General features: G+C 46.7%; 52 protein-coding genes (2 of these 52 cut by a window edge). 18 read left to right on the top strand and 34 right to left on the bottom strand.

Annotated elements, in window-relative coordinates:
* Both CBX98_RS21020 and CBX98_RS21015 read left to right on the top strand, forming a co-directional pair.
* Positions 1–1,564, top strand: the 3' portion of a protein-coding gene (locus CBX98_RS21020; protein ID WP_109170189.1) for an ABC-F family ATP-binding cassette domain-containing protein. Its footprint begins 8 nt before the window's first position; the window shows 1,564 of its 1,572 coding nt (coding positions 9–1,572); its start codon lies off the left edge, out of view; the stop codon is at positions 1,562–1,564.
* Positions 1,561–2,718, top strand: coding sequence for an MFS transporter (locus tag CBX98_RS21015; protein WP_109170188.1), 1,158 nt, complete (start codon positions 1,561–1,563; stop codon positions 2,716–2,718). Before CBX98_RS21020 ends, CBX98_RS21015 begins: the two co-directional genes overlap by 4 nt.
* 74 nt (positions 2,719–2,792) lie before the next feature.
* Here CBX98_RS21015 and fis read toward each other — a convergent pair whose 3' ends face one another.
* The 9 genes from fis to CBX98_RS20965 all read right to left on the bottom strand — a co-directional run bounded on the left by fis (position 2,793) and on the right by CBX98_RS20965 (position 12,592).
* Positions 2,793–3,089 carry a DNA-binding transcriptional regulator Fis gene (fis, locus tag CBX98_RS21010; RefSeq protein ID WP_000462885.1) on the bottom strand — a complete coding sequence of 99 codons (297 nt, stop codon included), beginning with the start codon at positions 3,087–3,089 and terminating at the stop codon, positions 2,793–2,795.
* Between the two features lie 23 nt (positions 3,090–3,112).
* Positions 3,113–4,081 (bottom strand): tRNA dihydrouridine synthase DusB, encoded by a 969-nt coding sequence (dusB, locus tag CBX98_RS21005; protein ID WP_172606005.1) that lies wholly within the window; start codon positions 4,079–4,081, stop codon positions 3,113–3,115.
* A 139-nt stretch (positions 4,082–4,220) separates the two neighbouring features.
* Positions 4,221–5,108, bottom strand: a complete 888-nt coding sequence (gene prmA / locus CBX98_RS21000; protein ID WP_104971036.1) for a 50S ribosomal protein L11 methyltransferase — start codon at positions 5,106–5,108, stop codon at positions 4,221–4,223.
* Positions 5,109–5,273: 165 nt separating this feature from the next.
* Positions 5,274–6,617 (bottom strand): acetyl-CoA carboxylase biotin carboxylase subunit, encoded by a 1,344-nt coding sequence (gene accC, locus CBX98_RS20990; protein WP_005397839.1) that lies wholly within the window; start codon positions 6,615–6,617, stop codon positions 5,274–5,276.
* Between the two features lie 14 nt (positions 6,618–6,631).
* Complete coding sequence (gene accB / locus CBX98_RS20985) at positions 6,632–7,096, bottom strand: acetyl-CoA carboxylase biotin carboxyl carrier protein (protein WP_005397840.1); 465 nt, start codon at positions 7,094–7,096, stop codon at positions 6,632–6,634.
* Positions 7,097–7,157: 61 nt separating this feature from the next.
* Entirely contained in the window at positions 7,158–7,607 is a 450-nt protein-coding gene (gene aroQ, locus CBX98_RS20980) for a type II 3-dehydroquinate dehydratase (protein WP_005397842.1), read from the bottom strand.
* 303 nt (positions 7,608–7,910) lie between these two features.
* Positions 7,911–9,863, bottom strand: coding sequence for an acetate--CoA ligase (acs, locus tag CBX98_RS20975; protein WP_006742998.1), 1,953 nt, complete (start codon positions 9,861–9,863; stop codon positions 7,911–7,913).
* A gap of 237 nt (positions 9,864–10,100) precedes the next feature.
* Positions 10,101–10,730 (bottom strand): 3'-5' exonuclease, encoded by a 630-nt coding sequence (locus CBX98_RS20970; RefSeq protein WP_046874662.1) that lies wholly within the window; start codon positions 10,728–10,730, stop codon positions 10,101–10,103.
* 35 nt (positions 10,731–10,765) lie between these two features.
* A complete protein-coding gene (locus tag CBX98_RS20965; RefSeq protein ID WP_085344391.1) occupies positions 10,766–12,592 on the bottom strand; it encodes a DUF294 nucleotidyltransferase-like domain-containing protein in 1,827 nt (608 codons plus the stop codon).
* Positions 12,593–12,822: 230 nt separating this feature from the next.
* Here CBX98_RS20965 and CBX98_RS20960 point away from each other — a divergent pair, with 230 nt between their 5' ends.
* On the top strand, positions 12,823–14,010 hold the full coding sequence (locus tag CBX98_RS20960) for a 3-phenylpropionate MFS transporter (RefSeq protein WP_005397849.1): 1,188 nt from the start codon (positions 12,823–12,825) through the stop codon (positions 14,008–14,010).
* 134 nt (positions 14,011–14,144) lie between these two features.
* Complete coding sequence (locus CBX98_RS20955) at positions 14,145–17,576, top strand: PAS-domain containing protein (RefSeq protein WP_109170186.1); 3,432 nt, start codon at positions 14,145–14,147, stop codon at positions 17,574–17,576.
* 94 nt (positions 17,577–17,670) lie between these two features.
* Here the strand turns inward: CBX98_RS20955 and CBX98_RS20950 are convergent, their stop codons facing one another.
* The 5 genes from CBX98_RS20950 to CBX98_RS20930 form a co-directional block, all read right to left on the bottom strand.
* Positions 17,671–19,056, bottom strand: coding sequence for a class II fumarate hydratase (locus CBX98_RS20950; protein ID WP_109170185.1), 1,386 nt, complete (start codon positions 19,054–19,056; stop codon positions 17,671–17,673).
* 17 nt (positions 19,057–19,073) lie between these two features.
* Positions 19,074–19,451, bottom strand: a complete 378-nt coding sequence (locus CBX98_RS20945; protein ID WP_005382370.1) for a hypothetical protein — start codon at positions 19,449–19,451, stop codon at positions 19,074–19,076.
* Between the two features lie 201 nt (positions 19,452–19,652).
* Positions 19,653–20,135, bottom strand: a complete 483-nt coding sequence (locus tag CBX98_RS20940; protein ID WP_012841321.1) for a hypothetical protein — start codon at positions 20,133–20,135, stop codon at positions 19,653–19,655.
* 256 nt (positions 20,136–20,391) lie between these two features.
* Positions 20,392–22,119, bottom strand: coding sequence for a sodium:solute symporter family protein (locus tag CBX98_RS20935; protein ID WP_005397550.1), 1,728 nt, complete (start codon positions 22,117–22,119; stop codon positions 20,392–20,394).
* A gap of 12 nt (positions 22,120–22,131) precedes the next feature.
* Complete coding sequence (locus tag CBX98_RS20930; protein ID WP_005397548.1) at positions 22,132–22,395, bottom strand: DUF4212 domain-containing protein; 264 nt, start codon at positions 22,393–22,395, stop codon at positions 22,132–22,134.
* Positions 22,396–22,915: 520 nt separating this feature from the next.
* Here CBX98_RS20930 and CBX98_RS20925 point away from each other — a divergent pair.
* The gene (locus tag CBX98_RS20925; RefSeq protein ID WP_005397543.1) at positions 22,916–24,661 is read left to right on the top strand and encodes a potassium/proton antiporter; all 1,746 of its coding nucleotides are present in this window, start codon (positions 22,916–22,918) and stop codon (positions 24,659–24,661) included.
* A 2-nt stretch (positions 24,662–24,663) separates the two neighbouring features.
* Here the strand turns inward: CBX98_RS20925 and CBX98_RS20920 are convergent, their stop codons facing one another.
* The 4 genes from CBX98_RS20920 to aspA all read right to left on the bottom strand — a co-directional run bounded on the left by CBX98_RS20920 (position 24,664) and on the right by aspA (position 30,395).
* The gene (locus CBX98_RS20920) at positions 24,664–25,293 is read right to left on the bottom strand and encodes a response regulator transcription factor (RefSeq protein ID WP_005397542.1); all 630 of its coding nucleotides are present in this window, start codon (positions 25,291–25,293) and stop codon (positions 24,664–24,666) included.
* A 194-nt stretch (positions 25,294–25,487) separates the two neighbouring features.
* Positions 25,488–27,299: a protein-disulfide reductase DsbD gene (locus CBX98_RS20915; RefSeq protein WP_109170184.1), complete on the bottom strand. Its 1,812-nt coding sequence runs from the start codon at positions 27,297–27,299 to the stop codon at positions 25,488–25,490.
* A 161-nt stretch (positions 27,300–27,460) separates the two neighbouring features.
* Positions 27,461–28,768 carry an anaerobic C4-dicarboxylate transporter gene (locus CBX98_RS20910; protein ID WP_005382378.1) on the bottom strand — a complete coding sequence of 436 codons (1,308 nt, stop codon included), beginning with the start codon at positions 28,766–28,768 and terminating at the stop codon, positions 27,461–27,463.
* A gap of 175 nt (positions 28,769–28,943) precedes the next feature.
* Positions 28,944–30,395 carry an aspartate ammonia-lyase gene (gene aspA, locus CBX98_RS20905; RefSeq protein ID WP_005397540.1) on the bottom strand — a complete coding sequence of 484 codons (1,452 nt, stop codon included), beginning with the start codon at positions 30,393–30,395 and terminating at the stop codon, positions 28,944–28,946.
* A gap of 430 nt (positions 30,396–30,825) precedes the next feature.
* Between aspA and CBX98_RS20900 the strand changes: the two genes are divergently transcribed.
* Positions 30,826–31,344, top strand: a complete 519-nt coding sequence (locus CBX98_RS20900; protein WP_109170183.1) for an FxsA family protein — start codon at positions 30,826–30,828, stop codon at positions 31,342–31,344.
* A 69-nt stretch (positions 31,345–31,413) separates the two neighbouring features.
* On the opposite strand, the gene trmL is transcribed toward CBX98_RS20900, so the two are convergent.
* From trmL to CBX98_RS20880, 4 genes are all read right to left on the bottom strand, one after another.
* Positions 31,414–31,893: a tRNA (uridine(34)/cytosine(34)/5-carboxymethylaminomethyluridine(34)-2'-O)-methyltransferase TrmL gene (gene trmL, locus CBX98_RS20895; protein ID WP_005382381.1), complete on the bottom strand. Its 480-nt coding sequence runs from the start codon at positions 31,891–31,893 to the stop codon at positions 31,414–31,416.
* Between the two features lie 136 nt (positions 31,894–32,029).
* Positions 32,030–32,638, bottom strand: a complete 609-nt coding sequence (locus CBX98_RS20890; RefSeq protein ID WP_005397537.1) for a superoxide dismutase — start codon at positions 32,636–32,638, stop codon at positions 32,030–32,032.
* 176 nt (positions 32,639–32,814) lie between these two features.
* Complete coding sequence (gene cpxA / locus CBX98_RS20885) at positions 32,815–34,209, bottom strand: envelope stress sensor histidine kinase CpxA (RefSeq protein ID WP_048626677.1); 1,395 nt, start codon at positions 34,207–34,209, stop codon at positions 32,815–32,817.
* A complete protein-coding gene (locus CBX98_RS20880) occupies positions 34,209–34,898 on the bottom strand; it encodes a response regulator (protein WP_005397534.1) in 690 nt (229 codons plus the stop codon). The genes cpxA and CBX98_RS20880 overlap by 1 nt, the downstream gene beginning before the upstream one ends.
* 190 nt (positions 34,899–35,088) lie before the next feature.
* Between CBX98_RS20880 and CBX98_RS20875 the strand changes: the two genes are divergently transcribed.
* From CBX98_RS20875 to pfkA, 3 genes are all read left to right on the top strand, one after another.
* A complete protein-coding gene (locus CBX98_RS20875) occupies positions 35,089–35,601 on the top strand; it encodes a CpxP family protein (protein WP_005397532.1) in 513 nt (170 codons plus the stop codon).
* A gap of 111 nt (positions 35,602–35,712) precedes the next feature.
* Positions 35,713–36,621 (top strand): CDF family cation-efflux transporter FieF, encoded by a 909-nt coding sequence (fieF, locus tag CBX98_RS20870; protein WP_005397530.1) that lies wholly within the window; start codon positions 35,713–35,715, stop codon positions 36,619–36,621.
* A 284-nt stretch (positions 36,622–36,905) separates the two neighbouring features.
* Positions 36,906–37,868 (top strand): 6-phosphofructokinase, encoded by a 963-nt coding sequence (gene pfkA, locus CBX98_RS20865; protein ID WP_005397529.1) that lies wholly within the window; start codon positions 36,906–36,908, stop codon positions 37,866–37,868.
* A gap of 94 nt (positions 37,869–37,962) precedes the next feature.
* Here the strand turns inward: pfkA and CBX98_RS20860 are convergent, their stop codons facing one another.
* Positions 37,963–39,345: an MATE family efflux transporter gene (locus CBX98_RS20860; RefSeq protein WP_104974720.1), complete on the bottom strand. Its 1,383-nt coding sequence runs from the start codon at positions 39,343–39,345 to the stop codon at positions 37,963–37,965.
* Between the two features lie 240 nt (positions 39,346–39,585).
* Here CBX98_RS20860 and CBX98_RS20855 point away from each other — a divergent pair, with 240 nt between their 5' ends.
* From CBX98_RS20855 to CBX98_RS20845, 3 genes are all read left to right on the top strand, one after another.
* On the top strand, positions 39,586–39,876 hold the full coding sequence (locus CBX98_RS20855; RefSeq protein ID WP_005381516.1) for a co-chaperone GroES: 291 nt from the start codon (positions 39,586–39,588) through the stop codon (positions 39,874–39,876).
* A 77-nt stretch (positions 39,877–39,953) separates the two neighbouring features.
* Positions 39,954–41,600: a chaperonin GroEL gene (gene groL, locus CBX98_RS20850; protein ID WP_005381509.1), complete on the top strand. Its 1,647-nt coding sequence runs from the start codon at positions 39,954–39,956 to the stop codon at positions 41,598–41,600.
* 316 nt (positions 41,601–41,916) lie between these two features.
* Positions 41,917–42,480: a hypothetical protein gene (locus tag CBX98_RS20845; protein ID WP_005395435.1), complete on the top strand. Its 564-nt coding sequence runs from the start codon at positions 41,917–41,919 to the stop codon at positions 42,478–42,480.
* Between the two features lie 99 nt (positions 42,481–42,579).
* Here the strand turns inward: CBX98_RS20845 and CBX98_RS20840 are convergent, their stop codons facing one another.
* Together CBX98_RS20840 and epmB are read right to left on the bottom strand one after the other, a co-directional pair.
* Positions 42,580–43,077: an MgtC/SapB family protein gene (locus CBX98_RS20840; protein WP_005395427.1), complete on the bottom strand. Its 498-nt coding sequence runs from the start codon at positions 43,075–43,077 to the stop codon at positions 42,580–42,582.
* Between the two features lie 95 nt (positions 43,078–43,172).
* Positions 43,173–44,195 carry an EF-P beta-lysylation protein EpmB gene (gene epmB / locus CBX98_RS20835; protein WP_005381502.1) on the bottom strand — a complete coding sequence of 341 codons (1,023 nt, stop codon included), beginning with the start codon at positions 44,193–44,195 and terminating at the stop codon, positions 43,173–43,175.
* 32 nt (positions 44,196–44,227) lie between these two features.
* Between epmB and efp the strand changes: the two genes are divergently transcribed.
* Together efp and CBX98_RS20825 are read left to right on the top strand one after the other, a co-directional pair.
* Positions 44,228–44,794 carry an elongation factor P gene (gene efp / locus CBX98_RS20830; protein ID WP_005395425.1) on the top strand — a complete coding sequence of 189 codons (567 nt, stop codon included), beginning with the start codon at positions 44,228–44,230 and terminating at the stop codon, positions 44,792–44,794.
* A 265-nt stretch (positions 44,795–45,059) separates the two neighbouring features.
* The gene (locus CBX98_RS20825) at positions 45,060–46,463 is read left to right on the top strand and encodes an SPFH domain-containing protein (protein ID WP_005395423.1); all 1,404 of its coding nucleotides are present in this window, start codon (positions 45,060–45,062) and stop codon (positions 46,461–46,463) included.
* A 103-nt stretch (positions 46,464–46,566) separates the two neighbouring features.
* On the opposite strand, the gene frdD is transcribed toward CBX98_RS20825, so the two are convergent.
* Genes frdD through frdA form a run of 4 tightly spaced genes read right to left on the bottom strand, consistent with a single transcriptional unit; the run spans position 46,567 to position 49,898 of the window.
* Positions 46,567–46,944: a fumarate reductase subunit FrdD gene (gene frdD, locus CBX98_RS20820; RefSeq protein ID WP_005395421.1), complete on the bottom strand. Its 378-nt coding sequence runs from the start codon at positions 46,942–46,944 to the stop codon at positions 46,567–46,569.
* Positions 46,945–46,954: 10 nt separating this feature from the next.
* Positions 46,955–47,338, bottom strand: a complete 384-nt coding sequence (gene frdC / locus CBX98_RS20815) for a fumarate reductase subunit FrdC (RefSeq protein ID WP_109170182.1) — start codon at positions 47,336–47,338, stop codon at positions 46,955–46,957.
* 2 nt (positions 47,339–47,340) lie between these two features.
* A complete protein-coding gene (locus CBX98_RS20810; protein ID WP_005381489.1) occupies positions 47,341–48,099 on the bottom strand; it encodes a succinate dehydrogenase/fumarate reductase iron-sulfur subunit in 759 nt (252 codons plus the stop codon).
* Positions 48,099–49,898: a fumarate reductase (quinol) flavoprotein subunit gene (gene frdA, locus CBX98_RS20805; protein WP_047010259.1), complete on the bottom strand. Its 1,800-nt coding sequence runs from the start codon at positions 49,896–49,898 to the stop codon at positions 48,099–48,101. The genes CBX98_RS20810 and frdA overlap by 1 nt, the downstream gene beginning before the upstream one ends.
* A 435-nt stretch (positions 49,899–50,333) precedes the next feature.
* On the opposite strand from frdA, the gene epmA reads away from it, so the two are divergent.
* From epmA to CBX98_RS20785, 4 genes are all read left to right on the top strand, one after another.
* Positions 50,334–51,305, top strand: coding sequence for an elongation factor P--(R)-beta-lysine ligase (epmA, locus tag CBX98_RS20800; RefSeq protein ID WP_109170181.1), 972 nt, complete (start codon positions 50,334–50,336; stop codon positions 51,303–51,305).
* Positions 51,306–51,314: 9 nt separating this feature from the next.
* On the top strand, positions 51,315–51,689 hold the full coding sequence (locus tag CBX98_RS20795; RefSeq protein ID WP_046874652.1) for a VanZ family protein: 375 nt from the start codon (positions 51,315–51,317) through the stop codon (positions 51,687–51,689).
* Between the two features lie 21 nt (positions 51,690–51,710).
* The gene (locus tag CBX98_RS20790) at positions 51,711–52,346 is read left to right on the top strand and encodes a TetR/AcrR family transcriptional regulator (RefSeq protein ID WP_005395413.1); all 636 of its coding nucleotides are present in this window, start codon (positions 51,711–51,713) and stop codon (positions 52,344–52,346) included.
* A gap of 144 nt (positions 52,347–52,490) precedes the next feature.
* On the top strand, positions 52,491–53,447 hold the full coding sequence (locus CBX98_RS20785; protein ID WP_109170180.1) for an acetyltransferase: 957 nt from the start codon (positions 52,491–52,493) through the stop codon (positions 53,445–53,447).
* A 73-nt stretch (positions 53,448–53,520) separates the two neighbouring features.
* Here the strand turns inward: CBX98_RS20785 and CBX98_RS20780 are convergent, their stop codons facing one another.
* The 5 genes from CBX98_RS20780 to CBX98_RS20760 all read right to left on the bottom strand — a co-directional run.
* Positions 53,521–54,666, bottom strand: coding sequence for a murein hydrolase activator EnvC (locus CBX98_RS20780; RefSeq protein WP_172606006.1), 1,146 nt, complete (start codon positions 54,664–54,666; stop codon positions 53,521–53,523).
* A gap of 25 nt (positions 54,667–54,691) precedes the next feature.
* A complete protein-coding gene (gene cysE / locus CBX98_RS20775) occupies positions 54,692–55,513 on the bottom strand; it encodes a serine O-acetyltransferase (protein WP_005395410.1) in 822 nt (273 codons plus the stop codon).
* Positions 55,514–55,591: 78 nt separating this feature from the next.
* Positions 55,592–56,629 (bottom strand): NAD(P)H-dependent glycerol-3-phosphate dehydrogenase, encoded by a 1,038-nt coding sequence (gene gpsA, locus CBX98_RS20770; protein WP_006743122.1) that lies wholly within the window; start codon positions 56,627–56,629, stop codon positions 55,592–55,594.
* A gap of 195 nt (positions 56,630–56,824) precedes the next feature.
* Positions 56,825–57,289, bottom strand: a complete 465-nt coding sequence (secB, locus tag CBX98_RS20765; RefSeq protein WP_005395400.1) for a protein-export chaperone SecB — start codon at positions 57,287–57,289, stop codon at positions 56,825–56,827.
* A gap of 246 nt (positions 57,290–57,535) precedes the next feature.
* On the bottom strand, positions 57,536–57,671 hold the 3' end of the coding sequence (locus CBX98_RS20760) for a rhodanese-like domain-containing protein (protein WP_005395399.1). 299 nt of this gene lie beyond the right edge of the window; 136 of the gene's 435 nt are visible here — the last part of the coding sequence; its start codon lies off the right edge, out of view; the stop codon is at positions 57,536–57,538.

Here is a 57,671-nt window from a genome sequence, read left to right as displayed (position 1 = left end):
TTTACAAGTTAAAAATTTGTCTTATCAGCTCGCTGATAAGAGTTTATATAATAACGCGACATTTCGAATTAACGTGGGAGAGAAAATAGGTATCACCGGAGCGAATGGCGTTGGAAAAAGCACCTTATTAAAACTGCTTATCGGTGAATTATCTGCAGATAAGGGCTGCATTGACTGGTTACCAAACCTTGAGGTGGGGTATTTAGAGCAACATTTTAAGATGGATAATGCGCTGACGGTTTATGAATGCTTAAAGAGTGCTTTTGAGAACTTATACGCTGCCGAGCAGAAGCTTTGGACTTTGTATCAGGCGATGACCGAGTCTCACTCTACATCTCTTTTAAGCCAAGTCGCCCGACTACAGGCATATTTAGAAGATGAAGACTTCTATGCAATTGATACCAAAATTGAACAAGTTGCTGTAGGTCTTGGCATTTATCAATTTGGCTTAGATACACCGCTTGTCTCGCTAAGTGGGGGTCAAAGACACAAGGTCCTTTTAGGGAGGTTGTTACTCCGCAACCCCGATGTGTTAATTCTCGACGAACCGACAAACTATCTTGATGCTCTGCACATTGAATGGTTGGTCACGTTTCTCAACGATTACACTGGCACTGTTTTACTGGTTTCTCATGATATTGACTTCCTTAATCAAGTAGCGACCAGTATTTGTGATATTGATTATCAAACGGTCCGAAAATACAGCGGCACTTATGTCAAAGCAATGCAGCAAAAGCATCACGACGGTGCTTTGTTAGAAAAGCAATATAAGGCTCAGCAAAATGAAATTCGAAAGTTAGAGCAATTTATTGCCAAAAATGGCGCTGGAGTTAACGCGAGTCTTGCTAAGGGACGCAAGAAAAAACTGGATAAAATCGAACGTATTCAACTGAATTGTATAGAGAAAGTTTCGATGTTTGACTTTGCTCACCAGCCTATTGGGCAACAGTATGTGATTGACGCAAAAGCGTTGATGACAGGTTATCAGCAGCCTCTGCTTCCTGCGCTTGATATCACGTTAGCGCGCGGGGAGAAGTTGGTCGTTTCTGGTTTTAACGGCGTAGGTAAGTCGACTTTAATTAAAACCCTTATGGGGGAGATCGAGCCGCTCTCTGGTGAGGTGGTATTGGCAAAAGGTGCAATGATTGGGTATTTTTCTCAAGATTTGTCTTGGCGTCACCCTCAGCACACGCCTGAGCAGGAGCTATGCTCTTGTGATCCAACGATATCAAGCAAAGAATCACGCAAGCTATTAGCTCGCTTTGGGGTCACCGGAGATAAGACGCAGCGCCACCTAGATACATTAAGTGGAGGTGAGCAAACTCGCGTGAAACTTTGTTGTTTATCAGTCCAGAAATGCAATGTTTTGCTGTTGGACGAGCCAACGACACATTTGGATAGCAGCAGTAAAAATGCGCTTAAAGAGGCTCTCCAGCGCTTTTCTGGTAGTGTGATTGTGGTATCTCATGAGAAGGCGTTTTTACAATCTTGGCCTGATAGAGTTTTAGATATTTCGTTGCTCACTTATGCTGAATCGGAAACAGAACAGGAGGTGGAGCTATGATGCAGTCCATGATCCTATTTCTCGTTGCTTTTCTTGTTGGTGCTGATGAGTTGATGCTTGGATCTATTCTTGAACCTATCGGAAATGATTTAAGTGTTCAACCGAGTCAGGTTACGTTATTTATTACGGCATATAGTTTAGCTATAGCAATTTGTGCTCCTTACCTGGGACGTTTATCAGACCGGGTTGGGCGTATTCGTATCATGTTGCCTGCTTGCTTCGTATTTGGGGTTGCGTCTATTACGACGGGCATAGTTCATGATTTTGAACTTGCGATTGCAAGTCGAGTGATCACAGGTATTGCAAGTGCAGGCATGTTGCCAATTGCATTCGCGTTGGCGGGAGACGCGAAGGGTAATAGAGCGATGCGTCAAATTGTGATGGTTCAGGCGGGATTAACGCTGGGTATGATAACCAGCCCGGCGCTCGGAGCATTGCTGACCCAGCTTTTATCATGGCGTGCCGCTTTTATTATTTTGGGCGTTGCGGCTCTTCTTGTCGGTGCCATGAGCGTAGTGTTCATGAACAACAAGCATGATGAGTCCAAGGCATTAGATACTCTGCCGCCTATCACAGACGTAATTCATCTTCCAGGCGCGTTGAGGGCGATCTTAGCGATGTGTTTAGGCCTAGGGGGAGGTATTGGTGTATTTAACCTGATAGGCCTTCATATTCGAGATACCAGCGAGTTGGCGCTCGGTTGGGTGGGCGCTATTTATGCTGCTCTAGGGATCGTGAGTGTGGTTGGAAATATGTGCGTGGGGAGTGCTTGCCGTTGGCTTGGTAGCTCTCGAGCCGTTATGCGAGTGGCTTTAATTGTGTGCATACCTTGCAGTGCATGGGTGTTCTCAAATGAGATGAGTACGGTGACCGCTTATCTTCCAGCTCTAGTGCTCTGGTCTCTTGCTGGAGGGGTAGGCTCTCCGGCGTTACAAGCACATATAGCAAGCCTATCTGATGAACATCGAGGTGTGCTGATGTCTTCTGGAATGAGTATGATGCACTTTGGTGTCGCGATTTGGTCTGCCTTGGCGGGCTTTGCTTATTCTGTAGGTAGTGAATGGGTCGCTGTCGTGGCTTTGTTATTGTTTGGCTCAGCGGTAGTTATATTAAAGCCAGTTGGTAATGCTGAACAAAGTGAGCGTTATTCGTAGTGTTTTAGTAGATAAAGAAAAGCCGTTACCTAAAAAGGTAACGGCTTGTTCCAAATACTTTTTGAAAGCCGGTCTTAGTTCATGCCGTATTTCTTAAGTTTTTTGCGAAGAGTACCGCGGTTGATACCCATCATAGTTGCCGCGCGAGTTTGGTTACCGCGAGTGTACTGCATGATAGTATCTAATAGTGGCTGTTCAACTTCAGCTAGAACTAATTCGTATAGTTCTGTTACTTCCTGGCCGTTTAGTTGAGCAAGGTAGTTTTTAAGAGACGCTTTAACAGAGTCACGTAAAGGCTTCTGAGTAATCTGGTCTTGTGACGTTACTGTAGTTACTGTTAATGCTTCTGAAGTCAGATTTTGTTCGAACATATTCGGTCTAGCTCTTCTCTTAATTATGATGCAACGTTATCAAAATAACCTTCTAACGCCTCAATTTGCAGCGGAGCTGCGTCGATAGCGTTGAAGGTACGGCGAAACTCACTTGCCTGTTCATGCTCTTTCAGGTACCACCCAACGTGCTTGCGCGCGATACGTGGACCTAAGAACTCCCCATAAAATTCATGCAGAGCATTTACATGATCAAGCATAATGGTTTTCACTTCCTCAGTTGGAAGCTCCTCCATTGTGGTGCCGTTTTCCAAATAGTGATGGATTTCCTGGAAAATCCAAGGACGACCCTGGGCAGGGCGTCCAATCATTAAAGCGTCCGCACCGGTGTACTCCAGTACAAATTTGGCTTTCTCCGGGCTATCGATATCACCGTTCGCGATAACCGGAATTGAAATCGCCTCTTTTACCGCTTTAATGCTGTCATATTCGGCCTCACCTTTGTACATACATGCTTTCGTTCTGCCATGCAGAGCAAGAGCTTGTATGCCGCAGTTTTCGGCTAATTTAGCGATCTGGACACAGTTCTTGTTGTCTGTATCCCAGCCAGTTCGAGTCTTTAACGTTACAGGAACGTCCACTGCATTCACGACCGCTTTCAAAATCTCTTCGATAATGTTTGGGTATTGAAGCAGAGCAGAGCCCGCTAGCTTCTTATTCACTTTTTTTGCCGGGCAGCCCATGTTGATGTCGATGATTTGTGCACCGTTCTCAACACTGAATTGAGCTGCGTCCGCCATAAGCTGTGGATCGGAACCCGCAATCTGTACAGAGCGAATGCCCGATTCGCCCTCGTGTACCATGCGCTGTTTCGACTTTGACGTTCCCCATAGTTTTGGGTTAGCAGACATCATTTCACTGACGGCCATTCCCGCACCATAGCGAAGACACAACTCGCGAAACGGTCTATCCGTTACACCAGCCATAGGGGCTACGATTAGATTGTTCTTAAGTTGATAGTTTCCGATTTTCAAAACGTCATCACAGTTCTGTACCAGCAAGGGCGCGCATTTTACGCATTTTTTCACTGTGTGAAAAGACTAATATTTGAGCATTTACAAATTGTTTTTGTAAATTGTATGAATTTCAAACAATTAGCTCTGAAAACCTTGTCTAGCCTTGCTTACGACCAGAGATGCGACACCATTCACTTTGCTCAACAATCGGGTCAATGTGAAGCTCGTCACGGTAATAGTTCGCAACATCTTCGGCTTGAGTGTCTAATACGCCGGACATAGCGAGGTCGCCATTTGGCTTAACTAGTCCTTTGATGATAGGTGCAAGTTCACGTAAAGGTCCCGCAAGGATGTTGGCTACAACGACGTCAGCGACGAGACCTTCAGGTTGATTTTGCGGTAAGTAAACTTCTAGTTTGTCTACAACGCCATTACGCTCAGCATTGTCTTTTGAAGCAAGCAGGGCTTGAGGATCAATGTCGATCCCTATCACTTTTTTAGCGCCCAGTTTGATCGCCGCGATCGCCAGAATGCCAGAGCCACAACCGAAGTCGATAACGGTCTTACCGCTTAAGTCCATGCTTTCTAGCCACTCAAGACAAAGCGCAGTTGTAGGGTGAGTACCCGTACCGAATGCAAGGCCAGGATCCAACATAACATTAACAGCGTCAGGATCTGGAATGTCGCGCCAGCTTGGACAAATCCATAGGCGTTCACCAAATTTCATTGGGTGGAAGTTTTCCATCCATTCGCGTTCCCAGTCTTTATCTTCAAGCTGTTCTACTTTGTAAGCAAAATTGTCAGCCAGCATATTGCTCGCTTTAATTTGGTCGATGATGAAGTTAGTGTCTGCTTCTGCATCATACAGTGCCAGAATATCAGTATCGCCCCATAAGCGAGTTTCGCCAGGTAGAGGTTCGAATACAGGTGTATCCTGCGCGTCTAAGAATGTAACAGACAGCGCGCCAGTCTCTTCCATTAGCATATCGCCGATTTGCTCAGCGTTTTCATTGGTCGCGTTGAGTTTGATTTGAATCCAAGGCATTGGTTTTTGCTCTTAAAGTGAATGAAGTGGCGCAGAGTTTACCAGAACTCTACGATTTGTTTGAGTATATACCCAAATAAGCCTACGTATCTGTTGAACGCTTAGAGTACATACAAAACAAAAATGCCCACGGGTGTGGGCATTTTGTAAGACGTTAGCTAAGGCTTATTGTAAGCCAAGCTTCTTCTCTAGGTAGTGGATGTTTGCACCACCGTGTTGGAAGTTTTCGTCATTCATAATAGAGAATTGCAGTGGCACGTTAGTTTTGATGCCTTCGATGATCATCTCACCCAGTGCGTTTTTCATACGTGCAATCGCTACATCACGGTTCTCACCGTAAGTAATCAGTTTACCAATCATTGAATCGTAATGAGGTGGTACTGTGTAACCAGAATAGATGTGTGATTCCCAACGCACACCCATACCGCCAGGCGCGTGGAAACGCTCGATCTTACCTGGAGATGGTAGGAAGCGTTCTGGGTCTTCTGCGTTGATACGGCACTCAATCGCATGGCCACGGATCTTAATGTCATCTTGAGTGAATGACAGAGGTTGACCCGCAGCAACGCGAAGCTGTTCTTTGATTAGGTCGATGCCGGTAACCATTTCTGTTACTGGGTGTTCTACCTGAATACGAGTGTTCATTTCGATGAAGTAGAATTCACCGTTCTCGTATAGGAATTCGAACGTACCTGCGCCGCGGTAACCAATTTCGATACATGCACGAGTACAACGTTCACCGATGTACTTACGCATCTCTTCAGTGATACCTGGTGCTGGAGCTTCTTCCACTACTTTTTGGTGACGACGTTGCATTGAACAATCACGTTCACCAAGGTGGATTGCGCCGCCTTGACCGTCAGCGATAACTTGCACTTCAACGTGACGAGGGTTTTCTAGGAATTTCTCCATGTAAACCATATCGTTGTTGAACGCTGCTTTTGCTTCAGCACGCGTCATTGCAATCGCTTGGATTAGGTCTTTTTCTGCGCGAACGACACGCATACCACGGCCACCGCCGCCACCAGACGCTTTGATGATGACTGGATAACCGATGCGTTTAGCAAAAGCCTTGTTTTTCTCTTCGTCGTTGTCCAAAGGACCGTCAGAGCCAGGTACACAAGGAACGCCAGCTTTCTTCATTGCGTTGATAGCCGACACTTTGTCACCCATCAGGCGGATAGTGTCTGCTTTTGGACCAACGAAGATGAAACCACTGCGCTCAACTTGCTCAGCGAAGTCTGCGTTTTCTGACAAGAAGCCGTAACCAGGGTGGATAGCCACAGCACCAGTTACTTCTGCTGCAGAAATAATTCGTGGGATATTTAGGTAGCTGTCGATACCACGAGCAGGGCCGATACATACGGTTTCGTCTGCGAGTAGTACGTGCTTAAGATCGCGGTCAGCTGTCGAGTGAACAGCGACGGTCTTAATACCTAATTCTTTACAAGCGCGAAGAATACGAAGTGCAATTTCACCTCGGTTCGCGATGACTACTTTGTCTAGCATAAGGCAAGCCCCGCTTATTCGATTACAACAAGAGGTTGGTCGAATTCAACTGGTTGGCCGTCTTCAGCTAGGATCGCTGTAACAACGCCAGATTTGTCCGCTTCGATTTGGTTCATCATTTTCATTGCTTCAACAATACATAGAGTATCGCCAGCATTTACTTTCTGACCCACTTCTACGAATGCTTTAGAGTCTGGGCTTGGAGAACGGTAGAAAGTACCAACCATTGGAGAAAGAACTTGGTGACCTGCAGGCGTTGCAGCTGCTGGAGCTTCTGCTGCTGGCGCTTCTGCTACTGGTGCCGCTGCTGCTGGAGCAGGTGCCGCTACTGGAGCTGCTGCGTAGTGAACTGGTGCTTGAGGGGCTGCAGTGCCGTGACGACTGATGCGTACTGACTCTTCACCTTCAGAAATCTCTAGCTCAGCAATGCCAGACTCTTCAACTAACTCAATTAGCTTCTTGATTTTACGAATATCCATCTTTTCTTTCTCTTTTATCTTGTGATTAAGACAACCCTCGTGGGGTTGCAGAGTGTTAGGGTTACTTTGCCTGTAGCTTATTAATCGCGGCAGACAGAGCGAATTCATAACCTTGTGCGCCTAGACCGCAAATCACGCCTTCTGCTTTATCTGACAGATAAGAGTGATGACGAAATGGTTCACGTGCGTGCACATTTGATAAGTGCACCTCAATAAATGGGATGGCGACGCCAAGTAATGCATCTCGCAGTGCCACACTGGTATGAGTGAAAGCCGCTGGATTGATGATAATGAAGTCAATCTTGCCATAAGCAGCATGAATGGCTTCAATCAGTTCGTACTCACGATTTGATTGTAGGTGTTCCAGTTCCACCCCAGCGTTATGAGCTTGCTTCGTAAGAGCATCCACAACTTGTGCTAAGGTGCTGTGACCATAGTGTGTCGGTTCGCGCAGACCCAATAGGTTAAGATTTGGTCCGTTTAGAACAAGAATCCGTGACTTTGCAGACATTATGTTGCTATCTTCCCTTATCGTGAGTGGAACGTTTATATTCCCAAATATACGATAGTTCAGCACGATTTTTTTGTTAAAACCGAGCAAATTTTAAAAAATCGACCAAGATTATAGCTAATTCATAGCAATTAGCAGCAATTTACTGGTCTAATCTCCTAATAGCCACCTTCGTTTCTGTAACCAAGTTAACAAAAACAACATAATTGCCATGTTCTTTATGTGGCTAATTTGTGCGCAAAAGCAAAAAACCGCCATGAGTGATGGCGGTTTTTAAAGTGCTTTTAAAACAGTTGGTTGAATTTATGCCAATTCTGCTTTCTCTGCGATAAGTTTGTCTACCACGCTTGGATCGGCAAGCGTTGACGTGTCTCCGAGGTTGCTTGTATCGCCCGTTGCAATCTTACGCAGGATTCGACGCATTATCTTACCAGAGCGAGTCTTCGGTAAGGAATCCGTCCAGTGCAGTACATCTGGTGTCGCGATTGGACCAATCTCTTTACGCACCCAATCTTTAACTTCTTTGTGCAGCTCAGCTGACGGGAATTCACCATCGTTCAATGTAATGTAAGCGTAGATAGCTTGGCCTTTGATGTCATGTGGAATACCAACAATCGCCGCTTCTGCAATCTTGTGGTGCGCCACTAGCGCTGATTCAATTTCAGCGGTACCCATACGGTGACCCGACACGTTTAGTACGTCATCAACACGGCCAGTGATCCAGTAGTAGCCGTCTTCGTCACGACGCGCACCATCACTGGTGAAGTACATCCCCTTAAAGGTTGAGAAGTAGGTCTGTTCAAAGCGCTCATGGTCGCCGTAAACCGTGCGCATCTGGCCTGGCCAAGAATCAAGGATAACCAAGTTACCTTCAGCAACGGTATCTTCAAGAATGTTGCCCATATTATCGACAAGAGCAGGCTGGACGCCGAAGAATGGGCGAGTCGCAGAGCCTGGTTTTAGATCGGTTGCCCCTGGTAGTGGCGCAATCAAGATGCCGCCAGTTTCCGTTTGCCACCAAGTATCGACGATAGGTGAGTTCTCGTTACCAATCGTTTTGTAGTACCACTCCCACGCCTCTGGGTTGATTGGTTCGCCCACTGAGCCCATGATGCGCAGGCTTGAACGAGATGTGCCTGCAACCGCTTCATCACCTTTTGCCATTAGCGCACGAATCGCGGTTGGGGCGGTGTATAGAATGTTGACTTGGTGTTTATCAACCACTTCACTCATTCGGCTTGTGCTTGGGTAGTTTGGTACACCTTCGAATAAGATGGTCTTCGCCCCATTTGCAAGTGGACCGTAGATTAGGTAAGTGTGACCGGTAATCCAACCCACATCCGCGGTACACCAGAAGGTTTCACCTGGTTGGTAATCGAACACATATTTAAAGGTCATCGCCGCGTAGACGAGGTAACCACCAGTCGTGTGTAGTACACCTTTAGGTTTGCCTGTTGAACCTGAAGTGTAAAGGATGAAGAGCGGATCTTCGGCTTTCATTTCTTCTGGTGGGCAAACGTCAGAAACGTTAGCTGTTGCTTCGTGCCACCAAACATCACGGTGTTCATGCCATTCGACATCACCACCTGTACGTTTAAGCACCAACACTTTATTGATGGTTTTTACGTCTGGGTTAGTTAGTGCTTCGTCCACGTTCTTTTTCAGTGGAACGGCACGCCCGCCGCGCACGCCTTCATCAGCGGTGATCACGACTTTCGCGTCAGAGTCGATGATACGGCCAGAGAGAGCTTCTGGTGAGAAACCGCCAAATACAACGGTATGAACCGCACCGATGCGGGTACAAGCGAGCATAGCCACTGCGGCTTCTGGCACCATTGGCATGTATAAACACACCACGTCGCCTTTACGTACGCCTTGCTCTTTCAATGCGTTGGAGAACTTACATACTTCTTTGTGCAGTTCGTTGAAAGTGAGTGTTTTGTCGTCGGCTGGATCATCGCCTTCCCAGATGATTGCGACGTCATCCCCGTGTTCTGCGAGATGACGGTCAATACAGTTAGCCGAGACGTTCAGTGTGCCGTCTTCAAACCAACGAATGTCGACATGACCAGTATCGAAAGAGGTGCTTTTTACTTTGGTGAAAGGTTTGATCCAATCAACGATTTTGCCGTGTTCGTTCCAGAAGCCCTCTGGATCGGTTACCGACTGCTGATACATGGCTAAGTAAGTATCATTATCCGCGTGTGTATGTGTTTTAATATTTTCTTTTACCGGATAAACGTGGGCTTCGCTCATGGCTTCTCTCCTTGTGCCTTATTTCTCGGCCTTACACCAATCTAGATAAGATTTTGAATATGTTTTTGTAGGGCTGTTTTTTGGTTCTAAATAACTTGGTCGTGGTAATGACGACGTTGTGCTTATAACTGTCAGTCACTGCGCGTATTTCCACAATTAGACTTTAGGATGAGAGTGAGGGAAGCGCCGTGAAATCGCTGAAACAAAAGTATTTCTGGGAGCTAGGTCAACTGATTTTTATGTATACGGCGCGGTTAGGTTGGGCAAATCGCCTTTCGTTAAGCGAACAAAGACCAAAGCGGCAGAAATCGCATCTTGTAAAGCGTCGTGTTTATCTTGGATAGGAAGTTCGAGGTGTTTACAAATGGCATCCAGACTTAAGTCGAAATAGGCATTCGGCAAATGTCTTTCCAGCTTGTCGTGATAAATCTGACTGACCTCGATGAGCGGGTTAGGAAGTGGGAAGCCAAGTTGCCTCAGACAAGCAAGGTCTAAAATCTTTTTATCGTAACGAATGTGATAACCGACAAGTGGTCGGTTGCCGATGAAGTCGAGCAGCTCGAGCAGCGCCTCTTTTTCGCTAATCCCGTCGACTAAGTCTTGGTGGCGAATTCGATGAATTTTGACTGAGCCAGAATCGAGCGATTGCGGCGCGCGTAAGCGGACTTCAAATGGTTGACTAGTGATGATGCGGTTGTCGATGATCTTCGTGGCCGCAATGGTCACCAACTCGGCGTGATTTGGATCAAGGCTGGTGGTTTCGCAGTCGAGCGAAACGTATTCCGTTTTATCGGGCGTGCAAAAAAGCGACTGATAAGGAGAGCCTTTCAGTTTGTAGTGCCAGTATTTGCGTTGTAACCAGTTCATTGCCTACGCCTCTGTATGATTTATGAAAATCATGGTTAATCACGAATTTGATAGTGGAAGCCTAAAAATTGCTTAAATTTTTTCACTACATGTAAGCTGTGGCGAAGTAAATCACGCTCGGTTCTATCCAGTTGTTTAATATCAATGTTATTCAATGCTTCTTGCTTTTTGAGTTGTTGATTAAGGCGAACCTTAAAGAACAATTTCAGTGCTTCGTTGAGGTTATCTGCCGTTTCAGGCTCTAAGATGCGTTTTTTCCGAAGTGCTTCAATGCGCTCAAACGTGTTCTTCTCCTCAATGGCATATTCCAAAGACAAGGTGCGAATGCCGTGCACAATTGGGAAAATGCCGCCGCGTTTAATATCTAACCCGTCCTTAGCACTTTTTACGTTGCCAAACAGAGTTAGGGGCACAGAAAACTGCAAGGCAGGGCGAGTAAAATCAGACAGTATCAACATGCGATCTTTCATTGTGTCGCGAAGGTGGGTCGCGATTGGAGCCAGCAGTTCGCGATTTCCCGCAACAGCATGGGCGTCACTGAAAATGGCTAAGTCCATGATTTGTTGTGGTTCGGCTTTAGCTATCCAGCGGTCTAAGGTGTTTATCCACTCTTGCTGCGTTTTGACCCATTTCGGGTTGTTGACCATGACTTTACCCGGGCAAAGTGGATAACCGAGCTGTTGTAGAGTGTGCGTGAAGGATTGCATCACTTGTTCGCAATGAGGCCATTCCAAACCATCTTGAATAATTAGAGCATTGTCTTGGTCTGTCTTGAGAATTTGTTCTCCTCGACCTTCTGAGCCGAGCACGATTAAGCAACAATGATCGTGCAAGGCTGGTGGAACCACTAACTCGAACGCTTTTTCGATAATTTGCTCGTTCACGGCGGAAATCAGCTCCATGATAAAGCGAGTGCGGATGCCGTTTCTCAATAAGCTCTCGACCAATTGACGTTGGCGGTTTGAGGCTAATGCGAGCTCTTCCACACTGCTTGCTCTGGCAATACTGAGCGTTAACACGTGAGAGTGGGTGGAGAACGCGCTGAGAATTTGGGTCATATCCAGCATGCCGACGGCTTGGTTGCCATCACATACCATGAGACGTTTCATTCGATTTCGGGTCATGGTGATCATGGCGTTGAATAAAAAATCACCATCATCAACGTGATAGACAGGAAAGGTGGCGATATCACCAACAGGGGTATTGAGTGCGCTGCCATCTAACATCACGGAGTGCAGCATGTTGGTTCGCGTCACGATGGCGTATGGATGAGACGAGGGCCATTTTTCTAATCGCGGATCGTCATCATTGAGTTTGACAAGTGCTGCATCGATCCCATTTGCTTTTAGGGTGTGCGTCACCTCGTTAATCGGCGTATTTGGCTCAAGGATCATCGGTGGGTGATAAATGCTGCGGTCAACTTTGGTGAGGATAAACTCTGCCAAGTTTTGTTGTTGGTGAGCGGCTTCGATGAGTTCTTGTCGCTTTGATAAATTGTTATCGAAATAGGCCGCAAACTGACCATTCTCGTTGTAAAGCGCCAGAAAGACGTCTTTCGGTAGCAGATAGGAGAGCGTGTCTTCAAGTGCGATGTATTGATGACGTACGTTGTCTTCAAGTAACGAGCGCACATCAAACATATCGTCGTTGGCATAATGCGCGAACACTTCCTGCTGATCTTGGGAGCGCTCTTCTACCGCGCCTTTGATCAGAATATGCAAGTGAGGGTTCTTCTGTCCGCAAGATAAAATTACATCTCGAGCTCGATAGTAGGCAACGTCCAGAGACGAGCGCAGTCGTGTCTGTTGTGCTTCGGTTAAGCGGTCGAACGGTGGAGATTGCATGTTAAATTTGTCAGGCATGAGAACACCCAATGATGGAAGGAACACTCTCTAAGTCTGACAAATTTCCTACCGGAAGCCAGACGACTTTGGTCTAAATCACGATGATTTCGCTTTAAGATGGCCAATGTCGCAAAGTTAGTATTCCATCGAGGAAACGATAAGTTGCCTATTCTTCCCTTTTTATAATACGCATAGCGATCCATAATTCCCGGTTCGAACGTTGATGTTCCCGTTTTAGGATATTAGTAATGTTGAAACCTTCTCCGTATGGCTGGATTTCCCAGTACTTTCTCGGATTCTTCTTTGCGTATGGCGTATATCTGCCATTTTGGTCACTTTGGTTTAAGGAGCAAGGTGTCTCTTCGACCGACATCGGTTTGCTAGTTGGGTTAGGTCTTGCGACACGTTGTGTCGCCAATATCGTGATCACCCCACGAGTGCACAAAGTTGAACACCTTATGCCTGCTTTACGTTGGTTGAGTTTCGCTGCCCTCCTTTTTGTTGGATTTCACTTTTTTACAGGTGGCAGTTTTTGGTTAATGGCGTTAGCGACGGTGCTATTTAACCTCTGTTGTGGACCGATTGTTCCATTATCGGATGCGATGGCAAACTACTACGCTCGTCTGAAAATGCTCGATTATGGCCGTACGCGCTTATGGGGCTCGATCGCCTTTATCGCGGGTTCGACGGCCGTGGGTTATCTGGTGGCTGAATTTGGCTCTGATATGATCTTGTACACGGCGATGGCCGGGGTATTAGTTTCGTTGCTATTTTCAATGCGTATGACTAACCCGATGCCCGTTACGCTTGGTGGGCAAAGCGCGGAGCGTCCAAAACTGAGTGCTCTTTTGACTGACAAGCCGATACTTAAATTCTTAGTGTTGGTGTCATTAATTCAGGGCAGTCATGCGGCTTACTACGGTTTTAGCGCTATTCACTGGAAAGCCGCAGGTCATTCGGAAGATGTGATTGGCTATCTGTGGAGCTTGGGTGTTGCAGCCGAAGTGGCAGTGTTTGCGCTGAGCAAGCGTTTATTTGTCGGTTGGTCAATGCGCGCGTTATTTGTTGTTGCTGCCGTTGGTGTGATGATGCGTTGGGGCATTACGGCATCGACAACGTCGATTGTTGCTTTGGTGATTGTTCAATTATTGCATGGCGTGACATTCGCAACGGCACACATTGCTGCGATTCAATATATCCAAAACTCGGAAGAGAATAAGATAGTGGCGCTGCAAGCATTGTATAACGCGATTCCTCTAGGCGCATTCATCGCACTGATGACCGTGTTGAGCGGTTGGGGTTATGAGCACTGGGGACCACTTGTGTTCTGGGGCATGGCCGCGATGGGTTTATTGGCATTGTTCATCAAGCTCGAACCACAAGAGCCACATCATGTGGTCGATGTATCAGACAAGTCACTGGAAACACAGAATTAGACTTCTGTGACAAAGGTTAAAAACTAAGCTTTGTCTCCGTTGTGAAAGCAGTGTTAAATGAAACCTCTCCCTAATGGAGAGGTTTTTTTATTCTCTTGCTTTAAAACGGCAAGAAAGGCAAGAAAGGATATCGGATGCAAGGATGGCTGGTGGTTCCCGTTTCTTTGGCGTATTTGGGAGCCTTATTTATCATCGCGTGGTACGGCGACATTCAGAAAAGGTGGTTAGCACGCTGGCGGCCGTGGATTTATAGCCTTTCCATTGCGGTGTACTGTACATCGTGGACCTTCTACGGCACGGTCGGGCAGGCCAGCAGTAACCCTTGGTCTTTCTTGCCCATCTATATTGCCCCCATTTTAGTGTTTACCATCGGATGGCGCGTTTTAGCTCGGCTTATTTTGATTGCTAAACGGGAACACATCACGTCGATTGCTGATTTTATCGGAGCTCGTTACGGCAAATCTCAAGGTTTGGCCGTAGTCGTTACACTCATTGCGGTTGCGGGAATTTTGCCGTACATCGCTTTACAGTTGCGTGGTATCACCATGGGGCTAGAAATCATTGCCCCAGAACTGGCTACCGATTTTGGTTATCAAAACGATAGCGTGTCGTGGTTTGTCGTGGTCGCACTGGCAATTTTTACCATGCTATTTGGTACCCGGCACATTGATAACACGGAACACCATCGTGGGATGATGATGGCGATTGCCTTCGAATCGATTATCAAACTGTTGGCGTTTTTAGTAGTCGGTGTATTCATTGTTTGGTTGGCGATGAACACCGAGAATTTGAGCTTAGTTGACGTTGCCACACAGACGTATCAGTCACCAAACATCCCTACCATATTGATTCATACCGTACTCACGATGCTGGCGATTGTTTGTCTTCCACGACAATTCCATACGATGGTAGTGGAAAATGAACGCGCGCAAGATTTGCATGTTGCTCGTTGGTTGTTTCCCATTTATCTGATCTTGATGGGGATTTTTGTTTTACCTATTGCGTGGGTAGGGCAAGGTTTGTTGAGTGGTGCTTCGCCTGATACTTATGTGATCAGTGTGCCGATGTCGGTAGGGGCGAGTGAAATCGCTTTGCTTGCATTTTTAGGCGGCACTTCGGCGGCCAGTGGCATGGTTATCGTGTCGACGATTGCCTTAGCGATCATGGTATCGAACGACTTGGTTATGCCACTACTGTTGCGTCGCATGCGATTGACGCAGCGTAACCATCATCACTTCTCTGAATTATTACTGCGGATCCGCCGTGGTCTTATTTTAGTCCTACTAATTGGCGCTTGGGGTTTTTATCAAGCGTTAGATACCATTCACTCACTCTCAGCGATCGGCTTTCTCTCATTTGCGGCGATCACGCAATTCGCGCCTGCGCTGGTGGGCGGTATGTACTGGCGTCAAGGGAATAAGAAAGGTGTGTATGTTGGCTTGGCGGTAGGCTTTACCATTTGGCTGATTACGTTAATGAGCCAAACGGACATGCTTGCCGGGAATGCCAGTAACAACTTTTTGATTTGGTTGATCACCCCACCAGAGGTATTGGCTGGCTTTGACATTGCGATTTCAGATTGGGGGATGATCCTCAGCGTTGTTGCCAATGCAGTATGTTTTGTTGTGGTTTCTATGGCCACCCGACCAAGCCTAAGTGAGCGCTTACAATCGGCGTCATTCGTTGGTACGCCACTGCCTGAAAGCGAAAACATGAGCCTGTACCAGAGCCGCGTTACGGTTGCGGAACTAGAAATGTTAGCATCTAGGTTTGTTGGGCGAACGCGAGTAAAAGCGGCTTTTCAAGCGTACTGGAGCCAGCAACGAGAAGAACTAATGCCGAATCAGCAAGCGCCATCTTCTCTGATTCGACATACCGAACGTGTATTAGCCGGGGTATTCGGTGCTTCTTCTGCTAAGTTAGTACTTACTTCTGCCCTGCAGGGAAGAAACATGCAGCTTGAAGAGGTGGCGACTATCGTCGATGAAGCCTCTGAACTGTACGATTTTAGCCGAGGCCTACTTCAAGGGGCGATTGAACATATCGGTCAAGGTATTGCGGTGGTCGATAAGCAATTACGCTTGGTGGCTTGGAACCAACGCTACTTAGAGTTATTTGAATTTCCGCCAGGCTTGATCCAAGTTGGGCGACCGATTGCGGATGTGATTCGGCACAATGCAGAGCAAGGTTTATGTGGCCCAGGCGATCCTGATGACCACGTCCGTCGCCGTGTGTATCACCTTGAGCAAGGGACTCGGCACACTTCTTCTCGGGTCCGTCCCGATGGTCGCGTGATAGAGGTGCAAGGTAACCCAATGCCAGGTGGTGGCTTTGTGATGAGCTTTACCGACATCACCGTATTCCGAGATGCAGAGCAAGCGCTGAAAGACGCCAACGAGACATTGGAAGAAAGGGTGCGTCTGCGGACTCGGGAATTAGAACAACTTAACAAGCAGCTGGTGGCAGCGACGCAACGCTCCGATTTGGAATCGAAGTCCAAATCACGGTTCTTGGCGGCAGTAAGCCATGACTTGATGCAGCCACTCAACGCTGCGCGCCTGTTCGCTTCTTCATTGTCGGAAGTAGCCAAAGACAGCGAAGCTAAAAAGCTGTCGGCTCACATTGAGAGTGCTTTAGAGGCGGCCGAAGACCTGATAGGAGATTTGCTGGATATCTCGCGCTTGGAGTCGGGCAAGCTGGAAGTCAATGTGCACGGTTTTGCGTTAAACGATGTGTTGTCGAATTTGAATGCGGAGTTCAGCGCATTAGCCAAGCAACAAGGTATAGCATTCACCATGATTCCATCCTCACTCATGGTGAAATCGGATCCCAAACTGCTGCGCCGTGTGGTGCAAAACTTCCTGACCAATGCGTTTCGTTATAACCCGAATGGCAAAGTGGCGCTTGGTGTTCGCCGGGTAAAAGGGCGAGTGCGTATTGATGTGTGGGACAACGGTGTAGGTATTGAAGAAGAGAAGCAGCAAGAGATCTTTGAAGAGTTTAATCGCGGAACTCAAGTTCGTTCCGACCAAGGTCTCGGGCTTGGTTTGGCGATTTCCAAGGGAATTGCTCAAGTGCTCGGGCATGAAATTTCGATGCGTTCTTGGGTTGGCAAAGGCAGTGTCTTTTCTATCACGCTTGATAAAGCCGATCATGTGCAGCCTCACCCAGTTCAAGTCACGACAAGTAACCAATCTGAACTTGGTCATCTAAGAATCCTTTGTGTCGATAATGAGCCTGACATTCTAGTAGGTATGGAAAACTTACTGTCTCGATGGGGCTGCGATACGCGAGTGGCGACCGATTTGGTAGAAAGTCTACAAGCTCTCGAGGATGGTTGGATTCCGGACGTGATTTTTTCCGATTACCGACTTGATGATGGTCGTACTGGCTTGGAAGTGCTACAGCAATGTCGCTTGAGACTAGGCAGCTGCTTTGAAGGTGTCATCATCAGCGCGGATCGCACCGATGATATGCTTGATGGCATCAAGGCAAATGGGTTCAGCTTTATTGCGAAGCCAGTTAAGCCGCTTAAATTGCGTTCGGTGCTCAACCGCGTCGCATAGATTTAGAGTGTTTTAGCGTTGCTATAAAAGAGACCTCCGAATGGAGGTCTCTGTGTTTGTAATCTTATTTTGGTTTGTAGGCTGAGTTTGCCGCTTATTCCGCAACACCACCTTGGGTGAGTTTTGCGGGATTAAGCAATCGTTCTAACGTGGCTCTATCTAAATCGGTTTCTTCTTCCGCGACATCAATAATCGCACGACCCTGCTTATAGGCTTTCTTCGCGATTTCTGCCGCTTTCAGGTAGCCAATGACCGGGTTGAGGGCCGTGACCAAAATTGGGTTTTTGGCGAGCGCTACATCCAAGTTATCTTGACGAACTTCGAATGTTGCAATGGCTTTATCAGCTAAAGCCGTTGCGCTGTTAGCGAGCAACTCGATGCTCTCCAATATATTATGAGCAATGACAGGTAGCATGACGTTTAGTTGGAAGTTGCCTGCTTGGCCCGCGACGGTAATAGTGGTGTCATTACCAATGACTTGCGCTGATGCCATAGCTGCGGCTTCTGGGATCACAGGGTTTACTTTGCCAGGCATGATGGAAGAACCCGGTTGCAAGCCTTGTAATTCAATCTCACCTAAACCAGCCAATGGGCCTGAATTCATCCAACGAAGATCGTTTGCGATCTTCATGATCGCAACTGCTGCTGTTTTGAGCTGTCCCGACAGAGCGACGATCGCATCTTGACTGCTTAAATTGAAAAAGAAGTTATCACTGGCCGTGAACTGAATACGAGTTGACTGGGTTAGGTTGCTAGCGAATAAGTCTGCAAAGCGTGGATCGGCATTGATCCCCGTGCCAACCGCTGTACCACCTTGGGCTAAAGCTTTTACCGCAGGAAGTGCTTGTTCAATCGCTTGTTTTGCGTGCTCGATTTGGAACTGCCAACCGCCAAGCTCTTGAGCAAAGGTTATAGGCATCGCGTCCATTAAGTGAGTGCGCCCGGTTTTTACAACATCTTTCAGTGCTTGCTGCTTAGATTGTAGTGCTTGGCTGAGGTGTGACAAGGCCGGAAAGAGCTGTTTTTCAATGGCTAATGCTGCGCTAACTTGAATTGCGGTTGGCACCACATCGTTACTGCTTTGTCCCATGTTGACGTGATCATTAGGACTGACGGTACCGCCTAGATGCTGGGAGGCCAGTGTTGCAATCACTTCATTCGCATTCATATTTGAGCTGGTGCCTGATCCGGTTTGAAATACGTCAATTGGGAACTGCTCAATATGATTGCCCTCGATAATCGCCTGAGCTGCGTCAGCAATCGCATTAGCGATATCACCTTCAAGCAGCCCCAATTGTGCGTTGGTGAGTGCCGCAGTCTGCTTGATGTGTGCCAATGCTTGGATGAAGCCAGATGGCATCTTATGTTGACTGAATGAGAAGTTATCGACGGCGCGCTGAGTTTGGGCTTGGTAGAGTGCATCTGCTGGGACTTTCACTTCGCCCATACTGTCAGTTTCTATGCGGAATTCGGTGCTCATGGTAGGGATCCTTTTGGTTAATCGAGTGAGATTTGAATCAGGCGTAATTGTTGTTGTAATGCGAGAAATTTCACGTCGCCTTGTTCAAACTGATAGTAATAGCGTTTGAGACAGAATAATGGCGTATGGATAGAATCGAGACAGACACGACGGAAGATACGACTGCGAGTGGAGTCTTGAATTGCGTCTAGTAGATGGAAATAAACCTGACGCAAAAACAGCTCACACAACAATAGATTTTCTTCATCGGCATCGTGTTCATAGCAGGAAGACAACACCATTCCCCAATGAATATAGTCATGAATTACGTCTGGCTCAAAGCCGTGTGGTGCGGCGAGAAGGAATCTATCTTGTGCTTTAAAAAATGCGTTGAAGATGTCCCGTTTGTTGTCCATAACCACCTCTCGTTTAATGTAATGATAATTATTATCAATTAAATGGCGGGTTGGCAACCCTTTTTAGAGTAAGAGGTTGTTGAAGAAAGACTTACGGAAACAAAAGCCGACGTAAAAGCGTCGGCAGAGAGGGAATTATTTAGTCCTGAGGTGACAATGAGGTATCGACGTTTTGGATATCGGTGTCTTTATCTGTTGCCATTACTCTGTAAATAAGGTTTCGTACTTCACAAACGCGGTTTGTGTTTCGCCGTAATAAAGTGTGCCTCCAGATTGAATGACGACTCTTAACCAACTTTCTGCGGATGCTGGTCTTGGTAAGGTAATGTACCAACTTTTTCCAGCCTGATCGGCGGGCTTCATATCAATCGGCTGAGCATTTTTCTCTTCGTCATTAACGATCGAAACTTTGACCCCTTCGAGTGGATAGGCGGCATTGAGTGACAATTCTAAGCCATTTTTCGTGAGCTGTTCTGAGCGAAACTTCACTTTAAAGTCGCCATTTTCCATGTCACACAGTCCACTGGTGTAACGACAGTTAGACTTACTCGCGAGTTTGTAAGTTTCCCCTTCTTGTGCCGCGTGGGGTTTTTCGCTGAGTGCCATATCGGTGCCGAAGTAGGCGATCAAAGAAAGAATCGGCGCAATCAGCAGAGCGAGAATAAAGTGCTTGTTTTTGAACATAAAATACTAATTCCATCAATTATCTGTTCATTTTAACTGGCTAAAATCATTAATAACTTCGTTAATGATTTTGAAGGTAGAGCAACTAGCTTGCTGCAATCTTTGCCTTGTTCTAAACGATTGTTTCTGCGTTCCCCGAACATATAACCAATGCCATTCGTGTGCTTCCTTGCTACGGCTCAGGGAATCTAATTATTAGAATAAGTTAGGTGAATAAAAAAGCCCCAAGTGGGGCTTTTGTGGCTTGCGTTATATTTTAGTGATCCACGGCATCGCCTGCACCAACAGGGACACGAACGTGTTCAACAAGATCTTTAACTTCTTGAGGTGTTTCCGCTGTAACTTTCGATACCGCGAATGCCACGATGAAGTTAAATAGGGCGCCGATAGCACCAAACGCGTTTGGCTCAATACCTAGGAACCAGTTGGTTCCCCAGCTTTCTAGATATTTCCAGTCAGCAACGAATAGGATGCCTTTGTGCTGGAATACGTAGAACAGTGTGATACTGATACCGGCAATCATACCGGCGATTGCACCTTCTTTATTGATGCCTTTGCTGAAGATACCCATCATCAACGCAGGGAAGATGGATGAGGCGGCAAGACCAAAGGCGAGCGCCACCGTACCAGCGGCAAAGCCAGGAGGATTCAATCCGAGATAGCCTGCGGCTGCGATTGCCACCGCCATCGAGATTCGGCTGGCAAGCAGCTCCTTCTTCTCGGATATGTTCGGATTTATAACCCCTTTAATTAAGTCATGGGAAATCGCCGACGAAATAGCAAGCAACAGACCCGCTGCTGTGGATAGCGCTGCAGCGAGGCCACCAGCGGCTACGAGTGCAATGACCCAGTTTGGTAGCTTAGCGATTTCTGGGTTTGCTAGTACCATGATGTCACGGTCAACTCGCAATTCATTGGTGTCAGGGTTTGAGGTGTACTCGATCAGGCCATCGCCATTCTTATCATCAAAGCCTAATAGACCTGTTGTTTCCCAGTTTTTGAACCAATCAGGGCGCTCATCATACGCAAGGTGTTGGCCCGGAGCTGGGTTAACGGTATCCATTAGGTTTAGACGAGCCATTGCTGAAACTGCTGGCGCTGTTGTGTATAGAATAGCGATGAACACAAGTGCCCAGCCTGCAGAAGTACGCGCATCACGTACCTTAGGTACCGTAAAGAAACGGATGATAACGTGTGGTAGACCCGCAGTACCGATCATCAATGACATGGTGTAAACGAACATGTTTAGTGTGCTACCGCGAACCTGTGTGGTGTACTCACTAAAGCCGAGTTCGGTCACCACTTGGTCGAGCCTATCGAGCAGATAAACATCGGTGCCTTGAATGGTACTCCCGAGGCCAATCTGAGGTAGCGGGTTACCTGTAAGTTGCAGAGAGATAAAGATTGCAGGGATAGTGTAAGCAAGAATGAGTACGCAATATTGAGCAATCTGCGTGTAAGTGATGCCTTTCATGCCGCCAAGTACGGCGTACATGAATACGATACACATACCAATCAGTAGGCCTGTTGAGTAATCAACTTCTAGGAAGCGACCGAAGGCAACGCCAACGCCTTTCATCTGGCCGATAACATAAGTGACCGATGCGATGATAAGACAGATAACCGCCACGATACGTGCCGTATTCGAGTAAAAGCGTTCACCAACAAACTCTGGCACCGTAAACTTACCAAACTTACGTAGATAAGGGGCGAGTAACAGTGCAAGCAGTACGTAACCGCCCGTCCAACCCATTAGGAATACGGAGCCGCCGTAACCCATAAAGGCAATCAGACCCGCCATTGAGATGAACGATGCCGCCGACATCCAGTCAGCAGCGGTTGCCATACCGTTAGCGATTGGGTTGACCCCGCCACCAGCGACATAGAACTCTTTGGTTGACCCCGCACGCGCCCAGATCGCAATACCGATGTAGAGGACGAAGGTTGCACCAACAACCAGGTAGGTAATAGTTTTCAAATCCATCTGAGTTACTCCTTACTCATCTACGCCGAATTCACGGTCGATTTGGCGCATCTTCCATGCGTAATAGAAAATAATACCTAGGAAGGTGTAGATGGAGCCTTGCTGAGCAAACCAGAAACCAAGTTTGTATCCACCTAATTGAAATTGATTAAGTACGTCGACAAATAAAATGCCGCAGCCGAAAGACACTACGAACCAGATGACCATAAGGCCAATCATGAGCTTCACGTTTTTGTCCCAATAGGCTTTGGCTCTTTCTTCGCTTTCAAATGCCATTGCCGTCTCCTTACGATTGGTATTGTTGTTAAAAAAATGTTTCAACATGTACATTAGCAAGGTGTTGGCGAGAACTCTTTTCAACTTTAGTCGGGGTATAAAAAATAAAAAACTCCCGTGATATGGTCGCTTAGAGAGAAGTTAGGGTTATTTATTAATGTTAAAAAGCTGTTAAATTAGCCAAAGGTCTAAGGAGAGAAATGATAAAAAGCACGAATAAGAGACGTGATTAATTTTTTCTTCATTGATTTTAGCGATCCTTAACAGAAACATTCTGCGTTCTTCTTTTTATCAATCAGCGAAAAAACTGGCGTGAAAAATTCACAAGTAATTTATTTACATAAAGTTTTCGTACCAAATCACCGTTTTAGCGCACAATAAAGTAATATAACTGAGTCATTCTCGTACAACCTCGCGCTTTGGGACGGTTTAAGGAGGAGGCAGATTAAGGCATTAACTTATTAACGAAGTCGCCTTAGCTCATCACAAGCATATCGTTTTTCATTAAGGGAGGGTGAGAATGGACGCAGACACCATTAACAGTTTTTTTCTTATAGGTGCGTTGTTAATCGCACTTAGCGTTCTTTTAAGCCCAGTTTCCTCTAAGTTGGGAATCCCAATTCTTTTGGTATTTTTAGCCGTTGGAATGCTGGCGGGGGAAGACGGTTTAGGCGGTATTTTATTTGATAATTTTTCGATCGCTTACTTGGTCAGTAACCTCGCATTAGCCATCATTTTGCTCGATGGTGGTATGAGAACACGGGTTGCCAGCTTTAGGGTGGCGTTATGGCCTTCGGTGTCCTTGGCAACGTTTGGGGTTGCGATCACCACTATTTTGACCGGGCTGATGGCAACGTGGTTATTCGACTTAGACTTGCTGCAAGGTATATTAGTTGGTGCGATTGTCGGCTCCACTGATGCCGCCGCGGTTTTTTCTCTACTCAAAGGTCGTAGTCTTAACGAACGTGTTGGCTCAACGCTGGAAATTGAATCCGGCACCAATGATCCTATGGCGGTGTTTCTGACTGTTACTCTGATTGCTATTTTAGCGAACCCAGATGCAGATTTGAGTGTGGGCTTTTTGGCGCTCAGTTTTCTTAAGCAGTTTGGTATTGGCGCTTTACTCGGTTTTGCTGGTGGCTGGATTTTGTGGAAGGTCATCAATCGTAATCAACTGCCGGATGGCTTATATTCGATTTTAACCGTCAGTGGTGGCTTGTTGATTTTCGCTTTATCTAATGCATTAGGTGGCAGCGGTATTCTGTCAATTTATCTGGTTGGTTTACTGCTAGGTAATCGTCCAACACGCAGCCGCCATTCCATTCTTCATGTTCTAGATGGCATGACGTGGCTAGCTCAAATCGGTATGTTCCTCGTGCTTGGTTTATTGGTTACGCCTTCCAACTTGCTTTCTATTGCGTTGCCTGGTTTGGCGCTGGCCTTTGGGATGATTTTATTTGCCCGTCCAATCTCGGTTTGGATCGGTTTACTGCCATTCAAGAGTTTCACACCACGTGAAAAGTGGTTTGTTTCTTGGGTGGGATTGCGCGGTGCTGTCCCAATCATTCTGGCGGTATTTCCAATGATGGCAGGATTGCCAGATGCGCAGTTGTACTTCAATTTGGCGTTTTTCGTGGTAATGGTCTCTTTGATTGTGCAAGGTGGCACATTGACTAAAGCGATGTCTCTGGCGAAGGTAGAGCTGCCTTCTAAACCTGAGCCAATTTCACGCACTGGTGTGGAGATTTACCCAACTAGTGAGTGGGAACTGTTTATCTATAAGCTTAAAGCGGATAAATGGTGTATTGGTGAACCATTGCGTAGTCTTTCGATGCCGGATGGAACGCGCATCGCCGCAGTATTTCGCAATAAAGCGTTATTGCATCCGTCAGGTAGTACGCGCCTCGAAGAAGACGATACCTTGTGTGTGTTGGCGCAAGAAAAGGATTTGGATGCTCTGAGCTTGCTATTCAGTGAAGCGCCTGAGAAAGCGTCATTGGCACGATTCTTTGGTGATTTCTTCCTAGATATTGAAGTGAACCTTGCCGATATTGCGATGATGTATGGCCTGAACTTGGGCGATGAGTCACTCGATAAAAGCTTAAGAAACCTTGTAGAAGAACAACTGGGGACTACACCAGTGTTAGGGGACCAATTCGAGTGGCAAGGCTTGCAATGGATCATTGCCGATGTCGTTGACCAACAAGTCACCAAAGTAGGTATCCGTTTGCCAAGCGAGCAAAGCCTGCTCGCTGACGAGGAGTGAACCTAGTCGTTCATCTCCGTTAGCATGATGACGGCTTGTGTGCGGTTTTTTACGCCGAGCTTGCGGAAAATCGCCGTCATGTGCGCTTTGATGGTGGCTTCTGAAACATTCAATTCGTAGGCGATTTGTTTGTTCAGTAAGCCATCAGACAACATCCCCAACACCTTATATTGCTGTGGCGTTAGCGCGGCAATCTTCTCCGCTAAGTCATTACATGCCGCGTTATTGGTGATCAGCCCTTCAGGAAAATACGGGTCGCCATTGAGCACTTGATTGAGCGCATTCACCAATTCGCGCATGTCGCTCGATTTAGGAATAAAACCAAACGCACCATGGCTTTTCACTTGTGTCACGATCGCTGGCTCTTCACTAGCCGAGACGACGACGATTGGTAAGTCTGGGTGTTCTGCTCGCAAGTGAATCAAGCCAGACATACCATTTGCTCCTGGCATTTTGAGATCCAATAGCACCAAATCTGGCTCTTCTTCTCGCTCTAACAAAGCCAGTAGTGCGTCGAGTGAGTCCGCTTCAAGCAAATTTGCCCCACTGATTGCCATGTGGATAGATTGAAACAAGGCATTACGGAAGAGTGGGTGATCATCTGCAATGATGATGGTGTAGGTCGAATCCATGACGTTAAACACTTTTGACTATTTCGTTAAATTTATTATTGTCCAGCTTTGAGATAGTGGACAATATTTATTCGCTAAAAGTCTGAACCAAATCGACTTTTATTAGGAAAATTGCATATAAGCGCAATTTTCTCATTCAAATCTGGGTAATAAAAAACGCCAGTGGTCATCACTGGCGTTTGAATATCTGATGATCAGAATTGTTGGATGTGCTCTAAGAAAGGCTCGGCTTGCATAAAGCCGGTTAAACGCGCGTTTGAAATGTGTTCGCCATTCGCATCCCAGAACTCGATGGTTGGCAAGCCAAGTACGTTCATGTGTTTGAGTAACTCAATATCTTGCACTTGGTTCTTGGTTACATCAGCTTGCAGAAGAACAAAGTCTTTTAGCTTGGCTTCGACGCTTGGATCATGGAAGGTGTACTTCTCAAACTCTTTACACGCCACACACCAATCGGCGTAGAAGTCGAGCATCACAGGTTTGCCAGCTGCTTTGGCTAGCGCTAGTTGCTCTTCCAACTCTGCAACATTGGCAATGCGTGTAAAGCTTGCGGAAGTTTGTTGAGCTTGCGTTGCGTTATTACCAAACCAGTAATTTAATACTGGCTGTGCTGACGCGAGCAAACCCAATACGGCGATGATGCCAACGGCGCTTTGTTTCCAGCCACCAAACTCCAAGCTGTTTTTCACATGATACAGCCAACCAAAGGCAGCGAGGCCCAGTGTTGACCACAGAATTGTTGACCACATTTCTGGCATGATGCGTTCCAATAAGAAGATAGGCGCAGCAAGCAGAATAAAGCCGAACAGCGTTTTCACGCGGTCCATCCAACCGCCGGCTTTTGGTAGCAACTTGTTGCCAAATACCGCCACAAGGATCAACGGAATCCCCATGCCCATCGCCAGCGCGTAAAGGGCGACCCCACCAGTGAGTAAGTCGCCACTTTGTGCGACGTAAAGCAGCGCACCAGAGAGTGGGGCGGTAGTACACGGAGAACAAACCAAGCCAGATATTGCCCCCATTGCAAACACGCCAGCACTGCTACCACCTTGCTGCTTGTTACTTAAGTTATTCAGCCACGTTTGCACGCTGCTTGGTAACTGCAATGAGTACAGACCAAACATCGACAGAGCTAATGCAATGAACAGTACACTCAAACCAATCAGCACATAAGGGTGTTGCATCGCCGCTTGGAACTGCATACCCGCAGACGCCACTACAAGGCCGAGCAGCGTGTAAGTTAGCGCCATGCCTTGTACGTAAACAAAGGACAAACCAAGCGCACGACGTTGGCTCAGTTTGCCACTGCCAAGCACGATGCTGGTGAGAATGGGATACATCGGCAGCACACAAGGGGTAAATGCTAGACCCACACCAAGTGCCAAAAACAACAACGGCGTCCACCACTTGTCGGCTAGATTCGCGGCTAAGCTATCTTGCTCACTGACTGGTACTGAAGTGGAGGTTGGTTTTGTTGCTGGCTGTGCTTGTTCTGTCGTCGGTGCCTTGGCAGTCGGTGCTACGGTGTCGGAATTGGATGAAGAAAACGCGCTGATTGGAATCTCACGTGTTTCTGGTGGGTAGCAGAAGCCCGCTTTCGCACAGCCTTGATATTGCACAATGACACGTGCGCCCTCTTGCCAATTACTCAGTGGGATATTGACAAATAGTGGTGTGGTATAGATATGCACATCACCAAAGAATTCATCTTTATGTGGCGTGCCGTTTTCCATTTGCAGTTCGCCCAGTGAGATGTTCTCACCAGACACAGATAAACGCTCTTGATACAGGTAATAACCATCGCGTACCTGCCAATCGAGCATCAATTTGTCGTCTTGCTGGTAGAAATTAAACGGAAATGCCTGATCGACCGGAACAAAGCTGTCGCTGCTGCTACCAAAACTGTTGTTCTGGCTATTGGTAAACTGGTCTTTGCCAAACAAGGCCAAAGACGGAGTGGAAAAGGTAATAAGCCCTAAGAGTAAAACGGAAAGTAATGCGCGCATAAAAGAGTCAATTCATCTTAGATAATTGCCGTTAGTGTAACTCAATCAGACCCGGAGGCGAGTCAATAAGTTTCATGAAAATGAAGATTTATTGAGCATAATTCAAGACGACAGGCAATAAAAAAGGGAGCCGAAGCTCCCCGAGTAAGACTCTGTTTCCACTAGATCAGTAGACCACCGAATGCGAAGCCAAGTGCTACCGCAGAAGCAATGGTTACCACACCAGGTACAAAGAATGGGTGGTTGAATACGTACTTACCGATACGCGTTGAACCCGTGTCGTCCATCTCAACCGCTGCTAGAAGCGTTGGGTAAGTTGGCAGTACGAATAGCGCACTTACTGCTGCGAAAGATGCAACGGCGGTTAGTGGTGCCACACCGATAGCAAGTGCTGCTGGCATCAGCGCAACCGTGGTTGCACCTTGCGAGTAAAGCAGCATAGACGCGAAGAATAGAACAAGCGCTAGCATCCATGGGTAGTCTGCTAGTAGTGCTCCAGCGACTTCTTTGATGCCGTCAACGTGCGCGTTAACGAACGTTGAACCTAACCATGCCACACCAAGAACACACACACACGCTGTCATACCAGAGCGGAATGTTGCTGCGGCTGGAATTTTGCCAGCGTCGATTTTACAGCTCATTACGATAGCTGCCGCGGCTGCTAGCATTACCGTCATGATAGCTTCGTTACGACCTAGAGCAGGGTTCTCGATAAGGCCAACAGAGCCAGAAATTGCTGCTGCGTAACACACTACGAATGCGATTGCGCCTAGGAAGATGAACGTCGCTTTCTTCGCTGTTGGTAGGATTTCGCGTTTTGCTTCTGTATTTAGCTTGATTAAGCCTTTTTCTAGACGCTCTTGGTATTCAGCATCGTCTTTTAGCTCACAGCCCATGAAGTTCGCCACGAACGCACCGATCATGCACGCGATGAACGTCGTTGGGATACAGATTGCTAGTAGTGTTAGGTAGTCAACGCCAAATGGGTGCAGCATTGCCGCAAACGCTACAACAGCCGCTGAGATTGGCGAGGCAGTGATCGCGATTTGCGATGCGACAACCGCAATAGACAGAGGACGAGAAGGGCGCACACCTTGACCTTTCGCGACTTCTGCAATCACTGGCAAAGTAGAGAATGCCGTGTGGCCAGTACCCGCCATTAATGTCATTAGGTAAGTTACGATTGGCGCATAAAAGGTGATGCGCTCAGGATGCTTGCGCAAAAAGTTTTCAGCAACTTGCACCATCCAGTCTAAACCACCAGCCACTTGCATTGCTGCGATGGCCGTGATGACCGACATGATGATTAAAATTACGTCAACGGGAATGTAAGCTTGGCTTGTTGGTACGCCCAAGATCAAAGACAACGCAATGACCCCAGCACCACCGGCAAAACCAATGCCGATACCGCCGATTCTAGCCCCCAAATAGATGAAGAGCAGAACCACGAAGAGTTCGACCATGACCATATTGATACCTCTTTAGTTTTTATTTGATTCTGATTTTTTGAACACTCAGGAACAGGAGTAAATGCTCAGAGAATTAGAACCCAGTGGCCTAATGGCAATAAAAGCATATAAAAAATGTGGTTAACCGTATGAGAGCCTAAAAAAGGGGCCTGAGTGGCCCCCTTCGAATTAGTTATTACTCGTAGCGTTTCGCTTTGTAAGTTGGATGCATGAAGTTTTCTACTGACAAGATTTCATCAAGCTCTTCTGCGGTTAGCAGACCGCGCTCTAGCACAACTTCGCGAACACTCTTACCGGTTTCCGCACAAATCTTACCTACGATGTCACCTTCGTGGTGGCCGATGTATGGGTTTAGGTAAGTGACGATACCGATTGAGTTGTAAACGTAGTTTTCACAAGTCTCTTTATTGACTGTGATGCCGTCGATACATTTATCACGTAGGTTCACACACGCATTGTGTAGTAGAGAGATAGACTCAAACATGCTTTGTGCGATAACTGGTTCCATTACGTTTAGCTGTAGCTGACCGCCTTCTGCTGCGAAAGAAACCGTGTTGTCGTTACCTAGAACTTTGAAGCAAACTTGGTTTACTACTTCTGGGATAACTGGGTTTACTTTTGCTGGCATGATTGAAGAACCTGCTTGCATTTCAGGTAGGTTCAATTCATTTAGACCAGCGCGTGGGCCAGAAGAAAGTAGACGAAGGTCGTTACAGATCTTCGATAGTTTCACCGCTAGACGTTTTAGTGCACTGTGCGTCATTACGTATGCGCCACAGTCAGAAGTCGCTTCGATAAGGTCTTCTGCCGCTACAACGTCAAGACCTGTTACTTCCGCTAGGTGTTTTACTGCAAGAGCTTGGTAGCCAGTCGGTGTATTTAGACCTGTACCGATTGCGGTTGCGCCTAGGTTGATTTCTAGGAGTAGTTTAGAGGTGTAATCTAGAGCACGAATCTCTTCGTTTAGTGTTACTGCCCAAGCGTGGAACTCTTGACCTACAGTCATCGGTACCGCGTCTTGTAGCTGAGTACGACCCATTTTCAGTACATCTTTAAACTCAATTGCTTTAAGTTCGAATGCGCCTTTTAGGTACTCAATTGCTTCCATTAGTTTGTGTACGCTGTTGTAAACCGCGATACGGAAACCCGTTGGGTACGCACAGTTGGTTGATTGGCTCTTGTTTACGTGGTCATTTGGGTTAACAAATTCGTATTGACCTTTCTCTTTACCCATTAGCTCAAGCGCAACGTTTGCGATCACTTCGTTCGTGTTCATGTTCACTGAAGTGCCCGCACCACCTTGGAATACGTCTGATGGGAACTGATCCATGCACTTGCCAGTTTCTAGGATCAAATCACACGCTTCGATGATGTAGTTTGCAACGTCTTTTGGAATCGCACCAAGTTCTTTGTTTGCCAACGCCGCTGCTTTTTTGGTCATTACCATGCCGCGTACAAATTCTGGTACGTCAGAGATGGTCATATTAGAGATGTTGAAGTTCTCGATCGCACGTAGCGTATGAATACCGTAGTACGCATCTGCAGGGACATGACGTTGACCTAATAGATCTTCTTCAATACGAGTGGCTGGGTTTGCTGTTTTTGGAGCATCAGATAGGGTAGCCATAGCAGGATCCTTAGATGATAATTCTGATAATAAAGTTATTTATTAGCCATTTCTGCAATCTAGAATCCATTCATCAGAATTTTTGGCTGGAAAATCCGTCCTGACTTATGTGGCACATGATACTGCACCTAGCGCATAAAAATAGTAACTAGATCACCTTTTTCGTTTTTCATGAGTCAATAATTTGCAAAGTATGAACGGGTTATTAATAACCCTTTATGGGTACTCGATTTTCCTCGACAAACATGGGTTTTTAGAGTTCGAAATTAGCACTTTAAAAGCACGAAAAAATCGGTATGCAATTGAATGAAACACTCCACTACCGCTTTTTCTGAGTAGGAAGAGACCAGTATGAACACGCTTTTTTACAACGATTCGTTTGAGCTTAGTCCGCTTTTACCATTACACTGAATTAAACAAAGGAGGGCGTGTGTTTCCTATCTTATTATTGGCGTTTATTTTTGTCCCGATCATTGAAATCGGCTTATTTATTCAGGTGGGCGGCTTTTTAGGTTTGTGGCCGACTATCGCATTAGTATTAATCACGGCATTTGTCGGTGCATCGTTGGTGCGCAGCCAAGGCATCCAAACTCTGATGTCTGTGCAGGGGCGTCTGGAACAAGGTGAAATTCCAGCCCAGCAAATTTTTGAAGGCGTAATGCTAGCGGTGGCTGGCGTGCTGCTGTTAACACCGGGCTTTATGACCGATGCTCTTGGTATGCTGGTGTTGCTTCCTGCGCCACGCGCCGCGATTGCCAAATACTTGATGAGTAAAATGGTGGTGAAAACCATGCATGGTGGTGGCTTCCAAGGTGGTTTCTCTAACCAAGGGCCATTTGAGCAAGACCCGTTTCGCCGTGACCCATTTAATTCCCAGTCAGAAGATGGCAATACCTTTGAAGGAGAATACGAGCGTAAAGACGATGATGATCGCAACAAGCTCAACTGATTGAGTCAGAGAGTAAAGAAAACAAAAGGGCGCACGAGCGCCCTTTTTTGTGTTTGGAATTCGTGGGGCTTACAACGCGCCTTCAAATCCCATTTGACGCCATGCTTCAAAAGCGATGATCGCAACGGCGTTCGAAAGGTTTAGGCTACGCGCATCTGGCATCATTGGAATGCGGATACGCTGCTCCATTGGCAAGCTATCGATGATTTCAGCAGGCAAGCCACGAGTTTCTGGACCAAACATCAATACGTCACCTGCTTGGTATTGTGCATCAACGTGGTGACCTGTGGTTTTGGTGGTGCAGGCAAACAATCGGTAGTTACCTTGTTTCTCTTTCTCTAAATATTCTAAGAATGCTTGATAGTTCTTATGACGCGTTACGCGAGCTAAATCATGGTAATCCAAACCAGCGCGGCGGACTTTCTTCTCTTCAAGATCGAAACCCAGAGGTTCAATTAAGTGAAGGTTTGCACCGCAGTTGGCACAAAGTCGAATGATGTTGCCGGTGTTCGGCGCGATTTCTGGTTCGTATAAAGCGATATCAAACATGGTATTGAAATAGAGTTGGTCAAATAGAGGGGCAGTATATACCCAAGTCAGCAAGATATGCGAGATTCAGCAAGATTGACCTGGGTATGAAAGCAGTCATTAGCGCAGACGCTAATACCGTAAGTATCGATGCTCTTTATAATAGAGCGTGAGCGTAATTTTCTTCAACCGCTCGCCAATTAACGACGTTCCACCATGCATCAATGTATTCTGGGCGACGGTTTTGGTAGCTGATGTAATACGCATGCTCCCACACGTCTAATGCGAGGATTGGTTCACCGCGTACATCCACTACGTCCATCAGAGGGTTATCTTGATTGCTGGTGGACGTAATGTGAATCTCACCATCTTTTACGATCAGCCATGCAAAGCCAGACCCAAAGGTATTAATCGCGGCTTGGGCAAACGCTTCTTTAAATTGCGCAAAGCTACCAAATTTGTCGTTAATTGCCTGAGCAAGTGCGCCTTGAGGCTCACCGCCACCGTTTGGAGACATGCAATTCCAATAAATGATGTGGTTGTAGTAGCCGCCGCCATTATTACGCACTGCAGGGCTGAGCTTAGAGATATTGTCAAAGATCTCGTCTAGCGACTGAGTTTCGAGCTCGCTCCCTTCAACGGCACTTACGAACTTATCGAAATAAGTCTTGTGATGTTTGCTGTAGTGCACTTCCATGGTTTTCGCGTCGATGTACGGCTCTAGTGAATCGTACGGGTAAGGCAGAGCGGGAAATGTATGTGACATAGTAAATCCTCCTTAATTGGAAAATTTACTTTAATGCTAACGATAATTATTATCAACTTTGATCTTTGTAAGGGTATTCGAAGGCGTTCCCATCCAATTTCTAAAGTGAAGATGAAGCCGTGAATCTCTCACTCTAGAAATAGGGTGTGGCTTACTGTTAGCTCATCGGCTTGAAGTTAACGATTGATAGGTAAGGTGATACTCATGCGCAATCCGCCTAACGGACTTCGACTGGCGACGATCGTTCCACTGTGCTGGCGGATGGCACTTTCGGTAATGGTTAGGCCGAGACCCGTGCCGCCTGAGTGGCGATCGCGGGCAGTCGAAACGCGATAAAACGGGCGAAAAATCGCGGCTAATTCTTCTTCTGGAACGCCCTCGCCATTGTCATCAACCGTGATATGCAGCGTATCATCATCGGCCTTGATGTCGATTTTCACCTCATCTTTCCCGTAATAAATGGCGTTACGAACGATGTTTTCCACCGCACTCATCAGCAATTTAGGATTGCCGGAGATACTTCGTTTTGGCAGTTCAGAATAGTGTAGGTGCTTGCCCATTTGCTCAGCTTCAAACTGCGCATCTTTAATGATCTCTTCCCACAAACTTTCCAGTGGCTGCGTTTCGCGAGTCATATGGCTGTTCGCCTGCATGCGAGACAGTTCAAGCAATTCGCTGATCATCTGTTCCAGGCGCTGCGCTTCGGTATCGATACGAGTCAGTTCTGGGCTTTCGCCCTGCTTACGCGTCGCTAATGCGCTCGCCATGCGTAGGCGAGTTAAAGGTGAGCGCAACTCGTGAGAGATATCGGATAGCAGGCGTTGTTGTCCTGAAATCATCTGATTGACCGCCTCGACCATCTGGTTGAAGCTGCTGCCAGCTTGACGAAACTCTGCCGTGCCTTTTTCTAAATTTGGGTCTGTGACAAATTCGCCTTTCGCGACACGTTGAGCGGCCGCTTCAAGACGGCGCGCTGGCTGACTTAGTGCCCATGCAAGCCATAACAACAATGGTGTACTAACCAACATGACTGCGAGCAATAGCTGGAATGGGTGATCAAACAGACGCAAGAGTAGTGGTGGTGGCTCATTCCACTTGAAGCCCACATACATCAAGATATCGGAGCCAGCCAAAGTAATTGGGATTGGACCTGCAATCATGTATCGACCATACAGTTTCTGCTTTGGCTGGTTGTAATCTTCGATACTGGTGACAAAGTTTTGCATGGCACGCAATTGGAAGTTACTGCGTTTTTCTGTCGTAAGAACATTACCGCTGTAGTCAGAAAAAAATACGCGCGGACGAGGGTCATGCTTACCGTGACGGTTACCCTCGATACGAAATAGTATTCGACCTAAATCAGTTTGCTGACTGTATTTTTGTTGGATTGCGTCACGCGTTTCTACCATACGTTTATAGTGCTCTTCTGGAATGTCGCGAGCTTTGCGAGGGTCCAAATGTGGCAGTGATAGCACAGCTATCAGCACCAATAACATAGTGAACCAAAAAATGGCAAAGATGCGTCCATACAAGCTATTGATGTTTGGCAGTTTGATGCGTGATAGGCGCATTAATCCTCCTCAAGCAGCATGTAGCCACGACCACGCAGGGTTTTGATTCGCGGCTTGCCATTGCTCTGATCTGGTAATTTTTTACGTAAGTTCGAAACATGCATATCGATCGCGCGATCAAAAGCGGCGAGTCGTTTACCAAGCACATCTAAGCTCAATGTTTCTTTAGTTAGCACTTGTCCTGGGTTTTGCACAAAGTGGGTCAACAGAGCAAACTCGGTTGCTGTGAGATCGAGCAACTGTTGATCGCAGTATGCTTCTTGTTTACCTGGGTAGAGACGGAGCTCTTGATACTCGATGCAATCGCTGTTTTTGGTGTTTTTCTGTGTGCTGCTCGTACGGCGTAAGATCGCACGGATACGTGCTAACAGTTCACGGTCACTAAAAGGTTTCGGTAAATAATCATCCGCGCCTAGCTCTAAACCGATCACGCGGTCAATTTCTTCCCCTTTAGCGGTCAGCATCAAGACGGGAGTTTCCCAGTTTTCACGCAAGCGTTTAAGGGTTTCCATGCCATTTAGCTTCGGCATCATGACATCCAACAAAATCAAATCAATCTTATCATTGACCGCAGCTAAGCCTGCTTCGCCATCATTTGCTTCGCTGACGTCAAATCCTTCGAAACTGAGTACTTCTTTTAATAAGCTGGTTAGCTCGATATCGTCATCAATTAAAAGAATGTTTGCCATGGGGGCACCTATAGTAAGTTACCGATAGCTTAATATTACATTGGAATGATGTGCTGCGAAGAGGGTAAAAATCACTCTTTACGATTCTTTACGCTCCCTATACGTCGCTTTACCTAGTGGGTCGTATTCTATACTCAAGCGCTGTGAGAACAGCTCAGAAGAATCACTCACCTGTGTAAGGAATCAAATTATGAAATCTGCAAAAAAACTTGTGTTAGCTGCTGTTGTTCTACCTCTTACTCTCGGCGCAGCAAGCGCATTCGCTTACGGTGGTAAAAACCATCATCAAGGCCCGCGTGATGAATGTGGCATGGGAATGGACCGTGGCATTATGCGTGATTTGAATTTGACGGATGCTCAAAAAGATCAGCTTAAGTCTTTCCGTGAAGCAAACCGCGCACAGATGAAAGGCAAATATTCTGAAAATCGCGAAGCCCGTATGGCTGAGCGACAAGCACACCACGCAAAAATGCAGTCACTCTTACTAGCGGATAGTTTTGATGAAGCGCAAGCGACCGCATTAGCAAAAGAAATGGTTGAACGCCAAACTGAGCACCGTGTGCAAATGCTAGAAAGAAAGCACCAAATGCTGAGCGTATTAACGCCAGAACAAAAAGCAGAGTTTGTGAAGTTGCAAAATGAACGCATGCAAGAGTGCGGCGATAGAATGCATAAGCGCATGGAAAAATACCGCAATAATTAAGTCATGAATTGATGTTATATAAAGAGGCAGCCATTGGTTGCCTCTTTTTGATCTGGTTATTTCATGGGCATTCAATATACTCAACGTATGGTTTGAGTTAACTCTTTGATTATGAAACAGCAATATGCACGTTTAGTGACGACCGCAGCTTGGACTGCAACTATTGTGGCGACTCTTCTCTTGATTGTAAAAGTCATCACGTGGTGGGTAACCGGCTCAGTTAGCTTATTGGCATCACTGATCGACTCAATGTTGGATATCGCCGCGTCGGTGGTAAATCTCGTTGTTGTCCGTTATGCCTTACAACCAGCAGACCGCGAACATACGTTTGGGCATGGTAAAGCTGAGTCTCTAGCGGCCTTGGCTCAGGCGATGTTTATTTCGGGGTCGGCGGTATTTTTGATCCTGAACGGGATTGACCGATTTTTCCGTCCACACGCACTGCATGCGCCGGAGCTCGGTGTTTATGTATCGCTGTTTGCGATTGTGGTCACACTTGGCTTGGTGATGTTCCAAAAACATGTGGTACGCGTGACAGGGAGCCAAGCAATCGCGGCGGATTCTCTGCATTATCAGACTGATTTGTATATGAACGCTGCGATCATGGTGGCTCTGGGACTCAGCTACTTTGGCGTGACGCAAGCGGATGCGGTGTTTGCGATTGGCATTGGTGTCTTCATTCTTTACAGCGCCTTCAAAATGGTCAGCGAAGCGATTCAGACGTTATTAGACCGAAAGCTACCGGATTCCGAATTGGAGCAAATCCGTAATGAATGTTTGAATGTGAAAGGGGTTCTTGGGGTTCATCAACTGCGCACCCGTATGTCAGGGCCGACACGCTTTATTCAGTTGCACTTGGAGCTAGACGATAACTTACGTTTAATCGAAGCGCACTATATTGCCGATAAAGTTGAGGAAAACCTTTTAGCTTTGTTTCCTGATGCGGATGTTTTGATCCATCAAGATCCATTGTCTGTCGTTTTTGGGCCAGAGAAAGAGCAAAAAGCGCAAGATTGGTAGGGCTCGAAAAATCCATAAGTGCCTGACGACAAACAGGCACTTATTGACTATCTTTCCATCAATACTTATTAAGATTCGTGATCCTGATGTGAATCAACAAAGTTTCATAGAGAAACTGTAATACTCTTACATAAGTAGAAAAGTTACATAAAAAAGTGCGTTTTCATTGGTAATCCTGTAGAGGAAATGTAACATAACGCACAGTTCTGGATTATGCAGGTTGCTTGGTAACAAGGGGCCTAAAAGAAAATTAAATAATTGATTGCCAAAGATCGAGGGTGAGCATGATTAAGAAGATCGGTGTTTTAACAAGTGGCGGTGACGCACCTGGTATGAACGCGGCGATACGCGGCGTAGTACGTACAGCACTATCCGAGGGATTGGAAGTATTCGGTGTGTACGACGGCTACCTAGGCCTATACGAAGGCCGCATCGAGAAGCTAGATCGTTCTAGCGTTTCAGATGTGATCAACAAAGGTGGTACGTTCCTAGGTTCTGCACGTTTCCCTGAATTCAAAGAAGTGGAAGTGCGTGAAAAAGCGATTGAGAACCTGAAAAAACATGGTATCGATGCGCTAGTAGTGATCGGTGGTGACGGTTCGTACATGGGTGCGAAGAAACTGACTGAAATGGGTTACCCATGTATCGGTCTTCCAGGCACAATCGACAACGATATCGCTGGTACTGACTACACAGTGGGCTACCTAAGTGCACTAAACACAGTTATCGATGCAATCGACCGTCTACGTGATACTTCTTCATCTCACCAACGTATTTCAATTGTAGAAATCATGGGTCGTCACTGTGGTGACCTAACTCTGATGTCTGCAATCGCGGGTGGTTGTGAGTACATCATCACTCCAGAAACTGGCCTAGACAAAGACAAGCTGATCAGCAACATCCAAGACGGCATTGCAAAAGGTAAGAAACACGCAATCATCGCGTTGACTGAGCTAATGATGGATGCCAATGAACTGGCTCGTGACATCGAAGCGGCTACAGGTCGTGAAACTCGTGCAACAGTACTTGGTCACATCCAACGTGGTGGTCGTCCAACGGCATTTGACCGCGTTCTAGCATCTCGCATGGGTAACTACGCTGTTCACCTATTGATCGAAGGTCATGGTGGTCGCTGTGTAGGTATCGTGAAAGAGCAACTTGTTCACCACGACATCATCGACGCGATCGAAAACATGAAGCGTCCAGTACGCAACGATCTATACAAAGTTGCTGAAGAACTGTTCTAAGCAAGTTTGAAATAGATAAAGAAAAACCGCGGCTTTCCGCGGTTTTTTTGTATTTGAGTATTAGCAAAAGGAAGCTGACGCATCGGACAAAATCTTACGAAGCGCTGCTCTGTTCAATGAGCGTCAATTTACGTTCGCGCAGTGCAAACATATAGCCAAGTAGGCCACCTAACGTATTCCCCACTGCGATACCTATAAACAAGCCTTCAATACTGTAAATTTGGCTTCCGATCCATGCCGATGGCAGGGTAAACACAAACAAACGCATAAAGCTCCATTGGAATGCTCGTAATGGTTTGTGCATCGCATTCAACCCACTGATTAACATCATCACAATGCCTTGAAAACCATAACTGAACGGCACCACAAGCAGGTAATGCCACAGCAGATTTTTAACTGCTTCTTCCTGCGAGAACAATGCCGCTAGAGGAATACTCAATGGCACCATCATCAAGAAGATAAACCCTTGGAACACCACCGCAAAACGCATGCTGATAAATAAGCCGGAAAAGGCGCGTTGAGGGTTTTTCGCCCCTAAGTTTTGTGCCATGAATGGCGTGAGTGCTGAGGTCAGAGACATCAAGACTAGGATCAAAATAGACTCAATACGCTGCGCCGCACCGTAAGCCGCAACTGCTGCCGTACCGTGGCTGGATAAAAGCATCATCAAAATTGCGCCCGACAATGGATTCATCGCGTTCGACAGTGCGGCAGGAGTGCCGATTTTTAACGTTTGCTGCCAATCTTGTTTCAGTAAGGACCATTGGGGTTGAGCGAGCAACTTTTCGCGTTTAACTAGCACATAGAATGAGCCACATAGCGCACCTAACCAGCTAAAAGCACTGGCTATTGCCGCCCCTTGGATGCCAAGCTCGGGGAATGGGCCAAGTCCGAAGATCAGTAGTGGATCGAGCATGCCGTTAATCAAGCCTGCCAACATCATGATTTTGGCGGGTGTTTTTGTATCCCCAGATGCTCGTATCGCGCTATTGCCCGCCATTGGGATCACCAACAATGGAATGGTGAGATACCACACCTGCATGTACTCTTCGATGAGTGGAATTAGGTCGTCGGCTGCACCAAGAAAGCGGAACAGTGGTGCAATGGTGGCAAAGCCAATCGAAGAGGCGATAGCCACGAGTAACACCGCTAATAACAAACCGTGAGTGGTAAACCGAGCGGCTTGTGGGGCGTGACCTTGTCCAAGTAAGCGACCAATATTGGTCGATAGACCCATCCCTATCCCCATCGTGATGCAGTTAACCGCAAAGGTTACAGGGAAAGTATAGCTGATCGCCGCTAGCGCTTGAGTACCAAGCAACGAGATAAAAAACGTGTCCACCAAGTTAAACATCAAAATCGCGATCATACCCATGGTCATGGGGACGGTCATTTTCCGCAGCGTTTCAGGAATGGGTGCGGTCAACAAACCATGCTTATCGGTCGCTTGGGGTTCCAGCTTGTTATTTTCCTGCATGTATGACAACTATGTGGTGAGCAAACTGCAAGGATACAAGAAAGCGAGATGCTGGGCGAGTGAGCATTTCGAACGCAAACCGTTGCTTAGTTGTTCGTTATTTTAACTAAGTCACAAAATTTTTGTGCCACCCCCTTGGGATCGCTGCTTCGACCCCTTATATAGGGATCACGTGTCTGGGGCTACAGTCCCTAAGGACAATTATCAAATAAACATGGAAATTTTCAGGAGAGACGACCGATGAACATTCGTCCATTACATGACCGAGTTATCGTTGAACGTAAAGAAGTTGAATCTAAGTCTGCTGGTGGCATCGTTCTGACTGGTTCTGCTGCAGAAAAATCAACTCGCGGTGTTGTTCTAGCTGTGGGTAAAGGCCGCATCCTAGAAAACGGCACAGTACTGCCGCTGGACGTTAAAGTTGGTGATACTGTTATCTTCGCTGAAGGTTACGGTACAAAAACTGAAAAAATCGACGGTAAAGAAGTGCTTGTCATGTCTGAAAACGACATCATGGCGATCGTTGAATAATAGCAATCATTGAGTAATTTTTTACTCAGATTCAATTACGAAATTACACACAAAGAATTTTAGAAAGGAAATCAAAGATGGCTGCTAAAGACGTTAAATTTGGTAATGACGCACGAGTTAAAATGCTAGAAGGTGTAAACGTTCTGGCTGACGCAGTAAAAGTAACACTGGGTCCTAAAGGACGTAATGTCGTTCTAGACAAATCTTTTGGTGCACCGACTATCACGAAAGATGGTGTATCAGTAGCGCGTGAAATTGAACTGGAAGATAAATTCCAGAACATGGGCGCACAAATGGTTAAAGAAGTTGCGTCTAAAGCAAACGACGCGGCAGGTGACGGTACAACAACAGCAACAGTACTAGCACAATCTATCGTAAACGAAGGTCTAAAAGCAGTCGCAGCGGGTATGAACCCAATGGACCTTAAGCGTGGTATCGACAAAGCAGTAGCTGCAGCAGTAGAGCAACTAAAAGAGCTTTCTGTTGAATGTAACGACACGAAAGCGATCGCACAGGTTGGTACTATCTCTGCAAACTCAGACGCAAGCGTAGGTAACATCATTGCTGAAGCAATGGAGCGTGTGGGTCGTGATGGCGTTATCACTGTTGAAGAAGGTCAGGCGCTACAAGATGAGCTAGACGTAGTAGAAGGTATGCAGTTCGACCGCGGTTACCTATCTCCTTACTTCATCAACAACCAAGAGTCAGGCAGTGTTGATCTAGAAAACCCATTCATCCTGCTAGTTGATAAGAAGATCTCAAACATTCGTGAACTTCTTCCAACGCTAGAAGCTGTAGCGAAAGCGTCTCGTCCACTGCTTATCATCGCAGAAGATGTAGAAGGCGAAGCGCTAGCAACATTGGTTGTCAACAACATGCGTGGCATCGTGAAAGTTGCAGCAGTGAAAGCACCTGGCTTCGGTGACCGTCGTAAAGCAATGCTACAAGACATCGCTATCCTAACTGGCGGTACTGTGATTTCTGAAGAAATCGGTCTAGAGCTTGAAAAAGTAGCACTAGAAGATCTAGGTCAAGCGAAGCGTGTTTCTATCACGAAAGAAAACACGACTATCATCGATGGTATCGGTGAAGAAGAGATGATCTCTGGCCGCGTAGCTCAAATTCGTCAACAAATCGAAGACGCAACTTCAGACTACGACAAAGAGAAACTACAAGAGCGCGTAGCGAAACTGGCTGGCGGTGTTGCAGTAATCAAAGTTGGTGCAGCAACTGAAGTTGAAATGAAAGAGAAGAAAGACCGTGTAGAAGATGCGCTAGCCGCAACTCGTGCAGCGGTTGAAGAAGGTGTTGTTGCTGGTGGTGGTGTTGCACTTATCCGCGCGGCATCTAAGATTGCTCACCTAACGGGTGACAACGAAGAGCAAAACGTTGGTATCCGCGTTGCACTACGTGCAATGGAAGCGCCAATCCGTCAAATCACGAAGAACGCAGGTGAGGAAGACTCAGTGGTTGCGAACAACGTGAAAGCGGGTGAAGGCTCTTACGGTTACAACGCGGCAACAGGCGAATACGGCGACATGCTAGAAATGGGTATCCTAGACCCAACGAAAGTAACTCGTTCTGCGCTACAGTTCGCAGCATCGGTTGCGGGTCTGATGATCACGACTGAAGCAATGGTTACTGACCTACCGCAAAAAGACGCACCAGCGATGCCTGACATGGGCGGCATGGGTGGCATGGGCGGTATGGGTGGCATGATGTAAGCCAGCTTATCTCTTTGCTCTAAGGGAATCCTTATAGCGGAAAGATAACCGACCAAACCTTTAAAAGTCGAGGCATTTGCCTCGACTTTTTTATGCGCGTTATCCGAGAAATATAACATTCTGATGTGGCTTCGATTGTGAGATGCGAGTTCAAGAAATGTCAGTGGAAAAACATGAAAATAGAAGCGATAAAATTTTTTCTTTTGAGTCAGATGGTTAAATCTGACCTACCGCTAACACTTTTTGAACGTGGATAGCGCAAAATCTGAACATTACACTATGTTGTAAATTGTTGCTTCCCATCATGGAGATGAAAATGAAAAAGCTTATGACGTCATTGGCGGTTGCAGCCGCTATCGCATCACCAGTTGCTCTTGCTGACAGTACACCTGTGATGTTCTCTACTATCGACAACACAAACGCACCTTCTAACTCGTCAGTTGGTGGTGTTCGTTTAGCCGTGTTGCATGGACAGGTGAATGAGGTTAAAGGTGTCGACTTTTCACTGCTTGGTATGTCAGAAACGGATCGTACGACAGGTGTGAACTTCGGTCTGTTTTTTGGTGCAGCAAAGGTAAACCAAGAAATGAAAGGTGCGTCTTTAGGCTTAGTTAACTGGAACCAAGGTCAGACGACGGGTGTTAACTTGGGTGCTGTCAACATTACGAACAACGTAAAAGGCTTGAACTGGAGCGCGGTGAACTATTCTGAAGGCTACACCATGGCGGATGTGGGCTTAGCGAGTATCTCTAAAAAGTCTAACTTCCAGTTTGGTTTCTTCAACATGACCGATCAAATTGATGGCGTACAAATTGGTCTTTTGAACTGTGCGGATAACGGTTTCTTCAAGTGTTTCCCACTCATCAACTTCGCTAAATAATCCCTGAGCAAGTCAGAGTCTTTAGATACAGAAAGCCCTCGATATTCGTCGAGGGCTTTTTAATTACTGATGGGGTGAAGCGAGTTATCGGCGCGTTAACTATTTAATTAAGCGGGATGAGGTTTTGCGTTGTTGAATTCTTTGGTGAACCCCTCGGCGCAATGCTTTGATGTGGTTTTCTGCTTTATCCACGCCCAGCAACACCGTTAAAGCCAGTAGGGTAATGACCACCGACTGCGTTAAATAACCCAAACCGATCATCAACCCTAATCCTGCCAGTACCCAAATAACCGCTGCGGATGTTACGCCGTGGATTTTTCCATCGAGTGTCATCATCACGCCTGCGCCCAAGAAGCCGACACCAGTAATAATCTGACCAAGCACGCGTGCTTGATCGAGCGTATTTGGCGATAACGATACTGCCATCGACATAAACAGGTAAGTGCCTGAAATAATAAGAATTGCCGTGCGAATACCAACAGGTTTACCACGAGTTTGGCGTTCGATACCGATCATTAGCCCATTAATGGCACAGCATAGTAGGGCAGGCCAGCTGAATGGGCCAAGATCGAAAATTTGTTCGAGTGCTGTATGCATCTTGACCTCCAAAAGAGCGGAGTATGCATAGACTTACCGTGCAAAGCGAACAAAAAGGAACGGTCGTGACGACAAATTTAATTGAGCGTCAGGACCTATTCTAAATGCAAATCTAGTGGAGTTTTACTTGGCCTGCCACCAATTTCTCGTGTCAGTTTTGGTACCAGGTAACCCGATACACGCGTGATGAGTCCGCGCATAATGGCTTTTGCTTCTTCGTCCGAAATAAAGTAGTGCGCCGCGCCTTGCACCTTATCAAGAACGTGGAGGTAATAAGGCAAGATACCCGCGTCAAATAAGGCTTCACTTAACGCCACTTGAGCTTCTACCGAATCATTCACGCCTTTCAGCAGAACGCCTTGGTTTAGAAGCGTAACGCCCGCTCTTTTGAGCTTGAACATCTGTTCAGCAAATTCGTCATTGATTTCGTTGGCATGGTTGATGTGAGTCACAAGGATGATTTGTAACCTTGATGCTTGCAGCAGTTGGCATAGTTCATCAGTGACTCGAGCGGGAATCACCACAGGTAAACGGCTATGAATACGCAGACGTTTGATGTGAGGTATGTGAGCAATGTGCTCTAAAAGCCAATGAATCTCATCGTCTTTTGCCATTAATGGGTCACCACCTGAGAAGATGACTTCGTTCAACTCTGGTTGCTGCGCCATGTACTCTAAGCACTTGGTCCATGCCTGCTTGCCGCTTTTGTTCTCTTGATAAGGGAAGTGACGACGAAAACAGTAACGGCAATTTACCGCGCAGCCACCTTTGACAATCATCAGGGCGCGGTTGCGATACTTGTGTAGCAGGCCAGGGACTTCATTGTCCTGCTCTTCTAACGGATCGTTGGAATAGCCCGGATGTACTTCAAATTCGTCACTTAATGGTAAAACCTGACGTAAAAGAGGGTCTTTAGGGTTGCCTTTCTCCATCCTATCGACAAAACTTTGCGGTACACGCTGTGCAAACAGCTTGCGCGCGGCAAACCCGTCTTGCCACGGTGAAGGATCAATTTCCAGTATTTCGAGCAATTTTGCAGGATCAGAGATCCCATTCGCCAACTGTTTGAGCCAGTTTTGCTCAACAGATTCGACTTTTCGGGTTATTATGTGCGGCATTGAATTTAGCTCTAAGAATGTAAGAGGAAAAAATGGCTACAGTTAGCACCAATGAATTTAAAGGCGGTCTTAAGTTAATGCTTGATAACGAGCCTTGTGTAATTCTGGAAAACGAATACGTTAAACCAGGTAAAGGCCAAGCGTTCAACCGCGTTAAAATTCGTAAACTTCTTTCTGGTAAAGTGCTAGAGAAAACATTCAAGTCTGGTGACACTTGTGAAGTGGCAGACGTAATGGATATCGACCTAGATTATCTATATTCAGACGGCGAATTCTACCACTTTATGAACAGTGAAACGTTTGAACAGATCGCAGCAGACGCAAAAGCGGTAGGTGACAACGCTAAGTGGTTGGTAGAAAACAACACTTGTATGATCACACTTTGGAACGGTAACCCAATTACTGTTACTCCACCAAACTTCGTTGAGCTAGAAGTGGTAGACACAGATCCAGGCCTGAAAGGTGATACTCAAGGTACTGGCGGTAAACCAGCTACGCTATCAACTGGCGCTGTTGTTCGTGTTCCTCTGTTCATCTCAATTGGTGAAGTGATTCGCGTTGATACTCGTACGGCCGAATACGTAGGCCGTGTGAAGTAAGCACTTTAGATTGATTGTTTGAAAGGTCGCTTCGGCGGCCTTTTTTATTGCCTGTAATTCTCTCTTGAATGTCCCTGCATAGAAAATCGATATCCTCCGCAAATTTTCGATGATTTTGTATTATTCGTAAAAATCTTATTTATTTCATGAATCTGTCGATTATTCCTTAATGTAACATTTTGATACATTAGTTCTTGTTGTTGAGTTGCATAGCAATCTGATTTTTATCGATTTAACTCAGTAACAATCCAAAAAGGAGAACAAAATGGAAAGCAGAGGCTTAGGAAGGGGTTTAAAGGTGGAAGAAAGACGTCAGTTACTACACAAAGGATTGAAAGCTGCGGTGTTTGGCGTACCGCTGTTGGCAATAGGCTTAACGATTAATAGCTCTGTGCTGATGACCGATGCAGGTTACAGCTACGTGCATCAGAACAATATCACTGGTGAGTTGGATGTGTTTACTGAACCTGGCATTCATTTTCGTATGCCATTTCTGTCCAAAATCACCAAGTATGACCAAGTGATCACTGTGTCATTCGGTAACAGCAAGGGCGAAGATTTTTATCAACGTCTTGATGCGATTCAGGTTCGATTTGCCGACACCTACATTGGTCAGATCCCCGTAACATTCCGCTTCAAGCTCAGTAATGACCCTGAAGCGGTGAAGAAGATGCACAAAGAGTTCCGCAACAATAGTAACTTGATTGATGCGTTGCTTGTAAAGAACGCACGTAACGTGACGGTGATTACTGCTACCCAATACACGGGTGAAGAGTTTTTCCAAGGTGGTTTGAACCAGTTCAAATCGAAACTTGGCGATCAGTTGCGAGAGGGGATTTATCTAACAGAGCGACGTCAGGTTGAAGTGGAAGAGTTGGATCTTGCGCCTGTTGGGGCGAATCAGGCCAATGCGAACCAACTACAGCGCACCAATCAACTGGTTTGGAAAACGGTGCCAGTTGTAGATAAAACCGGGCAACCAATTCGTCAAGACAACCCGTTACAACAATACGGCATTCAAGTGACGCAGGTGACCATTGGTGATCCACAGCCAGAAAAGCAATTGGATCAGCTATTGGCGGATAAAAAGCGTTTAGTGGCGGATCGTATTCGCGCGATTCAGGAACAAGAAACGTCGAAAGCACAGGCTGAGACCGAGCAGTTACGCAAAGAGATTCAACGAACACGTGAAGTGCAAGACGCTCAGCGTGGTAAAGAACTCGCTATTATTGCTCAGCAAAAAGAAGTGGAAGTTGCACGTCAGATTGCAGAGCGTGAAATCGTTGAAGTGGAAAAAACCAAACGACTTGCTGAAGTCGAGAAGGAGAAAGAGCTAGCTATCGCAGAGGCTAACTTAGCCATTCAAAAGGCGAACGCACTTTCTGCTGAGTTTGAAGCGAAAGCGATATTAGCGAAAGGTCGTGCAGAATCTGAGGTCCTAAAAGCGAAGTACTCGGCGTTAGGGGCAAACCGTGAAGTTTATTTGGCAGAGTTGAATCGAGACGTAGCGAACTCGTTGTACAACAACTTGCAAAACTTCCAAGTTCAGATGCCACAAAACTACATTGGTGGTAGCGAAGAAACGGGCTTGAAAACAAACCTAGATGTGATTACTGGCTTTGGCGCCCTGGGTCTTATGGACCAAACGAAGAAGGTCATACAGCAATAAGATCATGGGTGGTCAAAAGCTTAAAAAGCAAAAAGATCATGGGTAACCCAAAGCAATAAAAAAAGCTGGCATAGAGCCAGCTTTTTCTTTTTTAGTCAGTATCTTAAATCATGAAGATAAAGATAACGGCTAGTGCAGTAATGAGGCCTGCAAATGCATAGCATGCAATTTTACCTATCACACCAGTGTGGAATTTAAGGTCGTGCATGCCGTGGTGTACACGGTGCATCGCATGCCACATTGGTAGAGCTAGGGTGCCAATGATGAATAGCGCACCGATGATACTGGTTGCGAATTCGGAGACACGCTCGTAGCTCATCGCTTCTGCATCAATCACGCCTAGTGGGACCAAGATGCCCAGCACCAATACCGTGATTGGCGTGATCATCGCGAACCAAGTACCGCCAGCACCAAATAGACCCCACCAGATTGGCTCATCAGAACGTTTTGGTGATGTGTTTACACTATAATTCGGTTTCATGCTCAGCTCCTTACACCACGATGAGAACGATCAGTGAGATGAACGCAACCGCGGCCCACTGAGTCAATACGATGATTTTCTTGTCCACCAGTTTGCCTTTCAAACGAATTGGCATTACTTGCGGCATCATGCTGAAGAAAGTTTGAGCGTGGAATAGGCTACCTAGTAGTGCAACGATGTTGATTGCGACTACGATTGGGTTTGCCATAAAATCCAACCAACCTTGCCATGCATCAGGGCCTTTCACCAAGCAACCTAAACCGAAAGTTAGGAACAGAGTGAATAGGATCAAAGGCAGCACAGTCGCTTCACGTAGCATGTAGAAGCGGTAGAAAGGATGGTTCTTCCACCAAGTGCGTTTAACTTCACGAACGTAAGGTTTACGATTGCTCATCCTTATGCCTCCACTTTCTTTGGTGAACCATCAGGTTTCAACATAGCAATCACGAAGTCCATAGAAGACTCCACTTTGCCTTGGTTTACTGCCGCTGCTGGGTCAACGTTCTTAGGACAAACTTCAGAACAGTAACCGACAAATGTACAACCCCAAGCACCGTTTTCACCGTTGATAAGCTTCATGCGCTCATCTTTACCGTTGTCACGACTGTCTAGGTTGTAGCGGTGCGCTAGCGTTAGTGCCGCAGGACCGATGAACTCAGGGTTCAGACCAAACTGAGGACACGCCGCGTAGCACAGACCGCAGTTGATACAACCAGCGAACTGCTTGTATTTCGCCATTTGCTCTGGCGTTTGCAAGTTCGTACCGTCTTCTGGTTTACGGTCGTTACCAATGATGTATGGTTTGATCGCTTCAAGACGTTCGATGAACGGCGTCATATCAACAATCAAGTCTTTCTCGATTGGGAAGTTCGCTAGAGGCTCGATAGTCACACCGTCTGGGTAATCACGTAGGAAGCTCTTACAAGCAAGCTTCGGTACGTTGTTCACCATGATGCCGCAAGAACCACAGATCGCCATACGGCAAGACCAACGGTAAGATAGATCTTTGTCTAGGTGATCTTTAATGTAGCCCAGTGCGTCAAGCACAGACATGGTTTCATCGAATGGCACTTCGAATGTTTGCTTGTATGGTTCTGCATCTTTTTCTGGGTCATAACGCAGAATGTCTACTTTTTGAATGCGATTTGCTGACATTATGCTTGCTCCTCTGCGTTCTTCTCTTCAGCTGCGGCTTTTTCTGCTGCTTCACCGTATAGACGAGCTTTTGGTTGTGACTTAGTGATAGTCACATTGCTGTAATCGATACTTGGCGCTGAATCTGGTTTGTAGAAAGCAAGTGAGTGTTTTAGGAAGTTCACGTCGTCACGTTCTGTACAACCGTCGTCCAGACGTTGGTGCGCACCGCGAGATTCTTTACGTAGAATCGCAGAGTGAACCATCGCTTCTGCGACTTCTAGGCCGTAACCCACTTCAATTGCGTACAGAAGATCAGTGTTAAACACTTTGCCTTTGTCTTTAATGCTGATGCGTTTGTAGCGTTCTTTTAGTTCGGTGATCTTGTTAATGGTTTCTTGCATCAAATCTTCTTGACGGTAGATACCACAACCCGCTTCCATGGTATGACCCATTTCCGTGCGGATGTTTGCCCAGTTCTCATCACCTTCTTGGTTCATCAGTTTGGCGATGCGCTCTTCAACTGCTTTCACTTGAGCATCGATTGCAGACTCGTTCCAACCTTTGAATTCTTCAGCGCGTTTCACTGCGTTTTCACCCGCTACGCGACCAAATACCACAAACTCAGCCAGTGAGTTAGAACCTAGACGGTTTGCACCGTGAAGACCAACAGACGCACATTCACCAACCGCGAATAGGCCTTTAATGCGAGTTTCACAGCCGCCGTTTGTCTCGATACCACCCATGGTGTAGTGAACCGTTGGACGAATTGGAATTGGCTCTTTTGCAGGGTCTACGTTTACGTAAGCTTTTGCTAGCTCACAGATGAACGGTAGACGCTCTTGTAGGTACTCTTCACCAAGGTGGCGAAGGTCTAGGTGCACCACGTCACCCAGTGGGTGTTTGATGGTGTTGCCTTTCTGTTGTTCGTGCCAGAAAGCTTGAGAAACCTTGTCACGAGGACCCAGTTCCATGTATTTGTTCTTCGGTTGGCCAACTGGAGTTTCAGGGCCCATGCCGTAATCTTGTAGGTAACGGTAACCGTTCTTGTTAACGATGATACCGCCTTCACCACGACAACCTTCCGTCATCAGGATACCTGTGCCAGGAAGACCGGTTGGGTGGTATTGAACGAATTCCATATCACGTAGAGGAACGCCGTGACGGTAAGCCATTGCCATGCCATCGCCCGTTACGATACCGCCGTTGGTGTTACAGTGGTAAACACGGCCCGCGCCACCTGTTGCTAGAACAACAGATTTTGCTTTGATAGTAACAAGCTCGCCTTCAGACATGTGAATAGCAATCAGACCTTGAACTTCGCCTTCATCAACAAGCAGATCCACCACAAAGTACTCATCAAAGCGTTTGATGTTGCTGTACTTCATGGATGTCTGGAATAGCGTATGAAGCATGTGGAAGCCAGTTTTATCTGCAGCGAACCAAGTACGTTCAACCTTCATACCACCAAAGCGGCGTACGTTGACTTCACCGTTCTCTTTACGACTCCATGGGCAACCCCATTGCTCCATTTGGATCATTTCGCGAGTCGCGTTCTCTACAAAGTATTCAACAACGTCCTGTTCACATAGCCAGTCACCACCGCCAACAGTGTCGTTGAAGTGGTTGTCTAAGCTATCTTCATCCTTGATAACTGCTGCTGAGCCACCCTCTGCAGCGACCGTGTGGGAGCGCATTGGATAAACTTTAGAAATCAGAGCGACTTCTAAGTCTGGGTTTGCTTCAGCCGCTGCAATAGCAGTACGAAGACCAGCGCCGCCTGCGCCGATGACTGCGATATCTGTGGTGATAATTTGCACAGTTATCCTCCAGTGTGTGATTGCGGAAATCCGCTTGTTATTGTCATTACGAGGCGCTCTTTAAAAAGAACTCCCCAAAAGTAGTAGGGGTAGTGTAGATGAGCCACATGGCAGAAAAATTGATGTAATTGGGTTTTTGCTTCGGTAATGCACTTAAGGGCATAGAATTTATAGGTTATGTGACTGCTATCACGGCATCGAGGTTTTGGCCCTCAAGCATTAACATTAGGGATGTTAAACCTGTGTTGCGTGACATTAACCGCATGGATAATAGGATTTTAACTGAGTGTTTTTTGTGCTGCGGCACGAGTAATGCTTGCCTCAAATAGGCGAGCACGTTAGTAAAAATAAGAAGGGATATTCCTCTCTTCTTGAAGAGTAAAAAGCATGTAGAATGAGACTTTCCTCGCTGAATTAAAGTTTGAGAGACTTGTTATGCAAACCAACTGGCAACCTACTGCTTCCATTGACCAACTTCGTCAACGTGCGACGTTAATCGCGTCGATTCGCCAATTCTTCGCTGATCGACAGGTGATGGAAGTCGACACGCCAGCCATGAGTCACGCAACCGTGACCGACATTCATTTGCATACTTTCCAAACCGAGTTTGTTGGCCCGGGTTACGCCGATGGTAGCAAGCTGTTCTTTATGACCAGCCCTGAATTCCACATGAAGCGCCTGCTGGCTGCGGGCAGCGGTTGTATTTATCAAATCAACAAAGCATTTCGTAACGAAGAAAATGGTCGTTACCACAATCCAGAATTCACGATGTTGGAGTGGTATCGCGTTGGCTTTGACCATCATAAATTGATGGATGAAATGGATGATCTGTTGCAACTGGTATTGAAGTGTGGCGCAGCGCAGCGCATGACGTATCAACAAGCTTTCATTGATGTGTTGGGAGTGTGCCCACTAGAAGGCTCGATGACGGAGCTGAAAGCGGCGGCAAGCAAGCTGGGTTTGAGTGACATTGCAGAGCCTGAAGAAGATCGCGATACGTTACTGCAATTGCTATTTAGCGTGGGAGTCGAACACAAAATTGGCCAGGATGTGCCTGCTTTTGTGTTCGACTTCCCGGCATCACAGGCGGCGCTTGCGAAAATCAATCCTCAAGACCATCGTGTTGCGGATCGCTTTGAGGTGTATTTTAAGGGAATTGAGCTGGCAAATGGGTTCCATGAGCTCGATAACCCGAAAGAGCAACTGGCGCGTTTTGAGCAAGATAACGCGAAGCGTCTCGACATGGGTTTAAAACCGCAGCCAATCGACTATCATTTGATCTCCGCATTGGAGGCAGGGTTACCAGATTGTGCGGGTGTTGCGTTAGGCATCGATCGTTTGATCATGCTAGCGCTCGGCTGTGACCACATTGATCAAGTGACGGCTTTTCCATTCCCAATCGCATAAGGATATTCAATGAACTTGGCTGCTGCACGTTTGGTCATTCTCAGCTACGCAATACTGATCGCTTACTTATCGTTGAGCTCGGGAGAGTTGCAAGATTGGGGCAACATTGCGTATCTTGATAAAATGCAGCACGCCATGGCGTACAGCGGATTTGCGTTTTTAGGTTGCTTTTGCGTGTGGCGTTGGCGTCAGCGTTGGGCGGTGGCGATTGGTATCTTATTATTTAGTGCTGCCATCGAATTGCTACAAGGGTATGTCGGAAGACAAACCTCTTGGTTAGACCTTGTCGCCAACTCAACGGGTATTCTAACTGGTCTGTTATGTTACCGTATTTGGAGCCTCTATCGACCTAGGTTGGTGAAGTCGCTATACTCGATTCGTTAATGAAGAGGGAACACGATAACAATGAAAACGCGCGACAAAATCGTCTACGCGGCACTGGAGTTGTTCAACCAACATGGTGAACGCAACATCACCACCAATCACATTGCCGATCACATCGAAATTAGCCCAGGTAATCTGTATTACCACTTCCGTAATAAGCAAGAAATCGTTCGTGAGATCTTTGCGCTTTATTCAGCAGAACTTTTAGAAAGATTTACCCCTATTCAAGGCTCACAAGAAAGCCTGACTATGCTGAAGAGCTACCTAGATTCCATCTTTACGCTAATGTGGAAATACCGCTTTTTCTACGCGAATCTACCTGAGATCTTGTCACGAGATGAGCAGTTACATGAGCAGTACATCGATGTGCAAGAAAAGCTGCAAGCGAACCTCATTGCGATCATGCAAGAGTTTGTATCGCTGAAGCTGCTTAATGTTGATCAACAGCAGTTGAAGTCACTGGTGTGTACGTTGCATTTGATTGCGTGTAGCTGGTTGGCGTATCAATCTGCAATGGCTTCGAAAACCAGCATCACTGAGCAAATGGTGAAGCAAGGGATGTTGCAGATGCTTAATGTCGTTAAGCCATTAGCAACTGAGCAGGGGTTAGAGCAGCTACTGTTACTGGAAGATGCAGTCAGCAATCTACACAGTTAAACGTCAAACTGCTTAATATTTCGAGAGTCACTCTCATTTTCGAGTCGTGGCTCGAGTTGACTTGTCAAATATGCCACGCACAATAGTCCTCATACCGTTCAGCCCTCTCTGGGATATGACTCTCGATAAAGGAACTATCGCTCCATGAATTACGACATTTTTAATGGCGATGCTGATGGCATCATTGCGCTTCTACAATTACGCTTGGCTGATCCTATCGAGGCTCAGTTAATTACTGGTGTAAAGCGCGACATCAAGCTGGTGGAAAAAGTAGACGTGCAAGCGGGTGATGAGCTAACGGTGTTAGACATTTCGATGGAAAAGAACATGGTAGGCCTAGAGCAAGCATTGGCTCAAGGCGCGCACGTGTTTTACGCCGATCACCATAAGGCGGGTGATATTCCTCAGCATGGCAACTTGGATGCGCACATCGATCTCGATGCCAACATGTGTACGGCGTTGATTGTCGATCAATTGCTAAATGGACGTTTTCACACATGGGCGATTACGGCGGCTTATGGCGATAACATGATCGCGAAAGCAGATGAATTGGCTGACAAGGTCGGATTGTCACACGATCAGAAAGCGCAGCTTAAAGAGCTTGGCACTTTGATTAATTACAACGGTTACGGTTCGAAAGTGGATGACTTACATTTCCATCCTGCGGATTTGTACCAAGCCTTGCTGAAGTACACGTCGCCATTTAATGTAATTGAAGATAAAACTTCGCCTTACTACCAACTGCAGTCTGCTTACCAACAAGATATGGATGCCGCTCTGGCAGTGCCTGCCACGCATGAGAGCGGTAAGCTAAAGCTGTTCGAGCTACCAAACACGGCCGCATCACGTCGAATCAGCGGTGTGTATGGCAACTGGCTGGCAAATCAAAACCCAGATTCTGCTCATGCAGTACTCACCGAAAATGCAGATGGCACTTACACGGTCTCTCTACGTGCCCCGTTGAACAACAAACAAGGCGCCGTTGCCGTGTGTGGACAGTTTCCAACTGGTGGCGGCCGAGAAGCGGCGGCAGGCATCAACACATTAAGCAAAGATGATGTAAGTGCTTTTATTGATGCGGTAGAAACGTACTACGCATAGCATTTGCCAAAATATGAATACAAAAAAGGAGCCGAGTGGCTCCTTTTTTATTATAAGTCGATGAGTCAGATAATCAGCGCTTCAACCAAGATTTCGGGTTTTGCGCTTCACTGTTGCGGCGAATTTCGAAGTAGAGTGATGCGCGATCTTGCCCGCCAGTATCACCCGCAAGAGCGATCACTTCGCCAGCGGTCACGCGATCGCCTTCTTTTTTCGTCAACGCTTGGTTGTAGCCGTAGAGCGTCATGTCACCTTTGCCGTGGTCAAGCAACACCACTAAGCCATAACCGCGTAAATACTCCGCAAATACGACAGTGCCCGGGTAAACGGCTTTCACTTGTTGACCATAATTGGCCGCAAGCACCATTCCCTTCCAGTTTACTTGCCCGGTTTGGCGAGTACCGAAGTTGTGTAATACACGACCTTTGAGTGGCCATGGCAGTTTACCGCGCTGTTTGCCCAGTCCGTCCATTGGCACGGCATTACGCTTAGCCGCTTTGGCGATCTCGGCTTTTAGGCGTGTTTCGTTGCGCTGCAGTTCAGCAAGGTAGCGTTTATCGTTCTTGATACTGCTCTGAATTTTAGTCAGGGTTTGCTTACGTTTGGATTGTGTACTTGCCAGCGCCGTACGTTTCTCAGATTGCTGTTTGAGTAACGTCTCGATTTGCTCTTTTTCTAGCTCAAGCTGGTTTTTGTTGTGTGCCAATTCTTGAGTGGTTTTGGTGATTGCATCAATCACCTCAGCACGCGCTTTGGCTAAGTGCTGGAAGTATTGACTCATGCGGTCTTCTTCCACACCTTGGTTCAACAAGTGCCCATTGGCTTTCGCTCGTTCGGTCACGTAATACGTTTGCAGCAACTGTTTGAGCTCTTCCTCTTGCTCTTGGCGCTGCGCTTCTTGCAAGGCAATTTTCTCTTCTAGCTTGTCTATGTTTTTGTCTGCTTGTGCCAGCTCAGATTTGGTTTGTCTTATTTCGCGCTCAAGTTTAGAAATGCCAAGTTCTTGCTCCTTGAGCGATTTTTGTAGCTCATTGAGTTGCTTTTCTTGGGAAGAGAGAGATTTGCGTTGACGGCTTATCTCACTTGATACGCCTTTGAGCTCTTGTTGACTAGCGGCAGAAGAGGTGAGGGGATATGTGGCAGATAAAGCACAAGTTAATAAAATAGCCGAGCGTAGAACAGGGTGATTTTGTTTTCGCACTTGAGATTTACCTACCACGTTGTTGTCAAAGGTTTGTTGACGATTAAATACCATCTCCATGGATAAAGCTTTGTGATTTACCATTAAAGCCTTGATCCATATCGAGAGAAGGTTTGTCCGTTTTTGGACGACCGACGATTTTCGCAGGAACCCCCGCCACGGTTGTGTGTGGTGGTACTGCTTGCAATACCACAGAGCAAGAGCCGATTTTCGCGCCTTCGCCCACTTCGATATTGCCAAGAATTTTTGCACCTGCACCAATCATCACACCTTCACGGATTTTCGGGTGACGATCGCCGCACTCTTTACCCGTACCGCCTAAGGTAACGTCTTGTAGAATTGAGACGTCATTATCGATAACTGCAGTTTCACCGATGACAATACCCGTTGCGTGGTCGAGCATTATGCCGCTACCAATGCGTGCTGCCGGGTGAATGTCTACCTGACACGCAACCGAAATTTGGTTTTGCAGGTAGGTTGCCAGTGCATGGCGCCCTTGCTTCCATAGCCAGTTTGCCACGCGGTAGCCTTGCAGAGCGTGGTAGCCCTTTAAGTACAGCAGCGGCATAGAGTACATCGAAACTGCAGGGTCGCGATTAACTGTGGCACAAATGTCACAAGCGGCACAATCGGTAATGGTTGGGTCGGCAGAGAACGCTTCTTCTACCACTTCACGTACTGCCATTGCTGGCATCGATGCCGTGTTTAACTTGTTTGCCAAAATGTAGCTGAGCGCGGCACAGAAACTTTCATGCTTGATGATGGTGGCATGGTAAAAGCTGGCCAGCATTGGCTCTTGCTCTGACATTTCGCGGGCTTCTGAGACAATTCTGTTCCAGACTTTTTGTTTTTCGCAGTGTTTCATTCTCAATATCCTGAGTGGTTCTTCCGTGACCCGACAACTTCTATTCTTCTCAGATGAGGTGCGAAGGGGCGTAGAGTGCTACTTTCCTTCGGCTTTTTTGTCACGAGCAAGTAAATCTTGCGCTGCCAGGCGTGCATCCTTCCCTTGATACAATACTTGATAAATTTGATCAACAATTGGCATCTCAACACCCATGCGTTGAGAGAGCATCCATACTTCTTTCGTGTTGCGGTAGCCTTCTACGACTTGGCCAATTTCTTCTTGTGCCGTGTCGACGTCTTTACCTTGACCTAGCGCTAAACCAAAGCGGCGGTTGCGTGATTGGTTGTCGGTACACGTTAGGACAAGGTCGCCCAAACCAGCCATACCCATGAAGGTTTCTGGTTTTGCACCAAGCGCAGCACCAAGACGGCTCATTTCTGCCAAACCACGAGTAATCAATGCAGTACGCGCGTTGGCTCCAAAACCGATGCCGTCAGACATACCCGCACCAATTGCGATAACGTTTTTCACCGCGCCGCCCAATTGCATGCCGATAAAGTCACTATTGGCGTACACGCGGAAGGTTTTGCTGCAGTGGATTTTTTCTTGTAGGTCAGCGACAAATTCAGCATCTGGAGACGCAACTGAAATTGCAGTAGGCATGCCCATCGCGAGCTCTTTGGCGAACGTTGGGCCAGACAATACAGCCAGTGAGTAGTTTTCACCGATAATGTCATAAGCGACGTCTTTCAGCAGACGACCCGTTTCTGGCTCAAGACCTTTGGTTGCCCAGCAGATACGAGAGTCTTCACGTAAGAAAGGCTTACAGCTGTTCAGTACGATGCCAAAAACATGGCTTGGAACCACAACCAATAAATCTCGGCTTGCTTGTACGGCTTTTTCTAAATCCGATTCAATGATCAAGCTTTCAGGGAAATCAACACCAGGTAAGAAGGCGTGGTTCGCGCGATCCGCTTCTAAACGTGCCATGTGCTCAGGCTCGTGTCCCCAAAGGACTACGTTCGCGCCGTTACGAGCGAGTGAGATCGCCAGAGAGGTACCGTATGAACCTGCGCCAATCACCGTCATTGCGATGTCTTTACCGTAAGCATTGTTTGTATTTGCTTGTGTCATGCTACCGCCTAATTGTCTTTCTACTAGTAGAATCTAGTTCCTAATCGTCAAATTTTACGCCTTCTGGCGATTAGGAACTAGGAACTTTTGTCAGAAATAAAAAATGCACATTGCATCGGATGGTAGACGCTCTGTGCATTTTATTAGAGTCGGTGACGTTAGCACTCAGGCTATTCGTCACTTACAAAACGTGAATTACGCTTCAGCTTCGCCTTGTTGAGCTTGCTGTTGTAGGTAGTTCATGAATAGCGCGTCGAAGTTTACTGGCGCTAGGTTCAGTTGAGGGAACGTACCTTTAACCACTAGGCTTGAGATAGTTTCACGAGCGTATGGGAATAGGATGTTCGGGCAGAATGCGCCTAGGCAATGTGCTAGTTGGCCTGCTTCCATTTGCTCAGCAGTGAAGATACCACCTTGTTGAACTTCACATAGGAACGCTGTCTCTTCTTCGTTCTTCACAGTAACGGTTAGACGTAGAACCACTTCGTAAACGCCTTCACCAAGCTCACGGCTTTGAGTGTCTAGGTCTAGTTTAACGTCTGGGTTCCATTCTTTTTGGAAGATTACTGGAGAGTTTGGCGCTTCGAAAGAAACGTCTTTTAGGAAGATGCGTTGAATTGCGAAGTTTTGTTGTGCTTCTTGAGGTGCTGCTTCAGCCATTTTTTAATCCTTAAATAAATATTTGTAGAGCCTAGAAACGTCTAAACTCAGAAAACTGGTATGTCCCGAGACTAACTGAGCCAATCTACCTTGACTAGATGAAGCGTGTATTACGTGCAAAGCGTCACAACTTAATGCTTCAACTGCTTTCAATTTGCTCAGTTTATTATCCACGAAGCTTGGCAAAAACACGCTTGGTGCGTACCTTGTCTTTTGCCTCTGCCACGTTATCGAAGCTGCCGGGTATTACTTTTTACCACGTACTAAAGGCAGGTTCGCTTCGTTCCATGCAATCAAGCCGTTCTTCAGTAGGCTTACTTTTTCAAAGCCTGCTTTTACTAATAGGTTCGCGCTTTCTTGAGCGTTTTGCCCTGTCTTGCAT

Source organism: Vibrio sp. T9 (genome assembly GCF_003123985.1).
GTDB classification, from domain to species: domain Bacteria; phylum Pseudomonadota; class Gammaproteobacteria; order Enterobacterales; family Vibrionaceae; genus Vibrio; species Vibrio diabolicus.
The sequence above is the reverse complement of the archived record's forward strand: the minus strand, read 5'-3'. Positions and strand labels throughout refer to the sequence as shown.

Excerpts from the sequence above, each read along its gene's own strand:
- CBX98_RS21015 (WP_109170188.1), top strand. The coding sequence starts at position 1,561 with ATGATGCAGTCCATGATCCTATTTCTCGTTGCTTTTCTTGTTGGTGCT.
- fis (WP_000462885.1), bottom strand. The coding sequence starts at position 3,089 with ATGTTCGAACAAAATCTGACTTCAGAAGCATTAACAGTAACTACAGTA.
- prmA (WP_104971036.1), bottom strand. The coding sequence starts at position 5,108 with ATGCCTTGGATTCAAATCAAACTCAACGCGACCAATGAAAACGCTGAG.
- accC (WP_005397839.1), bottom strand. The coding sequence starts at position 6,617 with ATGCTAGACAAAGTAGTCATCGCGAACCGAGGTGAAATTGCACTTCGT.
- accB (WP_005397840.1), bottom strand. The coding sequence starts at position 7,096 with ATGGATATTCGTAAAATCAAGAAGCTAATTGAGTTAGTTGAAGAGTCT.
- aroQ (WP_005397842.1), bottom strand. The coding sequence starts at position 7,607 with ATGTCTGCAAAGTCACGGATTCTTGTTCTAAACGGACCAAATCTTAAC.
- acs (WP_006742998.1), bottom strand. The coding sequence starts at position 9,863 with ATGAGCGAAGCCCACGTTTATCCGGTAAAAGAAAATATTAAAACACAT.
- CBX98_RS20970 (WP_046874662.1), bottom strand. The coding sequence starts at position 10,730 with ATGAACTGGTTACAACGCAAATACTGGCACTACAAACTGAAAGGCTCT.
- CBX98_RS20965 (WP_085344391.1), bottom strand. The coding sequence starts at position 12,592 with ATGCCTGACAAATTTAACATGCAATCTCCACCGTTCGACCGCTTAACC.
- CBX98_RS20960 (WP_005397849.1), top strand. The coding sequence starts at position 12,823 with ATGTTGAAACCTTCTCCGTATGGCTGGATTTCCCAGTACTTTCTCGGA.
- CBX98_RS20955 (WP_109170186.1), top strand. The coding sequence starts at position 14,145 with ATGCAAGGATGGCTGGTGGTTCCCGTTTCTTTGGCGTATTTGGGAGCC.
- CBX98_RS20950 (WP_109170185.1), bottom strand. The coding sequence starts at position 19,056 with ATGAGCACCGAATTCCGCATAGAAACTGACAGTATGGGCGAAGTGAAA.
- CBX98_RS20945 (WP_005382370.1), bottom strand. The coding sequence starts at position 19,451 with ATGGACAACAAACGGGACATCTTCAACGCATTTTTTAAAGCACAAGAT.
- CBX98_RS20940 (WP_012841321.1), bottom strand. The coding sequence starts at position 20,135 with ATGTTCAAAAACAAGCACTTTATTCTCGCTCTGCTGATTGCGCCGATT.
- CBX98_RS20935 (WP_005397550.1), bottom strand. The coding sequence starts at position 22,119 with ATGGATTTGAAAACTATTACCTACCTGGTTGTTGGTGCAACCTTCGTC.
- CBX98_RS20930 (WP_005397548.1), bottom strand. The coding sequence starts at position 22,395 with ATGGCATTTGAAAGCGAAGAAAGAGCCAAAGCCTATTGGGACAAAAAC.
- CBX98_RS20925 (WP_005397543.1), top strand. The coding sequence starts at position 22,916 with ATGGACGCAGACACCATTAACAGTTTTTTTCTTATAGGTGCGTTGTTA.
- CBX98_RS20920 (WP_005397542.1), bottom strand. The coding sequence starts at position 25,293 with ATGGATTCGACCTACACCATCATCATTGCAGATGATCACCCACTCTTC.
- CBX98_RS20915 (WP_109170184.1), bottom strand. The coding sequence starts at position 27,299 with ATGCGCGCATTACTTTCCGTTTTACTCTTAGGGCTTATTACCTTTTCC.
- CBX98_RS20910 (WP_005382378.1), bottom strand. The coding sequence starts at position 28,768 with ATGGTCATGGTCGAACTCTTCGTGGTTCTGCTCTTCATCTATTTGGGG.
- aspA (WP_005397540.1), bottom strand. The coding sequence starts at position 30,395 with ATGGCTACCCTATCTGATGCTCCAAAAACAGCAAACCCAGCCACTCGT.
- trmL (WP_005382381.1), bottom strand. The coding sequence starts at position 31,893 with ATGTTTGATATCGCTTTATACGAACCAGAAATCGCGCCGAACACCGGC.
- CBX98_RS20890 (WP_005397537.1), bottom strand. The coding sequence starts at position 32,638 with ATGTCACATACATTTCCCGCTCTGCCTTACCCGTACGATTCACTAGAG.
- cpxA (WP_048626677.1), bottom strand. The coding sequence starts at position 34,209 with ATGCGCCTATCACGCATCAAACTGCCAAACATCAATAGCTTGTATGGA.
- CBX98_RS20880 (WP_005397534.1), bottom strand. The coding sequence starts at position 34,898 with ATGGCAAACATTCTTTTAATTGATGACGATATCGAGCTAACCAGCTTA.
- CBX98_RS20875 (WP_005397532.1), top strand. The coding sequence starts at position 35,089 with ATGAAATCTGCAAAAAAACTTGTGTTAGCTGCTGTTGTTCTACCTCTT.
- fieF (WP_005397530.1), top strand. The coding sequence starts at position 35,713 with ATGAAACAGCAATATGCACGTTTAGTGACGACCGCAGCTTGGACTGCA.
- pfkA (WP_005397529.1), top strand. The coding sequence starts at position 36,906 with ATGATTAAGAAGATCGGTGTTTTAACAAGTGGCGGTGACGCACCTGGT.
- CBX98_RS20860 (WP_104974720.1), bottom strand. The coding sequence starts at position 39,345 with ATGCAGGAAAATAACAAGCTGGAACCCCAAGCGACCGATAAGCATGGT.
- CBX98_RS20855 (WP_005381516.1), top strand. The coding sequence starts at position 39,586 with ATGAACATTCGTCCATTACATGACCGAGTTATCGTTGAACGTAAAGAA.
- groL (WP_005381509.1), top strand. The coding sequence starts at position 39,954 with ATGGCTGCTAAAGACGTTAAATTTGGTAATGACGCACGAGTTAAAATG.
- CBX98_RS20845 (WP_005395435.1), top strand. The coding sequence starts at position 41,917 with ATGAAAAAGCTTATGACGTCATTGGCGGTTGCAGCCGCTATCGCATCA.
- CBX98_RS20840 (WP_005395427.1), bottom strand. The coding sequence starts at position 43,077 with ATGCATACAGCACTCGAACAAATTTTCGATCTTGGCCCATTCAGCTGG.
- epmB (WP_005381502.1), bottom strand. The coding sequence starts at position 44,195 with ATGCCGCACATAATAACCCGAAAAGTCGAATCTGTTGAGCAAAACTGG.
- efp (WP_005395425.1), top strand. The coding sequence starts at position 44,228 with ATGGCTACAGTTAGCACCAATGAATTTAAAGGCGGTCTTAAGTTAATG.
- CBX98_RS20825 (WP_005395423.1), top strand. The coding sequence starts at position 45,060 with ATGGAAAGCAGAGGCTTAGGAAGGGGTTTAAAGGTGGAAGAAAGACGT.
- frdD (WP_005395421.1), bottom strand. The coding sequence starts at position 46,944 with ATGAAACCGAATTATAGTGTAAACACATCACCAAAACGTTCTGATGAG.
- frdC (WP_109170182.1), bottom strand. The coding sequence starts at position 47,338 with ATGAGCAATCGTAAACCTTACGTTCGTGAAGTTAAACGCACTTGGTGG.
- CBX98_RS20810 (WP_005381489.1), bottom strand. The coding sequence starts at position 48,099 with ATGTCAGCAAATCGCATTCAAAAAGTAGACATTCTGCGTTATGACCCA.
- epmA (WP_109170181.1), top strand. The coding sequence starts at position 50,334 with ATGCAAACCAACTGGCAACCTACTGCTTCCATTGACCAACTTCGTCAA.
- CBX98_RS20795 (WP_046874652.1), top strand. The coding sequence starts at position 51,315 with ATGAACTTGGCTGCTGCACGTTTGGTCATTCTCAGCTACGCAATACTG.
- CBX98_RS20790 (WP_005395413.1), top strand. The coding sequence starts at position 51,711 with ATGAAAACGCGCGACAAAATCGTCTACGCGGCACTGGAGTTGTTCAAC.
- CBX98_RS20785 (WP_109170180.1), top strand. The coding sequence starts at position 52,491 with ATGAATTACGACATTTTTAATGGCGATGCTGATGGCATCATTGCGCTT.
- cysE (WP_005395410.1), bottom strand. The coding sequence starts at position 55,513 with ATGAAACACTGCGAAAAACAAAAAGTCTGGAACAGAATTGTCTCAGAA.
- gpsA (WP_006743122.1), bottom strand. The coding sequence starts at position 56,629 with ATGACACAAGCAAATACAAACAATGCTTACGGTAAAGACATCGCAATG.
- secB (WP_005395400.1), bottom strand. The coding sequence starts at position 57,289 with ATGGCTGAAGCAGCACCTCAAGAAGCACAACAAAACTTCGCAATTCAA.